This is a genomic window from Marinobacter sp. EN3, assembly GCF_000475315.1.
Taxonomy (GTDB): domain Bacteria; phylum Pseudomonadota; class Gammaproteobacteria; order Pseudomonadales; family Oleiphilaceae; genus Marinobacter; species Marinobacter nauticus.
In genome coordinates this window covers 115,344-170,872 of sequence record NZ_AXCC01000023.1, presented here as the reverse complement: position 1 = coordinate 170,872, position 55,529 = coordinate 115,344, and the positions used below count along the sequence as shown (strand labels likewise).

General features: G+C 57.6%; 58 protein-coding genes and 1 pseudogene (1 of these 59 only partly in view). 26 read left to right on the top strand and 33 right to left on the bottom strand.

Features of this window, described 5'->3' with window-relative positions; genetic code table 11:
* The first annotated feature begins 114 nt into the window (after nt 1-114).
* Genes Q675_RS28160 through Q675_RS28150 form a run of 3 tightly spaced genes read left to right on the top strand, consistent with a single transcriptional unit; the run spans nt 115 to nt 3,061 of the window.
* Nucleotides 115-1,092 carry a Bug family tripartite tricarboxylate transporter substrate binding protein gene (locus Q675_RS28160; protein ID WP_011786339.1) on the top strand — a complete coding sequence of 326 codons (978 nt, stop codon included), beginning with the start codon at nt 115-117 and terminating at the stop codon, nt 1,090-1,092.
* Nucleotides 1,089-1,535, top strand: coding sequence for a tripartite tricarboxylate transporter TctB family protein (locus tag Q675_RS28155; RefSeq protein ID WP_011786338.1), 447 nt, complete (start codon nt 1,089-1,091; stop codon nt 1,533-1,535). Before Q675_RS28160 ends, Q675_RS28155 begins: the two co-directional genes overlap by 4 nt.
* The gene (locus tag Q675_RS28150) at nt 1,535-3,061 is read left to right on the top strand and encodes a tripartite tricarboxylate transporter permease (RefSeq protein ID WP_011786337.1); all 1,527 of its coding nucleotides are present in this window, start codon (nt 1,535-1,537) and stop codon (nt 3,059-3,061) included. Before Q675_RS28155 ends, Q675_RS28150 begins: the two co-directional genes overlap by 1 nt.
* A gap of 86 nt (nt 3,062-3,147) precedes the next feature.
* Here Q675_RS28150 and Q675_RS28145 read toward each other — a convergent pair whose 3' ends face one another.
* Nucleotides 3,148-4,830, bottom strand: coding sequence for a L,D-transpeptidase family protein (locus Q675_RS28145; RefSeq protein ID WP_023011177.1), 1,683 nt, complete (start codon nt 4,828-4,830; stop codon nt 3,148-3,150).
* Between the two features lie 162 nt (nt 4,831-4,992).
* Nucleotides 4,993-5,658, bottom strand: a complete 666-nt coding sequence (locus Q675_RS28140; protein ID WP_023011176.1) for a hypothetical protein — start codon at nt 5,656-5,658, stop codon at nt 4,993-4,995.
* A 176-nt stretch (nt 5,659-5,834) separates the two neighbouring features.
* Here Q675_RS28140 and Q675_RS28135 point away from each other — a divergent pair, with 176 nt between their 5' ends.
* Nucleotides 5,835-6,494 carry a protein-L-isoaspartate(D-aspartate) O-methyltransferase gene (locus Q675_RS28135; protein ID WP_023009156.1) on the top strand — a complete coding sequence of 220 codons (660 nt, stop codon included), beginning with the start codon at nt 5,835-5,837 and terminating at the stop codon, nt 6,492-6,494.
* Between the two features lie 12 nt (nt 6,495-6,506).
* Here Q675_RS28135 and Q675_RS28130 read toward each other — a convergent pair whose 3' ends face one another.
* Both Q675_RS28130 and Q675_RS28125 read right to left on the bottom strand, forming a co-directional pair.
* Entirely contained in the window at nt 6,507-7,307 is an 801-nt protein-coding gene (locus Q675_RS28130; protein ID WP_023011175.1) for a DUF1338 domain-containing protein, read from the bottom strand.
* On the bottom strand, nt 7,297-8,397 hold the full coding sequence (locus Q675_RS28125; protein ID WP_023011174.1) for an arginine N-succinyltransferase: 1,101 nt from the start codon (nt 8,395-8,397) through the stop codon (nt 7,297-7,299). Before Q675_RS28125 ends, Q675_RS28130 begins: the two co-directional genes overlap by 11 nt.
* 115 nt (nt 8,398-8,512) lie before the next feature.
* Between Q675_RS28125 and Q675_RS28120 the strand changes: the two genes are divergently transcribed.
* On the top strand, nt 8,513-8,941 hold the full coding sequence (locus tag Q675_RS28120; RefSeq protein WP_031211329.1) for an Lrp/AsnC family transcriptional regulator: 429 nt from the start codon (nt 8,513-8,515) through the stop codon (nt 8,939-8,941).
* A 315-nt stretch (nt 8,942-9,256) separates the two neighbouring features.
* The gene (locus Q675_RS28115) at nt 9,257-10,939 is read left to right on the top strand and encodes an AMP-binding protein (RefSeq protein WP_023011172.1); all 1,683 of its coding nucleotides are present in this window, start codon (nt 9,257-9,259) and stop codon (nt 10,937-10,939) included.
* A gap of 86 nt (nt 10,940-11,025) precedes the next feature.
* On the opposite strand, the gene Q675_RS28110 is transcribed toward Q675_RS28115, so the two are convergent.
* On the bottom strand, nt 11,026-11,220 hold the full coding sequence (locus Q675_RS28110; RefSeq protein WP_014422246.1) for a hypothetical protein: 195 nt from the start codon (nt 11,218-11,220) through the stop codon (nt 11,026-11,028).
* A 127-nt stretch (nt 11,221-11,347) separates the two neighbouring features.
* Here Q675_RS28110 and Q675_RS28105 point away from each other — a divergent pair, with 127 nt between their 5' ends.
* Nucleotides 11,348-12,247 carry a LysR family transcriptional regulator gene (locus Q675_RS28105; protein WP_031211328.1) on the top strand — a complete coding sequence of 300 codons (900 nt, stop codon included), beginning with the start codon at nt 11,348-11,350 and terminating at the stop codon, nt 12,245-12,247.
* A 1-nt stretch (nt 12,248) separates the two neighbouring features.
* Here Q675_RS28105 and Q675_RS28100 read toward each other — a convergent pair whose 3' ends face one another.
* Nucleotides 12,249-12,977 (bottom strand): hypothetical protein, encoded by a 729-nt coding sequence (locus tag Q675_RS28100; protein ID WP_023011170.1) that lies wholly within the window; start codon nt 12,975-12,977, stop codon nt 12,249-12,251.
* A gap of 90 nt (nt 12,978-13,067) precedes the next feature.
* On the opposite strand from Q675_RS28100, the gene Q675_RS28095 reads away from it, so the two are divergent.
* Nucleotides 13,068-13,895 (top strand): DUF2059 domain-containing protein, encoded by an 828-nt coding sequence (locus tag Q675_RS28095; protein ID WP_023011169.1) that lies wholly within the window; start codon nt 13,068-13,070, stop codon nt 13,893-13,895.
* Between the two features lie 57 nt (nt 13,896-13,952).
* On the opposite strand, the gene Q675_RS28090 is transcribed toward Q675_RS28095, so the two are convergent.
* On the bottom strand, nt 13,953-14,231 hold the full coding sequence (locus Q675_RS28090; RefSeq protein ID WP_008939100.1) for a peptidylprolyl isomerase: 279 nt from the start codon (nt 14,229-14,231) through the stop codon (nt 13,953-13,955).
* Nucleotides 14,232-14,411: 180 nt separating this feature from the next.
* Here Q675_RS28090 and Q675_RS28080 point away from each other — a divergent pair, with 180 nt between their 5' ends.
* The 3 genes and pseudogenes from Q675_RS28080 to Q675_RS38575 form a co-directional block, all read left to right on the top strand.
* A complete protein-coding gene (locus Q675_RS28080; protein ID WP_022991486.1) occupies nt 14,412-15,998 on the top strand; it encodes an ABC-F family ATPase in 1,587 nt (528 codons plus the stop codon).
* Complete coding sequence (locus Q675_RS28075) at nt 15,995-16,546, top strand: DUF1415 domain-containing protein (protein WP_023011168.1); 552 nt, start codon at nt 15,995-15,997, stop codon at nt 16,544-16,546. Before Q675_RS28080 ends, Q675_RS28075 begins: the two co-directional genes overlap by 4 nt.
* 62 nt (nt 16,547-16,608) lie before the next feature.
* Nucleotides 16,609-16,734: pseudogene (locus tag Q675_RS38575) on the top strand (NAD-dependent deacetylase); the annotation flags it as partial.
* A gap of 7 nt (nt 16,735-16,741) precedes the next feature.
* On the opposite strand, the gene Q675_RS28070 reads toward Q675_RS38575, so the two are convergent.
* Together Q675_RS28070 and Q675_RS28065 are read right to left on the bottom strand one after the other, a co-directional pair.
* Nucleotides 16,742-18,154: a sodium-dependent transporter gene (locus tag Q675_RS28070; protein WP_023011167.1), complete on the bottom strand. Its 1,413-nt coding sequence runs from the start codon at nt 18,152-18,154 to the stop codon at nt 16,742-16,744.
* Nucleotides 18,155-18,244: 90 nt separating this feature from the next.
* Nucleotides 18,245-19,342 carry a Leu/Phe/Val dehydrogenase gene (locus Q675_RS28065; RefSeq protein ID WP_023011166.1) on the bottom strand — a complete coding sequence of 366 codons (1,098 nt, stop codon included), beginning with the start codon at nt 19,340-19,342 and terminating at the stop codon, nt 18,245-18,247.
* 303 nt (nt 19,343-19,645) lie between these two features.
* On the opposite strand from Q675_RS28065, the gene Q675_RS28060 reads away from it, so the two are divergent.
* The 3 genes from Q675_RS28060 (at nt 19,646) to Q675_RS28050 (ending at nt 22,086) form a co-directional block, all read left to right on the top strand.
* On the top strand, nt 19,646-20,392 hold the full coding sequence (locus tag Q675_RS28060; RefSeq protein WP_011786321.1) for an AzlC family ABC transporter permease: 747 nt from the start codon (nt 19,646-19,648) through the stop codon (nt 20,390-20,392).
* Nucleotides 20,382-20,693, top strand: a complete 312-nt coding sequence (locus Q675_RS28055) for an AzlD family protein (protein ID WP_011786320.1) — start codon at nt 20,382-20,384, stop codon at nt 20,691-20,693. The genes Q675_RS28060 and Q675_RS28055 overlap by 11 nt, the downstream gene beginning before the upstream one ends.
* An 85-nt stretch (nt 20,694-20,778) precedes the next feature.
* Entirely contained in the window at nt 20,779-22,086 is a 1,308-nt protein-coding gene (locus tag Q675_RS28050) for a hypothetical protein (RefSeq protein WP_011786319.1), read from the top strand.
* Nucleotides 22,087-22,215: 129 nt separating this feature from the next.
* On the opposite strand, the gene Q675_RS28045 is transcribed toward Q675_RS28050, so the two are convergent.
* Nucleotides 22,216-22,989, bottom strand: coding sequence for a DUF3750 domain-containing protein (locus Q675_RS28045; protein ID WP_011786318.1), 774 nt, complete (start codon nt 22,987-22,989; stop codon nt 22,216-22,218).
* Between the two features lie 156 nt (nt 22,990-23,145).
* Between Q675_RS28045 and Q675_RS28040 the strand changes: the two genes are divergently transcribed.
* Nucleotides 23,146-23,361, top strand: coding sequence for a dodecin (locus tag Q675_RS28040; protein WP_011786317.1), 216 nt, complete (start codon nt 23,146-23,148; stop codon nt 23,359-23,361).
* Between the two features lie 6 nt (nt 23,362-23,367).
* Here the strand turns inward: Q675_RS28040 and Q675_RS28035 are convergent, their stop codons facing one another.
* The 3 genes from Q675_RS28035 to Q675_RS28025 are packed head-to-tail and all read right to left on the bottom strand — an operon-like array spanning nt 23,368 to nt 25,662.
* Nucleotides 23,368-24,030: a hypothetical protein gene (locus Q675_RS28035; RefSeq protein ID WP_011786316.1), complete on the bottom strand. Its 663-nt coding sequence runs from the start codon at nt 24,028-24,030 to the stop codon at nt 23,368-23,370.
* 47 nt (nt 24,031-24,077) lie between these two features.
* Nucleotides 24,078-25,244: a GNAT family N-acetyltransferase gene (locus tag Q675_RS28030; RefSeq protein ID WP_011786315.1), complete on the bottom strand. Its 1,167-nt coding sequence runs from the start codon at nt 25,242-25,244 to the stop codon at nt 24,078-24,080.
* Nucleotides 25,245-25,302: 58 nt separating this feature from the next.
* Nucleotides 25,303-25,662: a hypothetical protein gene (locus Q675_RS28025; protein WP_011786314.1), complete on the bottom strand. Its 360-nt coding sequence runs from the start codon at nt 25,660-25,662 to the stop codon at nt 25,303-25,305.
* A gap of 166 nt (nt 25,663-25,828) precedes the next feature.
* On the opposite strand from Q675_RS28025, the gene Q675_RS28020 reads away from it, so the two are divergent.
* Nucleotides 25,829-26,515, top strand: a complete 687-nt coding sequence (locus tag Q675_RS28020; RefSeq protein WP_023011165.1) for a response regulator transcription factor — start codon at nt 25,829-25,831, stop codon at nt 26,513-26,515.
* Nucleotides 26,512-27,831, top strand: a complete 1,320-nt coding sequence (locus tag Q675_RS28015; RefSeq protein ID WP_011786312.1) for a sensor histidine kinase — start codon at nt 26,512-26,514, stop codon at nt 27,829-27,831. Before Q675_RS28020 ends, Q675_RS28015 begins: the two co-directional genes overlap by 4 nt.
* Here the strand turns inward: Q675_RS28015 and Q675_RS28010 are convergent.
* A complete protein-coding gene (locus Q675_RS28010) occupies nt 27,808-28,014 on the bottom strand; it encodes a hypothetical protein (protein WP_223268788.1) in 207 nt (68 codons plus the stop codon). The genes Q675_RS28015 and Q675_RS28010 overlap by 24 nt on opposite strands.
* 10 nt (nt 28,015-28,024) lie before the next feature.
* On the opposite strand from Q675_RS28010, the gene Q675_RS28005 reads away from it, so the two are divergent.
* The 4 genes from Q675_RS28005 to Q675_RS27990 all read left to right on the top strand — a co-directional run bounded on the left by Q675_RS28005 (nt 28,025) and on the right by Q675_RS27990 (nt 30,905).
* Complete coding sequence (locus Q675_RS28005) at nt 28,025-28,630, top strand: IMPACT family protein (protein ID WP_011786311.1); 606 nt, start codon at nt 28,025-28,027, stop codon at nt 28,628-28,630.
* Between the two features lie 71 nt (nt 28,631-28,701).
* Nucleotides 28,702-29,229 carry a DUF4136 domain-containing protein gene (locus Q675_RS28000; protein WP_023011163.1) on the top strand — a complete coding sequence of 176 codons (528 nt, stop codon included), beginning with the start codon at nt 28,702-28,704 and terminating at the stop codon, nt 29,227-29,229.
* Between the two features lie 19 nt (nt 29,230-29,248).
* On the top strand, nt 29,249-29,608 hold the full coding sequence (locus tag Q675_RS27995; protein WP_023011162.1) for a translation initiation factor Sui1: 360 nt from the start codon (nt 29,249-29,251) through the stop codon (nt 29,606-29,608).
* A 43-nt stretch (nt 29,609-29,651) separates the two neighbouring features.
* A complete protein-coding gene (locus tag Q675_RS27990; RefSeq protein ID WP_023011161.1) occupies nt 29,652-30,905 on the top strand; it encodes a D-amino acid dehydrogenase in 1,254 nt (417 codons plus the stop codon).
* An 83-nt stretch (nt 30,906-30,988) separates the two neighbouring features.
* On the opposite strand, the gene Q675_RS27985 is transcribed toward Q675_RS27990, so the two are convergent.
* From Q675_RS27985 to Q675_RS27915, 15 genes are all read right to left on the bottom strand, one after another.
* On the bottom strand, nt 30,989-32,635 hold the full coding sequence (locus Q675_RS27985; protein WP_023011160.1) for a fatty acid--CoA ligase: 1,647 nt from the start codon (nt 32,633-32,635) through the stop codon (nt 30,989-30,991).
* 63 nt (nt 32,636-32,698) lie between these two features.
* Entirely contained in the window at nt 32,699-32,980 is a 282-nt protein-coding gene (locus Q675_RS27980) for a pyrimidine/purine nucleoside phosphorylase (RefSeq protein WP_011786306.1), read from the bottom strand.
* 66 nt (nt 32,981-33,046) lie between these two features.
* Entirely contained in the window at nt 33,047-33,457 is a 411-nt protein-coding gene (gene mnhG, locus Q675_RS27975) for a monovalent cation/H(+) antiporter subunit G (RefSeq protein ID WP_023011159.1), read from the bottom strand.
* The gene (locus Q675_RS27970) at nt 33,450-33,722 is read right to left on the bottom strand and encodes a monovalent cation/H+ antiporter complex subunit F (protein ID WP_011786304.1); all 273 of its coding nucleotides are present in this window, start codon (nt 33,720-33,722) and stop codon (nt 33,450-33,452) included. Before Q675_RS27970 ends, mnhG begins: the two co-directional genes overlap by 8 nt.
* 10 nt (nt 33,723-33,732) lie before the next feature.
* A complete protein-coding gene (locus Q675_RS27965) occupies nt 33,733-34,206 on the bottom strand; it encodes a Na+/H+ antiporter subunit E (RefSeq protein ID WP_011786303.1) in 474 nt (157 codons plus the stop codon).
* The gene (locus Q675_RS27960) at nt 34,203-35,717 is read right to left on the bottom strand and encodes a Na+/H+ antiporter subunit D (protein WP_023009138.1); all 1,515 of its coding nucleotides are present in this window, start codon (nt 35,715-35,717) and stop codon (nt 34,203-34,205) included. The genes Q675_RS27965 and Q675_RS27960 overlap by 4 nt, the downstream gene beginning before the upstream one ends.
* Complete coding sequence (locus Q675_RS27955; protein ID WP_011786301.1) at nt 35,714-36,061, bottom strand: Na+/H+ antiporter subunit C; 348 nt, start codon at nt 36,059-36,061, stop codon at nt 35,714-35,716. The genes Q675_RS27960 and Q675_RS27955 overlap by 4 nt, the downstream gene beginning before the upstream one ends.
* Nucleotides 36,062-36,095: 34 nt before the next feature.
* On the bottom strand, nt 36,096-36,521 hold the full coding sequence (locus tag Q675_RS27950; RefSeq protein WP_011786300.1) for a Na+/H+ antiporter subunit B: 426 nt from the start codon (nt 36,519-36,521) through the stop codon (nt 36,096-36,098).
* Entirely contained in the window at nt 36,518-38,827 is a 2,310-nt protein-coding gene (locus Q675_RS27945) for a putative monovalent cation/H+ antiporter subunit A (RefSeq protein WP_011786299.1), read from the bottom strand. The genes Q675_RS27950 and Q675_RS27945 overlap by 4 nt, the downstream gene beginning before the upstream one ends.
* Nucleotides 38,828-38,948: 121 nt before the next feature.
* Complete coding sequence (locus Q675_RS27940; protein ID WP_011786298.1) at nt 38,949-39,281, bottom strand: Na+/H+ antiporter subunit G; 333 nt, start codon at nt 39,279-39,281, stop codon at nt 38,949-38,951.
* A gap of 15 nt (nt 39,282-39,296) precedes the next feature.
* Nucleotides 39,297-39,566, bottom strand: a complete 270-nt coding sequence (locus Q675_RS27935) for a K+/H+ antiporter subunit F (protein WP_011786297.1) — start codon at nt 39,564-39,566, stop codon at nt 39,297-39,299.
* Nucleotides 39,563-40,051 (bottom strand): Na+/H+ antiporter subunit E, encoded by a 489-nt coding sequence (locus Q675_RS27930; protein ID WP_011786296.1) that lies wholly within the window; start codon nt 40,049-40,051, stop codon nt 39,563-39,565. Before Q675_RS27930 ends, Q675_RS27935 begins: the two co-directional genes overlap by 4 nt.
* A complete protein-coding gene (locus Q675_RS27925) occupies nt 40,051-41,568 on the bottom strand; it encodes a monovalent cation/H+ antiporter subunit D (protein ID WP_011786295.1) in 1,518 nt (505 codons plus the stop codon). Before Q675_RS27925 ends, Q675_RS27930 begins: the two co-directional genes overlap by 1 nt.
* Nucleotides 41,565-41,936, bottom strand: coding sequence for a Na+/H+ antiporter subunit C (locus Q675_RS27920; RefSeq protein ID WP_011786294.1), 372 nt, complete (start codon nt 41,934-41,936; stop codon nt 41,565-41,567). Before Q675_RS27920 ends, Q675_RS27925 begins: the two co-directional genes overlap by 4 nt.
* Nucleotides 41,936-44,737: a monovalent cation/H+ antiporter subunit A gene (locus Q675_RS27915; protein ID WP_011786293.1), complete on the bottom strand. Its 2,802-nt coding sequence runs from the start codon at nt 44,735-44,737 to the stop codon at nt 41,936-41,938. Before Q675_RS27915 ends, Q675_RS27920 begins: the two co-directional genes overlap by 1 nt.
* Nucleotides 44,738-45,089: 352 nt before the next feature.
* Here Q675_RS27915 and Q675_RS27910 point away from each other — a divergent pair, with 352 nt between their 5' ends.
* Complete coding sequence (locus Q675_RS27910; RefSeq protein WP_023011158.1) at nt 45,090-47,144, top strand: NADPH-dependent 2,4-dienoyl-CoA reductase; 2,055 nt, start codon at nt 45,090-45,092, stop codon at nt 47,142-47,144.
* A gap of 66 nt (nt 47,145-47,210) precedes the next feature.
* Here the strand turns inward: Q675_RS27910 and Q675_RS38295 are convergent, their stop codons facing one another.
* Together Q675_RS38295 and Q675_RS27905 are read right to left on the bottom strand one after the other, a co-directional pair.
* A complete protein-coding gene (locus tag Q675_RS38295) occupies nt 47,211-47,375 on the bottom strand; it encodes a hypothetical protein (RefSeq protein ID WP_023011157.1) in 165 nt (54 codons plus the stop codon).
* A 140-nt stretch (nt 47,376-47,515) separates the two neighbouring features.
* Entirely contained in the window at nt 47,516-48,508 is a 993-nt protein-coding gene (locus Q675_RS27905) for a GlxA family transcriptional regulator (RefSeq protein WP_023011156.1), read from the bottom strand.
* A gap of 290 nt (nt 48,509-48,798) precedes the next feature.
* On the opposite strand from Q675_RS27905, the gene Q675_RS27900 reads away from it, so the two are divergent.
* A complete protein-coding gene (locus Q675_RS27900) occupies nt 48,799-50,601 on the top strand; it encodes an acyl-CoA dehydrogenase (RefSeq protein WP_023011155.1) in 1,803 nt (600 codons plus the stop codon).
* A 174-nt stretch (nt 50,602-50,775) separates the two neighbouring features.
* On the top strand, nt 50,776-51,555 hold the full coding sequence (locus tag Q675_RS27895; RefSeq protein ID WP_011786288.1) for a crotonase/enoyl-CoA hydratase family protein: 780 nt from the start codon (nt 50,776-50,778) through the stop codon (nt 51,553-51,555).
* Between the two features lie 66 nt (nt 51,556-51,621).
* On the opposite strand, the gene Q675_RS27890 is transcribed toward Q675_RS27895, so the two are convergent.
* On the bottom strand, nt 51,622-52,923 hold the full coding sequence (locus tag Q675_RS27890) for an alkane 1-monooxygenase (protein WP_011786287.1): 1,302 nt from the start codon (nt 52,921-52,923) through the stop codon (nt 51,622-51,624).
* Nucleotides 52,924-53,105: 182 nt separating this feature from the next.
* Here Q675_RS27890 and Q675_RS27885 point away from each other — a divergent pair, with 182 nt between their 5' ends.
* Nucleotides 53,106-53,357: a hypothetical protein gene (locus tag Q675_RS27885; protein WP_011786286.1), complete on the top strand. Its 252-nt coding sequence runs from the start codon at nt 53,106-53,108 to the stop codon at nt 53,355-53,357.
* A 79-nt stretch (nt 53,358-53,436) separates the two neighbouring features.
* Nucleotides 53,437-53,751, top strand: a complete 315-nt coding sequence (locus tag Q675_RS27880; protein ID WP_011786285.1) for a hypothetical protein — start codon at nt 53,437-53,439, stop codon at nt 53,749-53,751.
* Between the two features lie 77 nt (nt 53,752-53,828).
* Here Q675_RS27880 and Q675_RS27875 read toward each other — a convergent pair whose 3' ends face one another.
* Nucleotides 53,829-55,529 carry the 3' portion of a PhoX family protein gene (locus Q675_RS27875; RefSeq protein WP_011786284.1) on the bottom strand. The gene runs 486 nt beyond the window's last position, so only the last 1,701 of its 2,187 coding nucleotides appear in the window; its start codon lies off the right edge, out of view; its stop codon occupies nt 53,829-53,831.

Genomic DNA, 55,529 nt, shown 5'->3' with positions numbered 1-55,529 from the left:
GTGTCTCGGGTTTCACCTATTAGTCTGCCCTTAATCGCCTCACCGGAGAGCTCCTCCTCATTCGTTCCGGTGACCTGGCGATCATGACAAAAACAACTGAGTAAGGTGACCACAATGATGTTCAAACGATTCCTCTCTTTGGTGGCGGCGGCCGCCGTCAGTACCTCTGCAATGGCTTGGCAACCTTCTGGCAAGGTTGAGTGTCTGGCACCGGCGGATCCCGGAGGCGGCTGGGACTTTACCTGCCGGAGCGTAGGCAATGTGCTGCAGGACCTCAGCCTGGTTGATGGAACAGTGCAGACCGTCAATATGGCCGGCGCTGGCGGAGGCGTTGCCTACGCTCATACCGTGAGCAAACGCGCAGGTGATAACAAGCTGCTGGTGGCGGCCTCCACGGCAACGACAACGCGCCTGGCCCAGGGCCAGTTTCCTGGCATGAATGCCGATATGGTCACCTGGGTGGGCGCACTGGGCGCCGACTACGGAATTATCGCGGTAAGCAAGAATTCCAGGTATCAGAACCTCAAAGAACTGATGGATGCCGTGAAGGCCAATCCCAAGTCCGTCAAGTTTGCTGGTGGCAGCGCACGGGGTGGCTGGGACCACCTGAAGGTGCTGATTGCCGCAAAAGCGGCGGGTGCGGAAAAACTCCCATCGATTCCCTATCTGTCCTACAACAATGGCGGTGAAGCCATGACTCAGGTTGTGGGTGGCCAGGTGGATGCGTTTACCGGTGATCTGTCTGAGGCGACAGGGTTCATGGAGTCCGGAGATTTGCGAGTGATCGCTGTTCTGGCCGATGAACGTTTGCCAGGCAAATTCAGTGATCTGCCCACAGCGAGAGAGCAGGGCATTGATGCGGTAGGGCCAAACTGGCGGGGCTTTTACATGCCTAAAGACGCGGATGAAGCCGCCAAGCAGTATTGGGTAGATGCGGTCGACACCCTGTACGCCAGCGAAGAATGGAAACAGGTGATGGCCCGTAACGGATTGATTCCGTTTCACCCTCCTGCCAGCGCGTTTGACGAATTCGTGCGCAACCAGGTGCAGGACATTGAAGCACTCTCTCGTGAAATCGGGTTACTCAAATGACGGGCTTCGGTGATCGTATTCTCGGCCTGGGTCTTCTGGTCCTGGCAGTGGCTTATGGCTGGGCTGCGCAGCAGTGGCCGGAACCCTTTGGTGGCGCTGAGGGGGTCGGCCCAGAGACCTTTCCTACCATCTTGTCGGTGGTTCTGGTGGCCGGAAGTCTGTATCTGATGATCAAACCTGACCCGGATGCCCGGTGGCCGGTTGGTAAATCGGCACTGGAACTTCTGGTCTCGGTGTTGGTTCTGGTGGTGTATGCCTTGTTGCTGGAGCCGCTGGGATTCGTCATCGCGACAACCTTGGCGGTCGGAACGCTCAGCTGGCGCATGGGAGCAGCGCCTAAACGGGCCTTTCTTACCGGTTTAGGCAGCGCCGTCGTGGTGTTCGTCCTGTTCAATTATGGGTTGTCGTTGAGCTTGCCGGCTGGCCTGCTGGAGGTGCACTGATGGAAACCCTTGGCTTTCTGATGGAGGGGTTTGCCGTAGCGCTGACTCCGTATAACCTGATGTTCGCTCTGTTTGGCGCATTTGTCGGCACCCTGATTGGTTGTCTTCCAGGACTGGGGCCGGCCAATGGTGTGGCGATTCTTATACCACTGGCGTTTACGCTGGGACTTCCGCCCGAAACCGCCATGATTCTGTTGACCGCAGTCTATGCAGGCGCCATGTACGGGGGGCGAATCTCCTCCATCCTGCTCAACATACCGGGCGATGAACCGGCGATGATGACCTGCCTGGATGGCTACCCGATGGCCCGTAAAGGGAGGGCTGCTGATGCCTTGGCGGTTTCTGCCATCGCGTCTTTCTCGGGTGGTCTGATCGGGACCATCGGGTTGATCATGCTGGCGCCCGTGCTGGCCAGGTTTGCCCTTACCTTCGGCCCTGCCGAGTACTTTGCGCTGTTTCTGCTGGCGTTTGCCACATTGGGCGGGATCACCGGCAAGAACCCCATGAAGACGGTTATTGCGGCGGCATTGGGGATCATGATTTCCACGGTGGGTATCGATATTTCCACGGGAACCCAGCGCTATACCTTCGGTGTGCTTGAACTCTATGAAGGTATCGATTTCATTCTGGCCATTGTGGGTCTGTTTGCCATCTCCGAGTTGTTGTTTTTCGTGGAGCATCGCATGGGGGAAGGGCGAGAGAAAATGCAGGTTGGCAAGCTCAGCCTGAGCCTGAAGGAGTTGGTAACGACCATACCAACACAGCTTCGCGGCGGGATTCTCGGCTTTATTTCCGGTGTGCTGCCGGGGGCGGGTGCTTCTCTGGGGAGTTTTATCAGCTACACCCTGGAAAAACAGGTGGTCGGCAAAAAAGGCCGTTTTGGTGAAGGTGACATCCGGGGCGTTGTTGCGCCCGAGGCCGGTAACAACGGGGCATCCTCTGGTGCCCTGGTCCCCATGCTGACATTGGGTGTGCCGGGCAGCGGCACGACCGCTGTCCTGCTGGCGATGCTGATTTCGCTGAACATCACACCGGGCCCGCTGATGTTTACCCAGAATGCCGACATTGTGTGGGGCGTTATTGCCGCGCTGCTGATTGGCAACGTCCTCCTGCTGGTGTTGAACATTCCGCTGGTGGGATTCTTCGTAAGGTTGTTGTCTGTGCCGCCGATGTATCTGCTGCCAATTGTCACGATGGTCGCGTTTGTCGGGATCTACTCGATCAGCCACAGCACCTTCGATCTGTATTTCATGATTGCCTTCGGTATTGCCGGCTATTTTCTGCGCAAACTTGAGATTCCTCTGGTTCCCATCATTCTGGGCCTGTTGCTGGGGCCGGAAATGGAGAAAAACCTGGGACATGCTCTGGTCCTGTCGGACGGCGACTGGAGCATTCTTTGGGGGAGTCCTCTCGCCATCGGGTTATGGACTGTCGCCGGCCTTGGCCTGGTACTGCCTTATCTCGTGGGGCCACTACTTCGCCGCAGAATGAATGCGGCGATCAAAGAGTCCCCTGTCAGCGACTAACCATATCTTTAAGGCTTTTCTGACGAGCTGCCTTTGTCAGTCTTTGCACCGGGCTTTGCCCGGTGTTTTTTTATGACCGCAAGAAGCTAGTCCGTGCGTGCCGTGGGACGATTATCAGCTCTGGGCGTAAGTGACTGTCCGCCCTCAGAATCTGCACGCAGTGCCTGCAGCAAACGGCGGTCACGATCATACACATCGTTCCGGAACTGGAGAACGCCGGCCGGATCAATCCAGGTGGTCCAGTATTGCAGGTACACAGGCACCGGTTCCGATAGCACTACGGTTGCCGGTTCGGCGGTTGCCAGAGTCTGCTCAATTCGCTTTTTGTTCCATCCGTTGGTGTTTGCCAGCAATCGTTCGGCCAGCTCAACGGGGCGTTCCAGACGGATGCAGCCGGAGCTCAGGGTTCGCTCCAGACGAGTGAACAGCGATTGCGCCGGTGTATCGTGGAGGTAGATATCGTACCGGTTCGGGAACATGAATTTGACCTGGCCCAGCGCATTCTGGGGGCCGGGTTGCTGAATCAGCTGGTAGGGAAAATTGTTCTTCGAGAGTTCCGTCCAGTCGATGTCTGCGGGATCGACTTCGCTCTGGTTTGCGCCCCAGCCTCTGAAAACCTTGAAGCCCAGGCGCTCCAGATACTCCGGATCTGACCGTATGATCGGTAGCTGGTCTTCGATCATCAGCTTCCGGGGTACCGTCCAGGTCGGATTGAAAACCAGGTAGCGAATGCGATCGCTGAATACTGGCGTCTGCCGGTATGGCCTGCCAACAATTACCCGTTGGCGATGGACCTGCTCGCCGCTCTCTACGAGCACCAGCTCAAAACCGGCGATGTTAACGACGACATAGGTTTCTCCCAGGGATTCCGGTAACCACCGCCACCGTTCCAGGTTGGCGTCCAGGCGGTATATCCGTTCCAGGGGCAACAGGTTCAGCGCTGTCAGAGTGTCCCGGCCGACGATTCCATCTGGTTCCAGGCCGTGTCGGGCCTGGAATAAGGGGATCGCAGTGGCCAGGGCGTCGTCGTAGTGTTGGTGATTCGAGGCTTCTGGCGAGTCGCCGGAGAGGTCGCCCAGCATTGCCAGGCGGCGACGAATGTCGGGTATGCGGTTATCGGTATCGCCTGGTCGGATACTTGGTCCCGAAACGATAGCCGGCCAGTCTGCGCTGATCAGCTCACCCAGCGCTTTACGTCGTTGTACCAGTTGATGGTAGGCCGCAGAGCGGGGTTTCAGATCCTGCAGGGTGGTGTAGACGGTGCCGCTGGCCAGGGCTTCGGCCAAGACCGACTGCATCTCCCTTTGCTGGCGGTTGGCGGTCCATTCCGCATGGATGGTTGTGGGGTTGACCTTGCCGTGGTGCAGGTGGGACGCCAGTAGCAGGAAGGCATCCGAGAGTACAAGGTCAAGGTCGGTCTGTAATTCCTCGGCACTGTCATTCAGGTCTTTCAGGGCGAGTGCTGCAAGGGTGTCGTAGTGGTAGTCGCCGGGGTTGAGGCCGTCACCGGCCACTTCCCTGATGGCTTCGAGCAATTCCCTGCGATTGCTCGGGTCCTCCCAGGCCAGCGTGTACCCTCTGGCTTCGTAGAATCGCGTCAGCGCTTCCTTGGCATATAGCCGGGATTCCAGCACCGATACCGGGTAACCAGCCTGCAGGGCTTCAATGCGGTTGATCAGTCCATCATTGCCCTGGGCCCTGGCCGGAACCGCAAACACCAGAGCCAGGAGAAGCCAGTACAGGGTGAGTGGGTAACGAGCTTCCTGCATTCTGCGCCTCTATTGCGGTGTACGATCAAAGGCTGTCCCTGCGGTGTCCGTAATGCCTGGGCAGTCTATCTGACGGCAGTATAGCCTGATCGTTCAATCCCGGTAGGGGCAAAGCGCGGTTGGCTTCTGCCGCCCGAGGCTGCGGGCGGCAATGGCTGGGGCTTAGCCAGCGCGCCCAAACATACGTTCAAGGAAACCCAGTTCCCTGACATCGGGCACGGGCAGTTCATCCACCTGTTCTATGGCCTGGCGCCAGAAAGCCTCAGGGGTGTCCAGGTGCTCCACGGTCTTACGTTCTTCCGGGCTGTAATGATTGTGTTCCCCGGTCATGCCGGCGTCGGCCAGGGACTCTGTCCACAGGTAGATCGCCGAGCGGATGGTGCGCAGCAGGCGGCAGTAAACTTCACGGCTGAGATTGATCGCCAGTTCCGCCTTGAGGTTGATTTGCTTTTGCACATGGGCCATGTCGTCTTTGTCCAGCAACGCCCGATGACCATTGCCTTTCTTGCAGTTCAGGCACACCTGCTCCAGGGACTTGATGCCCTCCGGAAGGTCCAGGTGACCGTATTCCGCGGTCTGGCGCTCATCCACCGGCGCTGGAATCCAGCCGTACTGGGGTGATTTTGCAACAATGTGACCGGGCAGATCGCGTCGGTAGGGCGGGGCCTTGTCCTTGTCGGTGTAGCCATCAAATTCTTCCCGCAACCAGGCCGCCATTTTCCGGTGGCGTAGCATGGTGGCGAGCGTAATGGCCGAGGGTACGATGTCCGTTAGCAGGTCGCTGGCGTCCTGGGTACGTTCCTGAAGATGATCCACGGATGTTGACATGGTCTGCGCTCCATTCGGGCCGGTTTATGGGCCCTGATCTTTTTGTTGTTGTCTGGTTCTCCTGTGTCGGCATCAGGAGTAACCTGTGGTTAAAAAGTAGTCAGTCCCGGGTGTTCGCACTGTTGTAAAAAAGTTATGCCTTTGTAACGACAGGTAAGCATGAGGAGGGACACCTTATGAACAAAGACGGACAGGATCTGAGTGATATGCGACGGGCCATGGTCCGGTGCCAGCTGGTGCCTCGGGGTATTTCCGATGGACGGGTGCTGGAGGCCATGGAGCGTGTGCCCAGAGAGCAGTTTGTTCCCGAACATCTGCGCTTCGAGGCTTATGAGGACCACCCGGTACCCATTGGCCAGGGTCAGACCATTTCTCAGCCTTACATCGTTGCCCTGATGGCAGAAGCTCTGTGTCTCAAGGGCCGCGAGCGAGTGCTCGATATTGGCACCGGTTCGGGCTACGCCGCCGCCGTCCTGGCCAGTCTCGCTCTGGAAGTTTTTTCCATTGAGCGTATTCCGGAACTGGCGGCCCAGGCGCGCAAAAATCTGGACCGAACAGGCTTCACCCAGGTGCATGTGAAATGCGCAGACGGTACGTTAGGCTGGCCAGAGGCAGCACCATTTGATGGCATCTGCGTGGCTGCCGGAGCCCCTGCGGTGCCAGCGGCCCTCAAGCAACAACTGGCGGTCGGCGGGCGGCTGGTGATTCCGGTGGGCACAGAGGGCGGCCTTCAGCAACTGCTCTGCATCACCCGGCTGTCGGATTCCGAGTATGAGCAGGCGAGCTACGGCGATGTACGCTTTGTCCCGCTGCTGGGTGAGGAAGGCTGGCCTTAAGCCTTCCCTGGTTTAACTATGGGTGCTCTCGAAAATCCGATCGGCGGAGGCGGCAACAAAACCGCTATAGAGTTTGCCGTTGGCCATTGGGTAGCGCTTGGCAAATTCGTAAAAGCAGCTCGGAATGACTGCGTCCTGGTCGGTAAAGTGCGCGGTAACACGGTCGGCCATAGTGGACGACTGTTCCAGGCAGTCCTGCGGTGAACCTTTCACTTCTCCACCACTGGCATTCACGGAAAAACCCTGTTCTTTCAGCAGCGTGTTGATGTCTGGTACCGAGTGAATCGTGTCCAGGTGGTTTATGCTCACGGTAAAGTGGTTGGCGCGATAGCCCCAGGCTGCCAGCCAGCCGGCGTATTCACTTTCCTCAAGCAACTGTCGATAGGTTGAGTAATCCAGATGCCAGTGTCGACCTGAGTAGAGAAAGTCATCAGCCTGCACTCTTTTCGGGTCGATCTGGTCTACCAGACCCTGCACCACCGCTTGCAGCTGGTCTGAGCATTGTTCGACCAGCAGTTCGGAGATAAACACTTTTGGCACCTCTGGGTCCGGGTGCTCGTAATGCCGGGCATAGAGCTTCTTGGCTTCAAAATGGTATTCGCCACCGGGTTGGTAACCTAAAGCCAGGAAATGCGCAGCCAGGGTGTCCAGACCCACCGGCGCCAGGTTGAAGGTTCTCAGGGCGATATGATCATTGACGATGGCGGTGTTCTCGCGCTCGGCCAGCAGGGCATGAATGCGGTCTGCCGAAGGTGTTACGGCCCGGTAGTCTTCCCAGAGCGCGCGAAACAGGGTGTCGACGTCAGAGTGCATAGTGAACCTCCGCAGAATCTGTGACATGGATTGAGGCCGCCGGAATGGCTTGCTGGCCCAGGGGCAGGGCTCGTACTGATGCGCCCAAACTGAGGTCCAGCGCATCGGCTTGCTTGGTTGAAAGCTCGATCCGGCCGCTGGCCAGGGCGTGAGTGTCTGTATTCACTACCATCGCGCGAAAGTCCTCGAGCCCGGTATTAGTCACAAGGACCGGGCGGCCTGTGTCTGTAAGGTGTTGGTTTCCGGTTGTGCTGATCTCTGCCGACATCAGTGCAGCTTCCCGGACACTGCGGATGTCATCTGTCCGGCATTCAACGGTGGGGCCGGCGTCGAACAGATCCACCATTCCCCGATGGCGGAATCCCTCTGCCTTGAGCATGGCCAGCGCGGGCCTGGTGTCCGGATGCACCTGACCGATGACAGCCCGGGCCGGATTGCTCATTAAATGAGTATAGAGAGGTAATGAAGGCATCAGGTCCTCGACGAAGTCCAGTGAACCAGCACCCGCCAGTTGCGTGACATGGCTGAACTCCAGATCAATAAAGTGATCCCGCAGCCAGTCCCAGAAGGGCGACTGGCCGAGTTCATCGGCCACACCCCGCATCTGGGCAATGGCCAGGTTCGGAAAGCGGTCCAGATGTTGGGCGATAAAGGCGAAGCGGACTTTGGAGAGTAATTTGCCGGCATTGGCGCGGCGAAAAGCCGGGCGCAGATACAGTGAGCAGAACTCCGTACAGTTCCGGTAGTGCACGCAGCGGGTGAGCGCGCCCACGGAGCGCCGTAGCCCCAACTCTCTGGAGTGATGAGTGAGGGTGCTGTGGCGAAAATGGTAAAGCGGTTGCGACCGGCCGGTTCCAGAGGTAATGCCGGTTGTGCCCATGATCTGCCCGGAAGTCTCCTCTTCAAGCACAAACAGGTAGCGTTGTTCGCTGTGGTCGACGGCCTGTGAGCGGAAGCTGCGAATTGAGCCCTCAATTTTTCGGGATAGCCGGTCTTTGTCCGGCATCAGGGAAGTAAATCCCGGGCCGGACTCGCAGGCTATCTCGTACAGATCGTTCAGGTCGTCATGACGAACCGGGCGAATAATCATGGCGGCACCTCAAAATTGTTTTTTATCAGTATGAGTGCGTAAGCCGCCGGTTTGCAGTGTCAGAATGTTCGAAATGATCTATTGTTTTGTTGAAATGATAAGTTTGGGGATCAAAATGACAGAAAGTCGCGATCAGAAACTGCTTGCTCTGCTCCGGCGCAATGCCCGTACGAGTGTGACCGAACTGGCCAAAGCACTGCACGTGTCCCGATCAACGATTCAGAATCGCATTGCCAGGCTGGAGGCCAGCGGCGTCATTCGCGGCTATTCAGTGATTCTGGGAGGGGATTATCTGCAAGGGCAGGTGGAAGCCCACGTGTCTATCAAGGTCCGGCAGAAGCTGACCGCCCGAACCAACACGGAACTGGAGCGTATCAGCCAGGTGGCACAGTTATTTGCCGTGAGCGGGGAATATGACCTTATAGCGATTGTCCAGGCCCGTACTCTGGAGGAGTTAAGTAAGGTGCTGGACGACATCGGCAATCTCGAAGGCGTCGAACGAACCAATTCAGCCGTCGTGCTGGAAACCCGCTTCAAACGTTAGCGTTTGACGGTCAGGAGCCGAGCATGCCTGCCCAGGCGCTGTAGAGGAAGGCACCGGAACCGACCAGAATCAGGGCCCAGGCCGGAAAGATCAGAACAGAGCGCGTTGACGATTTCATAACGACCTCCTGAGGTGATGACAATCTTTACGCTGCAACTTTCAATCTAGACCAGACTTGACGGATGTCACGAAGTATTTTGAGTGACAGGTCTCAGATTCGAGCTAAACGGCCAATCACCGGGATTGTTATTGCTATTGAGGGAGTCGGAAAGTTGGCTAGTATGGAGAGGAAGAAAACAATAACAAGGACGCACAATGGCCGTAGACCCGAACAAGCAGACTTCACTGCATTGCCTTTATTACTGGGCAGAGCATACTCCCGACAACGTTTTTTTGACCCAGCCCTACCCAGACGGGCGTGTTGAAGATATTACCTGGCGTGAAGCCGCCGACCAGGTGTCGCGCATGGCCGCCCACCTGAACACGCTGGGGTTGCCTCAGCGAAGCAATATCGGGATTCTGGGCAAAAACAGCGCCCACTGGATTCTGTCCGATCTGGCCATCTGGGCAGCAGGGCACGTCAGCGTACCGCTCTATCCAACTCTGAATGGCGAGACCGCAGCCTATATTCTGGACCACAGTGAAACTCAGATGCTGTTTCTCGGCAAACTCGATGGCACGGCCGATGGCTGGCATGACATCAAGGGCCATATTCCCGAGCAATTACCGATTATCTCGCTGCCGCTATCGCCTCGGGGCGACACGCCCAAATGGCAGGACATTATCGCCGAACAGTCCCCGGCGATACCGAAACTGCCCGATCCTGATGATCTGGCCACCATTGTTTACACCTCTGGCAGTACCGGGCGGCCGAAAGGCGTGATGCACAGCTTCCGGACCATGATCTCGGTTGCCGACGGGCTGCAGCAGCTATTCCCCGTATCGGCCAGCGAACGTATGTTGTCCTATCTCCCCCTGGCCCATGTGGCCGAACGGGCGGCGGTGGAGACCCAGTCACTGTATTACGGTTTCCATCTGTACTTTGCCAACTCGCTGGATACCTTCCAGGAGGATCTGCAGCGGGCCCGGCCAACCCTGTTTTTCTCGGTGCCTCGCCTGTGGATGAAATTCTACCTGGGGGTGAATGCGAAGTTGCCGCCCAAGAAGCAGAAACTGCTGTTCAATATCCCCATTCTGAACACGCTGGTTAAGAAAAAGGTGCTCAAACAGCTGGGGCTGGATCATTGCCGGGCGGCACTCACCGGTGCAGCTCCGCTCTCGGCGGAGATCATCGGCTGGTACCGAAGCCTTGGTCTGGAGTTGCTGGAGGTCTACGGTATGTCGGAGAACTTCGGCTATTCCCATGCCAACCGTCCGGGCCAGGCCAAGGTGGGCACCGTTGGTATGGCCAACCCGGGTGTTGAGCATCGGATCGGGGAAGGAGGCGAGGTTCAGGTGAGGAGCCCGGGCCAGATGCTCGGTTATTACAAGAACGAGGAAAAAACCCGGGAAGACCTGACGGATGACGGTTTTCTCAAAACCGGTGACATGGGTGAAATTGACCATGATGGATGCCTGCGCATTACCGGGCGGGTTAAAGACCTGTTCAAAACCTCAAAGGGGAAATACGTGGTGCCGGTGCCTATCGAGAACCGGTTCAATCACCCCAAGGCGGAAGTGGTGTGTGTGGCCGGTGCCAACCAGCCCCAGCCGTGCCTGATGGTTCTGCTTTCCGAGGAAGCCCGCGATGAACTGGAGCGGGGAGGCAGTCGCAGCGAACTGGAACAGGAGCTGGCAGATGAACTGGATTCCGTGAATGCGGAATGCGAGTCCCACGAAAAGGTGGCGTTTGTGGTTGTGGTTCGTGAACCCTGGACCATGGAAAACGGTATGCTCACACCCACCATGAAGATCAAGCGCAATGTCATCGAGGATTTCTACAACCGCAAGATGAACGAATGGTTCGAGCAGAAACGCAAGGTGATCTGGGAATTCTGACCAGGTATCACCGAACAAAAAAAACGCCGGCATGGAAACATGCCGGCGTTTTTTATTCAGCAACCCCGAAAGGCGTGCAGTCTGTTTTAGTGGCCGCCCTGAACCTGGGGCATATCCTGCGCCACGGCTACCGCCTTGCGATTGAAAATTCGCACCTTGCGGCTGATAAACTGCATCGCCTGCCTTGCGGCAGCGCGGGTATACTGGCGCCTGACCTCAGTACTGTTGTGGAGGATACTGGACGGCAGCGGTTTAACGGTTGCGATATGGTTCTGAGTCATAGCGCCTTCCTCCTTCATCTGGTGGATTGTTAGCGATCTATCTTTAATTTACGTTCAATTCTAAGGATTCTTTTTTGCAGCTTGAATACGTTAAAATCCGTACCCTTGTTGCAAATATGCAGTGATTATGGACTGGGATTATCTTCGATATATAAGGGCCCTTGCAATAGGCGGAACGCTTGCAAAAGCCGGTGAAATTCTGGGCGTTCACCAAACGACTGTTTTACGGCGACTTGATCAGATGGAAGAGTCGCTGGGGGTGCAGTTTTTTGAGCGTAACCAGAGCGGATTGCAGCTCACACCCGTGGGAGAAATGGCCTTTCGGGAGGCTGAACGGCTGGCTACCGATATGGAAAACCTTGAACGCAAACTGGTGGGGGATGATTCCGCACCGGTTGGCAAGGTTCGTGTGGCCGCCGAAGACGTGATGATGAATGAACTGCTCAGCCCGATTCTGGCCGAGATGGTGCGCACCTATCCCGAGATTGAGCTGGAAGTTCTCACCGATAACGATGTGGCTAATCTCAGCCACCGGGAAGCCGACCTTACCCTTCGGCCGGAGAACAAGCCCCAGGCAACGCTGGAGGGTGAACGGATTGCCGCAATCGAATCCGCGGTCTATGGCGCAGCAAAATACTGCCGCCGGCACCGGAACATGGATATTGAGAATCAGCCGGAAGGCTGTACCTGGATACTGCCAGACGAATCCTTCAGCCACCTGGCAACGGGGCGTTGGTACCGCAAACAGCTGAAAAATGTCACGTCGGTGATTCGCTGCAATAGCCTGCAGTCCATGCATGCCCTTGCCCGGGCCGGGGCAGGCCTGGCGGTGCTGCCCTGTTACCTGGGCGACGCCACGAGGGAATTGCGGCGGCTGTCCGATCCTCTGGAGGGCGAAAGCATCGACCTCTGGCTCCATGTAAACCAGGATACCCAGCAGATGGCCCGGGTCAGAATGGTCATGGAGTTTCTGGTAGATCGCTTGCAGGGTCTGGAGTCGGTGATCGAGATTTCGGGAGCCCTGTAGCTCAGTCTTCAGCCGAGCAGAACGGCCAGAACTGGTACCAGCGCCAGCACTGGAACTCCGCTTCGCACCGCTGCAACTGGTTGTGGTAGCGGTAAGCCCTGGCTCGGACCCGGCTGGCCAGGGCCTGAAGCTGCGGCTTGCGGTCGAAGGAGCGCCGGGCATAGCCGGTTCTGCCTTCATGGTAGGCCAGGTACAGTTCCCTCGGGGCGGTATAGGGGATACCCAGTTGCTGGTGGCTCAGGCGGTTATACCAGCCGACGAAATCCAGGGCGTACTTCATATCGCTGCGCACCGTCAGCCAGTCACCATCGTTTGCTGCCAGGTATTCCTGCCAGGCTGGATCAAGGGCCTGAGCGTAACCGAAGGCTGTGGTTGGTCTTGCCCACGGAATCAGACCCCATAGCCGGGTACGCGGTGGTCTGGCATGGCTTCGAAACGATGATTCGTAATAGACAAAGGCCATCTGGGTGGCAATGGGGGTTCCCCAACGTTGTTGTGACGCGCTGGCATAGTCGTACCAGACCGGATGCTCCCGGAAAATGTCGCAAAGATTTTCCGGTCTCGCCGGGGGATCCGGAGCCAGCAGGCTGAAGCGGAGCGTGGCCCAGATCCCGATCAGTAAGCCGGCCACCGGTGGCCCATACCATTTGGCCAGGCGAAGCCAGCGTGCTTTTTCAGCCTTATGGCGGCCCTTTTTCTTTCGGCCTGACCTGTTGCGTATTCCTACCAAACTGTCATCTCCTGAACCCCTGGATTGCTTGCTGCCAGCCTTGGGCCCATGGCATAAGAGAGTCATTGCATTAGCCAGGATGATAGGTAAATGAAGCGATTGGCCCTAGTTAAACCTGTTTTAGTCGTTGCCATGCTTGGCGTGGGCTCAGCTCAGGCGGCCCCGGATGCCGCCAGTGTGCTCGAAGCCTCCCCGATTGACGACATTGTTGAGCAATACCCGGCGATGCTAAGCCAGGGTATTCGGGAAGGGCTGAAACAACGCGGTCAGGTGCCGCCCATGGTGGCGGATACCGTTGGCTATGTCGTGAGCAGCAGTTTCAGCGCCGACAAAATTGAGCAGCAGATCATTACCGATCTGCAAGCACAGCTCACGGACGAACAGCTTCAGGCGGTAAGTGAGTGGTACCAGACACCCGTCGCCCGGAAAATTTCGAGCGCAGAGATTGCCGCCTCGGCGCCGGAAGCCTGGCCGCAGATTCAGGCCAGCGCGCCGGAATTGAATCGAAAGTACAAAGGCGCTCCCAAAGCCGAGATGTTCGATCGATTCGACCGGGCCGCCCGGGCAACCGAAAGCGCGGTGGATACCACCATTGCTGTTCAGTTGGGGTTGGCCACTGCCATGTCGGCGCTCAGCAGCGAATCAATGCATTATGAGCAGTTGGAGCGCCGTATCGAAAACCAGCGAGGAATGCTTCGGGGTGTGGTCGGCCAGCAGGTCTACGACAGCTATCTTTATACCTACGACAAGATCAGCGCCCAGGAGCTGGCATTGTATCTGGACTTCCTCGAAAGCCCCGCCGGTAAGCAGTTTTCTCAGGTTGTGACCAGCAGTATTCAGCAGGCGATCATGGAGCCGGTGGAAAGCATCGGACGGCAGATATCGAGGTTCATGGCACCGCCGGCAGGATCGGAGTAGGACGCACCCCGGCCGGCGTCGGAGATATTCCGAACACCGGCCGGGCCAATCATCGGATCAGCTGCGGCTGGTGACTTCCAGCAGGTGGTAGCCAAACTGGGTCTTGATGGGGCCGATCACAGTATTGAGCTCGCTGTTGAAAACGGCTTTGTCGAACTCCGGAACCATCTGGCCCGGCCCGAAAGAACCCAGGTCGCCGCCGTTACGGCCGGAAGGGCAGGACGAGTGCTGCTTGGCGACTTCTGCGAAATCCTGGCCACCTTCGATGGCTTTCTTCAGTTCCTCACACTTGGCTTCACTGTCTACCAGAATGTGGCGTGCGGTTGCTTGTGCCATGATCAATTTCCTGTCGTTGGGTGAATGGAACACAGACCGGAATGCTGCCCGCAGCGGCGCCCTGAGGCAAGTGGTTTTTGTCCGTGTTTCTGCGGCCTCACAGTCTCTGGTGCAAACCTGTACAATGCCGGCTTTCTTTTCGCCGGCGCTCGTCGGCCTCTACTTCGACAGGTTTGTTTCTTGATCTCCACCGCCAATCTCACCATGCAGTTCGGGGCGCGGCCCCTGTTTGAAAATGTGTCGACCAAATTCGGCAACGGCAACCGTTACGGCCTGATCGGGGCGAATGGTTGCGGTAAATCCACCCTGATGAAAATTCTGGGTGGTGATCTGGAGCCATCGGCGGGCCAGGTTATGCTGGAACCGAATACCCGGCTGGGTAAGCTCCGTCAGGATCAGTTTGCCTATGAACAGTGCTCAGTGATGGACACTGTGATTATGGGCCACGAAGAACTCTGGAATGTGAAAAAGGAGCGGGACCGCATTTATTCGCTGCCGGAGATGAGTGAGGAAGACGGTATGGCCGTGGCAGACCTGGAAGTACAGTTTGCCGAAATGGATGGCTACACCGCGGAATCCCGAGCCGGTGAGTTGCTGCTGGGCCTGGATATTCCTCTGGAGCAGCACAACGGCCCCATGAGTGCTCTGGCGCCGGGCTGGAAACTGCGTGTGCTGCTGGCACAGGCTCTGTTTTCTGACCCCGACGTACTGTTGCTGGATGAGCCCACCAACCACCTGGACATCAACACCATCCGCTGGCTGGAAAACATTCTGGTGGCCCGCAACAGCACCATGATCATCATCTCTCACGACCGTCACTTTCTGAACAGTGTATGTACCCACATGGCGGACCTGGATTATGGTGAGCTGCGCCTGTTCCCCGGCAACTACGACGAATACATGACCGCCGCCACCCAGGCCCGAGAGCGCATGCTGTCAGATAACGCCAAGAAGAAGGCCCAGATTGCCGAACTGCAGCAGTTTGTCAGCCGCTTCTCGGCCAATGCCTCCAAGGCCAAACAGGCCACCTCTCGCGCCCGTCAGATCGACAAGATCCAGCTGGAAGAGGTGAAGCCCTCAAGCCGCGTGAGTCCCTTTATCCGCTTCGAGCAGGGCAAGAAGCTGCATCGTCAGGCCGTGACTCTGAAAGGTCTGACCAAGGGCTTCGACGAAGGCCCCTTGTTCAAAAACCTGGATCTGCAGATTGAGGCGGGGGAACGCGTGGCTGTTATTGGACCGAACGGGATTGGTAAAACCACACTCCTGCAATGCCTGGCTGGCGCTTATGAGCCGGATGCCGGCGAGGTGAAGTGGACCGACAGTGCCGAGGTTGGATATTTCGCCCAGGACCACACCGCGGATTTTGCCCGCGACGAGACCCTCACCGACTGGATGGCGCAATGGACCACCGGCGGCGAACAATTAGTGCGCGGTACGCTGGGGCGGATGCTGTTTTCCGGTGATGATATTGGCAAGTCTGTAAAGGTAATCTCGGGGGGTGAGCAGGGCCGCATGCTGTTCGGCAAACTGATCCTGCAGAAACCGAATGTGATGCTGATGGACGAGCCCACCAACCACCTGGATATGGAGTCTATCGAGGCTTTGAACCTGGCGCTGGAGAACTATCCGGGAACGCTGATTTTCGTAAGCCATGATCGCGAGTTTGTCTCCTCGCTGGCGACGCGGATTATTGAGCTCACAGCTGATGGAGTGACTGACTTCAGTGGCTCCTATGACGATTATCTTCGGAGCCAGGGCTACCTATGAATGAACCACAGGTTGTAAGCGCCACCCGGCAATGGGTTGAAGATGTGGTGGTTGGTTACAATCTCTGCCCCTTCGCCAAGCGCGAGTTGGTCAAGAACCGCGTGCGTTTTGTCGTCAGCGAGGCGGAGAACGAGGATGAGCTGCTACAGGCGTTGCAGTCAGAGTTGCAGCGCCTGGAAGACGAGCCGGACGTCGAAACCACGTTGTTGATCCATCCTGGTGTGTTGCAGGATTTTCTCGCTTACAACGAATTTCTCGATGCCGCGGATGCCTTGCTGAGCTATCTGGAGCTGGAAGGTGTCTTTCAGGTTGCCAGTTTCCATCCGGACTATCAGTTCGCCGGCACCGATGCAGAGGCCGCGGAAAACTACACCAATCGATCACCGTACCCCATGCTGCACCTGTTGCGGGAAGCAAGCCTGGAAGCGGCTATTGATCACTATCCGGACGTAGATGGTATTCCCGACCGGAATATTGCGTTGATGAATGAGCTCGGTGTGCAGAAGATGCGTACTATTCTGAAACGGTGCACCGACGCCGAAACCTGACATTCCGAGCCACTGAGTTGTAACGGAAATGACTGAGCATCGAACCCGCCCATTCAGTTCCAGCCAACGACTGGAATAAGCCGATCGCCACCCTGAATCTTGGGCGGACCCGGGCCGAGGATCTGGTGGAACTGAAACTGAACGCGAGGATCGGGGAGACCCTGAAGGCCTCCCTTGATCAGTTGTGAGCGTTATTTACATCAGGTTGTAGATGAACACCACGCCCACCGCAATCGGGGTGATGAAGCGCACGGTGACAAACCACAGGTTGAATGTACCCGGTGACAGGGCCAGCTCCTTCTCCATGGCAGGTTTCGACATCACCCAGCCCGCCATCAACGCGACCAGTAGCCCGCCCAGCGGCAGCAGGATGTTGGCGGTGAAGAAGTCCAGCAGGTCGAAGATGGTTTTGCCTTCCAGCATCGGGATGAAGCCCAGTGGTGCGAAATCCGCCCACAGGTTCAGCGACAGAATAGAGGCAATACCCAGAGCCCAGCACACCACACCGGCAGCCAGCGTACTGACGGTGCGGTTCATGCCCTTTTGTTCTTCCAGCCATTCAACGATCGGTTCCAGCAGGGAAATGCCAGAGGTCCAGGCGGCGAAAATCAGAAGTACAAAGAACAGGGTGCCGAACAGTGAGCCCATGGGCATCTGACCGAAGGCCAGGGGCAGGGTCTGGAAAATCAGGCCAGGGCCAGCACCGGGCTCGAGGCCGTTGGCAAAGACAATCGGGAAAATGGCGAGGCCGGCCAGCAGGGCGACACCGGTATCAATCACCGAGACGGTAATGGAGGTTTTGGCGATGGAAATCTTCTTGGGCAGGTAGGAGCCATAAGCCATCATCACCGCCATACCCAGGCTCAGAGTAAAGAATGCGTGTCCCAGTGCCACCAGTACGCCAGAGGTGGTGAGCTTGGAGAAGTCCGGCTGGAACAGGAAGGCTGCCGCTTGGCCAAAGTGGCCGGTGGTCATGGCGTAGCCGACCACAATCAGTAGCAGTACAAACAGTGCCGGCATCAGAATGCTGACGGCCCGCTCCAGGCCGGAGCGCACACCTTTCGCCACCACCAGCATCACCAGGGCCATGAACACGGTGTGCCACAGCAACAGGGTGCCGGGATTGCTCAGTAGACCCGAGAAAATAGCACCCACGGCGTCTGCGGTCTGGCCGGAGAGCTGGCCGCTGGCGGTGGTGCCAACGTAGGAAATGGCCCAGCCACCAATTACCGAGTAAAACGACAGAATCAGGAAGCCTGCAAGAATGCCCACGGCGCCAACCAGTTTCCAAGCCGGGTTCAGTCCGTCCCGCTGGGCAATGGCCTTGATGCTGTTAACCGGGCTGTGGCCGCCACGACGGCCGATCATCACTTCGGCCATCATGATGGGAATACCGATGATGGCGATACACAGCAGGTACACCAACACAAAGGCGCCACCGCCGTTTTCGCCGGTTACGTAGGGGAATTTCCAGATGTTTCCGAGGCCCACAGCGGAACCGGTGGCCGCGAGAATGAACGCGAGCCGTGATGACCAGAGCCCGCGCTGGGCATTGGAGCCCTCAAGGCTGCCGGAATAGGCAGCGGAACCGGATGATGAGACAGACATGGTTTTCTCCCGAAGGTCTTGTTGTTGTTTCTGGGGTTAAAAATGGAGCCGCAGAGACTGCGGCTCCCAAGGGGAAGCACCGGTGTCAGGTTATCCGGTGCGAGACAGCCGCTGGGGCGCCAGCCCAGCACCCGCGGCATGCTTGGTGAACCGCTCTTCCGCCAGTTCATTGGCGATTGCACCGGTGGGAAGCCCGGTGCGGTCAGAACGGTTAAAAATCTCGGTCAGGGTGTCGCCGATGGTTTCCACGTGGGCGCGCACTTTGTCCGGGGAGGCCCCGGTGCGTTCGTAGAACACATCAATGATGCCGCCGGCGTTAATCGCGAAGTCCGGGGCGTAAAGAATGCCCCGCTGTTTCAGGGCTGCGTCGTGTTCCGGGCGATCCAGCAGGTTGTTGGCAGCGCCTGCAACAATGCCGGCACGGATAGCAGGAATACTGCGATCGTTCAGCACCGCGCCCATCGCGCAGGGTGCGATGACATCGACGGGCAGGGTCAGTATGTCTTCCGCTGAGGCGGCGTGTGCGCCGAGCTGGTCGACAGCCCGCTGCATGTTGTCGGCGTGAATATCGTTCACCCAGAGTTCAGCACCGGCGTCTTTCAGGTGTTGGGCCAGGCGGAACCCGACATTACCGATGCCCTGGATGGCCACTTTCAGGCCGGTGAGGTCATCGCTGCCGAGCCGGTGTTTTACTGCCGCTTTGAGGCCAACAAAGGTGCCGTAGGCGGTAACAGGAGAAGGGTCTCCGTTACTGGGGTTGCCATCGAATCCGGTGCGGTAGGCAACGCCGGCCACATGGCGGGTATGGCGCCCCATCACTTTCAGATCCGGCACGCTGGTGCCGGAGTCTTCGGCCGCAATGTAATGGCCTCCCAGGCTTTCCAGGTGCTTGCCCATAGCCTCCAGCAGGGCTTGTGTTTTGTGCTTGCGCGGATCGCCAATAATCACGGATTTGCCACCACCCAGGTCCAGATTGGCCAGGGCCGATTTGTAGGTCATTCCCCTGGACAGGCGAAGCACATCTCGCAGCGCTTCTTCATCACTGGCGTAAGGGAACATTCGGCAACCGCCTAAAGCGGGGCCGCGGGAGGTGTTGTGAATAGCGACAATGGCTTTGAGGCCGGTTTCGGCATCGCAGAAAAACGACAGGTGTTCGTGGTGATCGAACTCCGGATGGCTGAACAGCATGTTGAAATCCTCTCCCGCACAGCCGGATCCCGGCGGCAGGTTCTGTCTTGTTTTTGTCGGTCTGGCTTGTGGCCAGGGTGTCGATTTCAGGTGTCCTCCCGAAGGATTGGTCGGGTTGCCCTTTTGGGGCCGGACGAAATTCAAGCTAATGCAAGTTTACGTGAACGTCAACCTTGGCGGCCGGCGGAATTGTGAACTTGTTTGATTTAATCATCTAACTGCCTGAGCACTGGTAAGAAAAAAAACGCTTAATGGTGGTTTCTACCTATACGCGTTTTGCACTATACGGCTTAGCTTCTTCAGATGTCTGTCGCCTCCTATCCTTATCAGTTTGATTCGCGGAAAGTCCGATCCGAGTTCTTCCGCCTGCTTCCCATCTCATTCTTTGTGGTGGCGTTTGGTGCTGCCTTTGGCCTGGCCGCCATTCAGGAAGGGCTGACGCCGCTGCAGTCGATTCTGATGAGCACAACCGTGTTTGCCGGCGCTTCGCAGTTTGCGGCGGTGGATATCTGGGGGGCCGATGTTTCGGTTCTGCCTTTGATCGCCGTGGTTTTTGCCATCAATTCCAGGCACTTGCTGATGGGCGCCTCGCTTTACCCGATGCTGAGAGAAGTCTCGCCCGGACACCGCTACGCGCTTTTGTTGTTGCTCACAGATGCCAACTGGGCGGTCTCGGCCCAGGATTATCAGAATGGCAGGCGCAACCTCGAAGTGATTATCGGGGGTGGTCTGGTGCTGTGGCTGGCCTGGATTGTTGGTACAGCCCTGGGCGTCTACTTCGGCGGTTTGTTACAGAACCCCAAAGCCTTCGGGCTGGATATGGTGTTGGGTTGCTTCCTGCTGGCCATGGCACTGGGAGGCAATAAGTCCCCGCGGGTGCTGGTCGCCTGGTGCGTTGCCGGCGCAGCCTCCCTTGCCGCCTGGAAGTGGCTGCCGCCCAATATGCACGTGGTGGTTGGCGCAATCGCCGGTGGTTTGGTCGGTTTGGTCTGGTTGGAACCAAAATCCGCGGTGGCGGACAACCAGCGGGAGGTGACCGGTGACCATTGAAACCACAACCCTTGGCGTGATGGCGCTGATCACCATCATGACCTTGGTCACTCTGATTACCCGTTTCGGCGGTGTGTTTGTGATGTCGTTTGTACGCATCAATCCGCGCGTGGAGAGTTTCATCAATACCATGGCCAGCTCGGTGCTGATCGCCATCATCGTTCCCATGGCGGTGGCCGGCGATCCGGGCGCGCTGGCGGCACTGGTGGCCACGGCGGTTGCCATGCTGGTGCTACACAAGCCGCTTCCCGCTATCGCTATTGGCCTGCTGGCCGCCGCGACGGTTCGTTATTGGCTCTGAGTTTATTGGCGGTCGCGGTTAAAAACTGCTCAAGTTTCTGGCGGTAGTGCCGTTAAGTGACCCAGTGTCACTGAGGTACCGCACCATGATTTCATCCAGCCAGATTTCCCTGTTCCAGGACAGCAGCCGCCAGGTATCGGCGTTCGACAGCTCCCAGCTGAGAATCCGCCAGTCTGCCGCCCCGGTACCGGAAGGGCAGACCAATCGGGGCACCGAGTTGTCATTGTTCCGGCAGGCGGCGTATCGCTACAGCAGCCAGGAGCAGATGGCGTTTTCCAGCACCAGTGAGGTGACTGGAGACAACCGAGCGGCCACCTTCACCAGTTCGGAACTGGTCGAAAAGTCTTCAGAGCTGTTCCTGATGGGGCAGCAGGCGCTGACGGTTAGCCGCGCCGCCCTGGGGGGCGAAGCGGCTGCGGAATCGCCGAAGAACCTGTCGGTTTCTGCCGGTCGCTATATGTTCTACTCCGAAAGCGAAACCCGCAGCTTCGCGTCGACTGGCAGCATCACCCTCGATAATGGTGAAACCATCGACTTTACCCTGTCGCTCAGACAGTCACAGTCCCGCAGCTATGAATACTCCGAGCTGATCCAGATTCAGGAGCGTCCCCTGACTGATCCGCTGGTGATCAACTTTGGTGCTTCTACCGCGAGACTGACCGACACCCTGTTTGAATTCGACATGACGGGCAACGGCGAGACGGCGCAGTTCGCCTCTCTGGGCGCGGGCAGCGGATATCTGGTTTTTGACCGCAATGGTAACGGTAAAGTGGACGATGGCAGCGAATTGTTCGGTCCGGAAAGTGGCTCTGGCTTCAGCGAGTTAGCTGCATTTGATGACGATGGTAACCGCTGGATAGATGCTAACGATGAAATATTTCAGTCCCTGTCGGTGTGGGTACAGACGGCTGATGGCGGCCAGGATCTGCGCTCGCTGGCGGAGGTTGGGGTCCAGGCACTCTATGTCGACAGCGTGGACGACCGCTTCACCCTGACCAATCCTCAGGGCGTGCCCCTGGGGCAGATCAAGGCCTCTGGTATTTATCTGACCACTGACGGTGACGTTCGTACTCTGGAAGAGCTGGACCTGGCGGAGCAGAACACCGAGTCGGCCCCGGCGGTGGAAACCGCGCTTGGTGTTCGCAATGCTGAACCAGAGATGAGTGGCGCTGTCTCGGCGCGAATTGCGGCAATTCAAAACGCGCTGGAGAAACTGAACGAAATTCGTGAGAAGCAGCAGGCGTTTATTGAGGCTTCAAAAGAGCAGGGCGAAGAAAAGTCCCCGCTGGATGGTTACCTGAAGATCATTGATAAACTGCGGCTGGAGTTGCTCAACAGCCAGGATGAGAAGAAGCAGGCAGCCAGTCGGTATCTGGAATTCGCCAAGCTTTGACTTTGGGACAGTGCAGCTCAGGGGTGGGGGTGGTCTCCCAAAAATGTCGGAGGCCATGGATGGCCGGAGAGAAGCGCACATGGATGTGCTTGTAGCGGTTTTTGGGAGACCACCCCCACCCCTGAGCGTCTAGCGAGCTGGTTGCTCGTGCATGGGGTTTGTGTCAAGCAAGGCCAGCTCGCCGAGTCCCGGTAATTTGATCCCCAGCGCCATGGGATTGATACCCAGCGACAACCCCAGAATATTCACTTCCAGACCCTCTCGAACCCCGGCCAACACACCGAAATACCCACCCAGGGATAGTTGATAGCCCGCGCCACCCGGGCTTGGGGCGATCAGCCGGTCACCCAGGTAGTCCTTGCCGATGGCGTGGCTGGGCAGGGCTACGTCGAGCCCTGGCGTTTCCCGTATCACCCAGGCTACGAAGGTATTGCTGTTTGGCCCCGGCCAGGCTTCGTATTGGGTGGGGTAGGGATAGTTTTCCACTGCCTGATAGATCTGCGGAATCAAGGCCGCGGCTTTCTCTCCCCGAATATCTGCATACAGTTCCGGCCTGGCGCCGTACCAGTGTCTGTCCGGGTCGCCGGGGCGGGAATTGACCACGTAGGTGCGCCAGCCGGTGACCTCGTGCACCTGATAATAATCAGCGCCATGTTCTTTGGTCGCAATCCAGGTATGTACCGCAAAGTAGCCTCGCCAGCTCCAGGCGCGTGCGCCATAGACCTGAATAATGGCTTCCTCAACCTGTTCGGGTCGAGGCGCTATACCGGCGCTTTCCCGGCTGGCGGTACGCCAGCTCTCCGCAACCTCAAGGCTGCTGCTGGCGGCCAACAGAAGGGGGCCGCCCAGAAGCAACAGCAGGGCGCCGAGCAGGCCCGCGGCGTATTTGAGAAGTCGTTTCATTTACAGGTCCGGTTCGAGTATTTCCAGCATGCTACAGGCAAGATGATACGCCTTTTAACGGTCAATGGATGAAGCAGGTTAAAGAATGGTAGTTTGCCCAAGCTCACGCTGGCTTCTAGGCTCAAGGTGTAAATATTCTTGAGTCAGGAGGTTGTCATGTCTGATCACCATGTCTACAAAAAAGTGGAAATCGTAGGCTCATCCAAGACGAGCATTGAAGATGCCATTCAGAACGCGCTGGATGAGTGTGGGAGAAGTGTTCGCAATATGGAGTGGTTCGAGGTAACGGAAACCCGTGGCCACATCGTCGACGGAAAGGTCGGTCATTATCAGGTGGGCCTGAAAATTGGTTTCCGGATTGCGGATAGTTAAGCAAGTTTAACCGCTTCTTATGGCGCGGTGCCGGATGGTGGTCACCAGGTGATTCAAAAGTTCCCGCGCCTCGCCCTCATGCAGGCTGTGAAACTTGTCGTGCAGGACTCTCCGGTCGTGATCGGAAGCGCCGTGCCGGACTTCCTTCACCAGGTCCAGGTACTGGCAGGCAGCGAGGTGGGCCTTGATTTCCACGTCAATGAGCCGGGTGAGCAGTTCATCCACCGTTTCGTGACAGAAGGGGCGGTGCTGGTTCAGGTGATTTCTGGCCTCCAGTGCAGCGTTTCTGGCCTCCAGCCGTAGGTCGTTGGCGGATTCACCGTTTTCGACAGTTCGCAGAAACTGCCCCAGGCGTTCGTGCAGAAGCCAGATGGCCGGCCAGGTCTTCTGGTAGGCTTCCATTTCCGTTTGGTAACGGGCTTGGTCCAGTGAGGAATGGCTGGTCGACGGGCTGTGATCTGAGCGGTTGAACTGGTTGACCCGGATGTCATCCATTTCACGCCAGAGGGTGTCCGATCTTTCCCTCAATGCGCTGAGCTGGCTCTGGTTTTTGTTCCGTAACCGGGATGCCAGTATCAGGCTGAGAAGCGCCAGCACAAAGGCACCCAATGCCACCATCAGGGGTGGATCAAATGCGGTGAGTATGCTTCCTGGCAGACCGGTATCCATGGCCGTTCACCTGATTGAAGTCCTGTCCTGATCACTCAGTATACAGACTATTGCGGTGTTTGTTGTTTAAACGGCAGTAAGGTTTCCGCCTCGGCAAAATACCCTTGCACCTGGTCTGCTTCTTCGCGGGTGAAGTCGGCAATGGCGTCTCGGAATCCGGGGTGCTGTATACCGTGCCAGGAATGGGTGATCACCGGTTCAAACCCCCGAACCAGTTTATGTTCGCCTTGGGCGCCGGCATCAAAATGTGTCAGCCCAAGCGCCAGCGCCAGCTCGATTCCCTGATAGTAACAGGTCTCGAAATGCAGGTGATTGTACTCGTCCAGACAGCCCCAGTATCGGCCGTAAAGCGTGATTTGCCCCGACAGAAACAGGGCCCCGGCGATCATTTCGCCCTGTTTGATCGCCATGATTACGTGCATATGCTCGGGTAGCTGCTCTCTCAGTAACGTGAAAAACTGTTTGTTCAGGTATGGTCTCTGGCCCCGCTTCAGATAGGTGGCCTGGTAGAACACATAGAAGGCGGCAAGAACCTGGTCTGAAATATCCTTGCCATGGAAGCGGGCAAAGGTGATGCCCTGTTCCGCCACTTGCCGGCGTTCCTTGCGAATGGATTTGCGTTTGCGGGAATTCAATGCCGCCAGATAATCGTCGAAGCTGTGGTAGTTGTGGTTGTGCCAGTGGAATTGGCAGCCGATGCGATGCAGTTCATCGTCATGCGCCAGCAGTTGCTGGTCTTCGGCGTTGGGAAACAGCAGGTGCCAGGAGTGTGCCCCCAGGTGGTGTGTCAGGGTATCCAGCAAGTCGTGCAGGCGTTCGGGGGTCAGCTGTCGCCGGACCTCGGCGTCCAGCAGCAGCCGTGGTCCGGCAGACGGCGTGAACGGAATGGCGATCAACAGCTTTGGATAATAGGGCAGGCCGTATCGCTGGTAGGCCTCGGCCCAGGACCAGTCGAACACATATTCACCCATGGAGTGGGTTTTCAGGTAGGCGGGTGCCAGGCCTGTAATCCGGCCTTCGTGTTTGAATACCAGGTGGCTGGGTGCCCAGCCCGTTTCGGGGCAGGTACAGCCGCTTTCTTCCAGTGCCTGAAAGAATTCGTATCGAAGAAACGGGTTGGAGACCCCGGCCAGTCGTTGCCAGTCCGATTTAGGGATGTCGGCAATACTGGCTCGGGTCTCCAGAGTGAGTTCGCGTGGCGCGTTTTCTGACATGCTTGGTTTCAGGTCGTTGACGAATACCTTCTACCATACGCCAGAACCCGCCATTTGATCACTCCTTGTCTTGCTTCCCACTGTTGCTACAGCGTTGCTGCATTTTTTCCTGCCACTGATTCATGTGTTTTTCCTGTTTGATCTGTCTTTCCTGGTGGATCTCCGCCCAGATCTGGCGCTGCTCCTCATTCAGTTTCAGGCGATCGGCCATTTCTGCCCGGTACTTTTCCCTTTCGGCCTGGCGCTCTTCATGGTTAAAGGGGCCTTTGCCTTCACGGAAGTTCTCGCACAGTTCCTGTTTGTCCCACTTGCCGTTCTGGTGGTGTGTGCCGTGTCGTTCCGCGAGAACAGCCGGGCTGGCGGCCATCAGGCTTGCCATCAGTACACCGGCGGTTAACAGGGTGGTTTTTGCCTTCATGGGTCTTTCCTCGTCGTTGTTCACAATGGATGATGACCATGCTACGTCGGTGCAACGTCAGATGGTGTCAGGGCTACGTAAAGGTTCGGTAAAGGCCGGGAGCCCGCCCGCAGCGGTACAGAAGGGCCATGCTAGACTGTGGCCGTCACATCCCAGAGAGAAGACTATGCAGAACCGGGTACTGTTGATTGAAGATGACGACGAGTTACGGGAGCTGCTGGCCCGCTACCTTGCCAGCCAGGGCTTCAGTGTGTGTGAGGCCGCCAATGGTCGTGATGGACTGGCTCTCGCTCTGGGTCAGGATTGTGACATTGTGGTGCTCGATATCATGCTGCCTGATATCAATGGTCTGGATGTTCTGAGGCAACTTCGGGGCAAGACGCACCTACCCGTGATCCTGTTGACGGCCCGTGGCGATGAAACCGACCGAATCGTCGGCTTTGAAGTGGGCGCCGATGATTACATTCCCAAGCCCTGCAATCCCAGAGAGCTGGTGGCGCGGCTTCAGGCCCTGCTTCGTCGTATCGCCTGGGATCAGAAAACCGAGGTAGACGCCAGCCGGACTTATGGCGACTTGCGGGTGGAGCCCGGCCAGCGCCGCATCTACCAGAATGACGCGCCCGTGGAACTGACGGGCACCGAGTATGAAGTGCTTCAGGTGTTGCTGGCCCATGCCGGCAGTGTGGTCCGCAAGACCGATCTCATGCAGTGGGCGCTGGGGCGCCGCCTTGAGGCCTACGACCGCACTCTGGATATGCACATCAGCAATCTTCGCAAGAAACTGGGCAATGATGACCCACCCCGCATCGAGACGGTGCGAGGACTGGGATACAGCTACCGGATACCCACATGATGAAGCGTTTCATGTTTCCTCTGTTCTGGCGGATTTTTCTATCCATCTGGCTGGCCATGGCGGTAACCGTGGTGGCCAGCCACCTTGCCTCGCGTTATCTGTTGGACCGGGAACGGCAGGCGATTGAACGCCAGGTGGGTTTACAGGAACTGGCTCGCGAAGCTCTAGTCATTCGTGAACAGCGGGGTCGGGGGGATGCCTGGCGCTTTTTGCGTTCGGAAGGTGAACGCCTGGATTTGCACCTGATGCTGATCGAAAAGGAGCAGGGCCAGCATCGACTGCCCCGGGCGATTCGGGAACGCATACAGTCCGGTTGGTACCCCCACAAACCAGCCGTTCTGGATCTGCAGGAGGGCTATCAGCTAGTTGCCTGGCCCCGGATGGGCGGCGATGGTTGGCTGGACCCGAGAATGTTCTGGTTTGTGGAGATGGGGCTGGCGTTCCTGTTGATCTCCCTGGCCTGTTGGTGGATTGCGCGAATGGTCTCGCGGCCGTTGAGACACATGGAGGGAACCGCCCGGGCGATTGCCGGGGGGGATACTGGTCTGCGGGTTGCTGGTCGCATTGCCCGGCGCCGTGATGAAGTGGGCCAGTTGGCGACGGCATTCAACGGTATGACAGACCGGCTGTGCCAGCTGCTGGACCGTCAGAACCAGCTGTTGCGGGATATCTCCCATGATCTTCGTACCCCGCTGGCACGCCAGCGGGTGGCGATTGAACTGGCTTCGGACAGCGGCGCCGATGAGGCATTGATGACCAGTATTCTGCGCCAGAACGAGCGGCTGGAAACCATGACCGGCCAGATTCTGACCCTGTACCGGGTGTCCGAGAACGGCGGTGATATGGCGCGTGAGCCGGTCAAGCCGATGGTCCTGGTCAATCACGTGCTTCAGGATGCCGCCGATTATGCTGAGCACCAGCGCGTGGACTGCAAACTGGTGGCCTCGGAGGAGAGCAAAGCGGTGTCTGTGCTTGGCGACGGTGGTTTATTGCAGCGTGCGTTTGATAACGTGCTGCAAAACGCCCTGGATCACACGCCGCCGGGCAAATCGGTGAAGCTCTCTCTGTCCACGGGCAATGAGAGAATCCGTTTGATCGTCGCTGATGAGGGACCGGGTGCTCCTGAAGACCTGCTACAACACTTGTTTGAGCCTTTTTTCCGGGCTGACAAATCCCGTGGTGGCAAAGGTTGGGGGCTGGGGCTCGCTATTGCCCGTGATATCATTCAGGCCCACGACGGGCACATCAGTGCCCGCAACCGGGACGAGGGTGGCCTGGAAGTGATCCTTGAGCTACCGGTCTTTGTCGGAGGCTGAGGAATCGGCGTTCGGGCTTTGATCCGGTGCGTTGTCACTGCCCGGTTTCAGCTTGCTGGCGGCAGAAAAATCAATGCCTTCCTGCAGCTCGTCCTCATCAAACCGGATGCCGCAGGCGGCCTTACGTATCCGCGCAGGGGCCGCGGTCCCGGGTTGGGTCTGTTCGTTGTCTTCGGTCGTCATAGGATCGCCCATGAGTAAGGATTACCCGATTCCTGCAGGATACCTTGAGCGGGAAACGGAAGTGAAGAAAAGCCGTTTTATTGCCCGAGTGTATCCCGTCAGTGACCGGGACGACGTACGAACATACGTTGACCAGGCCCACCTTGACTACCCCGATGCCCGTCATGTCTGCTGGGGGTATCAGATCGGCCGGCCCGGCTCTGCGGCCGAGGCTGCCATGAATGATGATGGTGAGCCTTCCGGAACCGCCGGCAAACCCATTCTGGGCGTGATCCAGCACAAGGATATGGGAGACGTGCTGGTGATCGTTATCCGCTATTTTGGTGGTATCAAGCTTGGAGCCGGTGGCCTGGTTCGGGCCTATGCCGGCGCCGCTGAAAGTGTCTTGTCCGCCGTTGACCGCGTGGTGCAGCAGGCACGTGTGCAGGCAACGGTGCAGTTCGGGTTTGCCGATGAGCAACCGCTGCGGCACTGGTGCGACGGGCATGAAGGGCGTATCGACGCGATTTCCTATACTACGCGGGTGACAGCCAGCGTTTCCTTGCCTGTGGCTCAGCAACAGGACTTCAGCGCGTTTTGCGAGTCCCAGAAGATGGATTACCGTTTTGAAACCTGACTCACTGAGGCAGGCCGGTAGCCCTGGGCACGCGTATACTGGAGACATATGAGAGCAACGGAGTTAAGCCTATGCGTATTATGATGATCGCTGCTTTGGCGTTTGCCATCACCGGCTGTGCCAGCAATGTGGTGACCGACTACAATCCAGCCACCGTTTTTGGCAATTACAGCAGCTGGGCCTTTGCCAGCAACGCCCAGGACTCTGGTTTCACCTCGCTGGATGACGCCCGGGTTCGGGACGCGGTAGAGCGCGAGCTGAACCGGAAGGCGATGAAAAAAGTGACGGAACCTGAAGCTGATCTTCTGATCAGCTGGCAGATTGTGGCCGAGGAACGGCTCGAGCAGGTAGGCGTTGGCCTGGGGTTCGGGTTCGGCCATGGCAACTTCGGCTGGGGCCTCTCATCGCCGCCACCGGTGCGAGAGGTAACCGAGGGCAAACTGGTGGTGAGAATGGTTGATCGGACCACCGAGGAAGTGGTCTGGCAAGCCGCGAGTCGACGCTATCTCAATGAAAACCAGTCGCCGGAAACCCGCCGCGAGCTGATTGACGAGGTTGTCTCGGAAATGTTTTCCAAATACCCTCCGGGCCTGAACTGATTGCAGATAAGGCGTAATCATGGGTATGAACAAGCGCAAGGGTGGTCTGGTGTTCTCCACGGATCAGGGGCGGATGTGCCCTGAGTGCCGGAACCCGGTGGATGACTGCACCTGCCAGGCGGCGCAGAGGCCGGCTGGAGACGGTATTGTGCGCGTCAGCCGGGAGACAAAGGGGCGCAAAGGCAAGGGCGTGACCCTGGTGACCGGTATTCCGCTCGACGACAAAGAACTGAAAGCCTACGCCAAACAGCTAAAAGCCAAATGCGGTACAGGTGGTACAGTAAAAGACGGTGTGGTGGAGATACAGGGCGACCAGCGAGATATTCTGGTGCCGTTACTGGAGCAGAAAGGCTGGACCGTCAAGCGCGCGGGTGGCTAACGTTCCGAAGCCACCACAGTTGACCAATTCAGGGGAGGCAGGCATGCACATAGCGGTACTTGGGGCAGGGGTCGTTGGTATTACCACGGCGTGGTACCTGCAGAAACAGGGGCACCAGGTAACCGTGGTCGACCGCCAGAACCAGTCAGGGCTGGAAACCAGCTACGCCAATGGCGGGCAGGTGTCGGTGTCCCATGCCGAGCCGTGGGCCAATCCCTCGGCGCCCCTGAAAGTCGCTAAATGGCTGTTCCAACCGGATGCCCCGCTGTTGTTCCGGCCGCGGCTCGACCTCTATCAGTGGCGCTGGGCGCTGTCGTTCCTGGCCCAGTGTACCTCCGCCAAAGCCGCCCATAATATCCGCCAGATGGTCAATCTCGGCACCTACAGCCGTTCTTGCCTGCAGTCGCTGCGGGAAGAACTGACTCTGGATTATGACCAGTTGGCGAAGGGCATTCTGCATTTCTACACCAATCCTGCCGAGTTTGATGCGGCCCTGGAACCTTCCCGCATTATGCGTGACCTGGGCTGTGACCGTCAGGTTATCGATGCCGGCCGTGCGGTTGAGCTGGAGCCGGCGCTTGAGCCGATCCGTCATCGAATTGCCGGCGCCACTTACACCGCCGATGACGAAAGCGGGGATGCCCGTAAATTTACCCAGGCACTGGCTGAGAAATGTAAAGAAGCAGGGGTGGCCTTTGAATATGGCACCGAAGTCCTGGGTTTTGATCGGGCGGGTGACCGGATTCTGGGCGTGCTGGCACTGAAAGACGGCAAACACCACACCCTGAGGGCGGACAGCTATGTGTTGAGCCTGGGCAGTTTCAGTGCGGTACTTGCCCGCCAGCTCGGGATGTTCCTGAATATCTATCCGGCCAAGGGCTATTCCATTACCGTGCCGGTGAAAAACGAAGAAGCGGCCTTTAACGTCAGCCTGACCGACGACGAATACAAGCTGGTTTACTCGCGCCTGGGAGACCGAATGCGCGTGGCCGGCACGGCAGAGTTGAATGGTTACAGTCGCGACTTGAACTTTACCCGTTGCCGAGCCATTGTCCGCCGGGCTGCGGAAGTGATGCCCGAGGCCGGTTATTGGGACCAGGCCGAGTTCTGGACCGGCCTGCGGCCTGCCACACCCTCCAATGTGCCCTACATCGGTAAGAGCCATTTCAGCAATCTGTACCTGAATACCGGCCACGGTACCCTGGGCTGGACCCACTCCTGCGGCTCGGCGGCCGCTCTGGCGGATATTGTGGCTGGCAGGAGTCCCGAGGTGGACTTCACCTTCTCCGGTCTCTGAGCAGCCGAAGATTCAGGTAACCGCACAACCAGAAACGCCGGCGTCTGTTGCCAGGACGCCGGCGTTTCTGGTTTCTCGGGACCCTAGTCCTTCAACTGATCCCGAATCAGTTTCTTGTTGATCTTGCCGACGCTGGTCTTCGGGATGTCCTCCACAAACCGCATCTGCTCGGGAATCGCCCATTTGTTGATGTCGCCACTGTCGACAAACTGTTGCAGGTGCTGCTTGATATCCTGCTCAGAGATGGATTCTCCGGGCTTCAGGGTGATCAGGGCGTAGGGCCGTTCCCCCCATTTCTCATCGGGCACACCCACGACCGCAGCCCCGGCAACGGCCGGGTGCTGGCTGATCATGTTCTCAAGGTCGAGCGACGACAGCCATTCGCCCCCGGTCTTGATCACATCCTTGATGCGGTCTTTGATCGTGAGCGTGTTATCCGGCTCCATGGAGGCCACATCGCCGGTGTGCAACCAGCCGCCCTGCCACAGTTCCTCGCCTTTGTCCGGCTGTTTGAAGTAGCTCTGGGTCAGCCAGGGGGCCCGGGCGACCACTTCACCCTTGGCTTCGCCATCATGGGGTACCGGTTTGCCATCAGGATCGACAATTTCCAGTTCCACCATGGGCACGGCTTTACCGGTCTTCACCCGGATTGCGGTTTGCTGCTCCAGGGGCAGTTCAAGATCCGCCGGGGAGAGGTGCGTGGTGCTCAGCAGCGGGCAGGTTTCCGACATGCCGTAGCCGGTGAACATCTTGATGCCCAGTTTCGCCCCCGCATCGCACAGGCCTTTAGTCAGGGCGCTGCCACCGATGAGCACATGCCAGTTGCTCAGGTCCGCGGTCTTGATGGACTCGGTCGCCATCATCATCTGCATGATGGTGGGCACGCAGTGGGAGAAGCTGACTTTGTGCTCCTTGAGCAGATCCACCAGCAACTCGGGTTCATAGCGACCGGGATAGACCTGCTTTATTCCCATCATCGTGGCCGCGTAAGGCACGCCCCAGGCGTGAACGTGGAACATGGGCGTGACCGGCATATACACCGACGATGAACGCAACAGCGGCATTTCGTCGAAATGGGAGATGCTGCCGGCCATGGAAAGCGTATGCAGTACCAGCTGGCGGTGGCTGAAATACACGCCTTTCGGGTTACCGGTGGTGCCGGTGGTGTAGAAAGTGGTGGCGACGCTGTTCTCGTCGAAATCGGGGAAGTCGAAGTGGTCGCTGGCCCCCGCGAGCAGGGCTTCGTACTCGCCGTGGGTGTCGAAAGAGGCGTTGCCCGGCTTGTCGCTGTCGGTTACCTGAATCCAGGTTTTGACGGTTTTGATCTCGTCTTTCACGCCCTCGATGATGGGCAGGAAGTCATCGTGCACCAGTACCGCGTCGTCTTCGGCGTGGTTCATGGTGTAAACGATCTGCTCCGGCGACAGGCGCACGTTGACCGTGTGCAGTATGGCGCCAATCATCGGAATCGCAAAGAAACACTCCAGGTACCGCGGGGTATCCCAATCCATCACAGCCACGGTATCGCCGGGTTTGATACCGGCGTCTGTCAGGGCATTGGCAAGTCGATGGATGCGTTTGACAAGGTCCTTGTAGGTGTACTTGCTGCGATCGGCGTAAACGATTTCCTGGTCCGGGTTGTAGCGGGGGCCGGACATCAGCAACCGCTTGATCAGGAGCTGGTACTGGTGGGCATTGTCAGCCGGTTCGAGAATTCGGGTTTGTGCCATGTTGTTGTCCTCTTTCTCTGCTTATGTTTGTTGTCACGGTAAGAAAGACGGGCTGAGTGGGGCTTATCCGTAGGTACAGAGATAAGCAGTATCGGCATCCGTTTTTGCTTTGAAGCTTGCTTGCCCCGCTACCTCAAAGCTCTCGCCGGCGCCGAAGGTTTGCCAGTCTTGCTGGCCTGGCAGCAGCACGGTCAGTTCACCGCTGACGACCGTCATGGTTTCTTTTTCTGAGGTGCCGAATTCGTATTCTCCGGCACTGATAACACCGATTGTGGCAGGCAGTGTGCTGGACTGGAAAGCCACTGATTTTACCTTGCCATCGAAGTATTCATTGACTGTCAGCATGTCTGGTATTCCTTGAAATGGTTTGCAGCCTACTATACTGGAAATTCCTGTGCTGCCAATCACAAACTATTGGTTTGAGGTACCTTTTCCAGTTCGGGTTGGCTGCCCGTGCTTTAGCTCCTCGAGCCCGCTATTGAGTTTGTGGGTAACCGGGTCATATCGTTCCTGCAGCTCATCCTTGATGGTGCCGGCCCAGAGTTTGGTGCCGGTGAAATAACCGGCCCGGCCTATGACATGGGCGGCAATGGGAGCGGTCAAAAGAATGAAGATAACAATGGCAACGGCGCGAGCGGCCACGGTGCTATCCCCGAAATAGAACGCCACGCCACCCATGGTCATCATGGCCCCGAGGGCACCGGCTTTGGTCGTGGCGTGCATACGGGTGGGGAGATCGGGCAACCTGAGAACGCCGATGGCGGCCAGTACCATGAAAGCAGCGCCTGCCAGAAGCAGAACGGATACCAGTATTTCAATCATTCTTAACGCCTCCGCGCTCCACGAATCTGGCGAAGCCGATGGCTGCCAGAAAGGCTGTCAGGGCGATAACAATGGCAACATCCAGGAAACTGGCTACGCCGGTATCAATCGCGTGCACACCCACGTAGCCAACCACGATGGAGGCGATCAGCTCCAGTGCGACCACCCGGTCCGGCAGGGATGGCCCCCGGGTGAGCCGAATGAAGGCGAAGAGCAACGCCAGTGACAGCATGAGATAGACAATATTGATCACCACATTCAGCATGACTGGCCTCCTAGCGTGTCACCTTCAGGATTCGGCGTTCGAGTTCTCTAAGGTCGTTTCTGAGTTGCTCTTCCTCGTGAAGAAACATGGCATGGATAAACAGCACCTTTCGATCATCAGAAACGTCCAGGCTCAGGGTCCCGGGTGTGAGAGAGATAACACTGCTGACAAAGAGAATTTCCATATCGGTCTCAGCCCGGAGCGGAAACGCGATCACCCCCGGCTTCATGTGCCAGACAGGCGTTGCGATGTCATAGGCGACCCTCAGATTCGACTTCACCAGTTCTTTCAGGAAATACACCAGGAAAGCGGCGAGACGGGGAATCCGGCGGGAATACCCTTTCAACACCGGCACCTGTTTCTGCAGCACCATGAGGGCGACGTAGCCAAAGATAAAACCTGCCAGCAGGTTCATGGCCGTGATACTGCCCGTGAGGGTTACCCAGGCCAGAGCCAGCAGTAAATTCCAGAACAGGCCGATCATTCAGGTTGCCCTCCCAGAACCGCTTCTATGTAAAGCTGCGGGTTCATCAGCTGCTCGGCGGCGGATTCTGCAAGCACGTAAATGGGCTGACCATAGAGGCCAATAATCAGTGTGCACACCGCAAGCCCGACCACCGGGGTGTAGTAGGCCCAACTGCGTTTGTCTTTGATGTCACCATTGAGCCGTCTGGTGTCGGTAACGTGCTCGGGGACTTTCTTCCAGAACACCTCCGCCCAGATCTTGATCATGGAGTAGAGGGTCAGCAAGCCCACGAGCAAGGCGACCGCTGCGACAAGATATTCGCTGGATTCCAGTGTGGCACGGACAACAACGAACTTGGCGAAAAAGCCGGACAAGGGCGGAATACCTGCCAGCGACAGGGCCGGAATCAGGAATAGTAACGCCAGGTAAGGGCGCTGACGATACACGCCACCCAGGTCTTTCAGCTCATAGCTGCCCAGCAGGCGATAGGTGATGCCGCTCACCAGGAACAGATTCGTTTTAACGATGATGTGATGCATGATGTAAAACACACCGCCAATCAGCGCCAGGGGCGTAAACAAGGCTAGTCCCAGAAGCATGTAGCCGATCTGGCTGACGATGTGGAAGGACAGAATCCTGCGGAACTCGAACTGTGCGGCGGCGCCGAGTACACCGGTCAGCATGGTCAGTGCCGCCGCCCAGAGCAGGATGGTGTGGGTGTATTCAACATCCTGGGTGAATATCAGTGTGAATACCCGATAGAGCGCATACACCCCGACCTTCGTCAGCAATCCCGCAAACAGTGCGGATACTGCGACCTGAGGGGTGTGGTACGAGGCCGGGAGCCAGAAAAACAGTGGGAATGCCGCCGCCTTGATACCGAACGACACCATGAACATGAGCGACACCACCGTGATCATGCCTGGATCATCAACCCGGCTTACCTTCTGGGCGATATCCGCCATGTTGAGGGTGCCCACCATGCCGTACAGCAGGCCGACGGCTGACAGGAATAGGGCCGATGAAAACAGGTTCAGGGTAACGTATTTGATGGCGCCTTCCATCTGGGCACGCTCGCCACCGAGGGTGAGCAGGGCAAAGGAGGCCAGCAGCATGACCTCAAACCAGACGAAGAGGTTGAAAATATCGCCGGTCAGGAAGGCACCAGCGACCCCGGCAAGCAACAGGTGCATCAGCGGGTAGTAGCCGAACCTTTCGTGGCCCGGAGGCGTTGAAGCCAGGGAGTAGATGGCGATGGCGAGCCCGATAATGCCAGTCAGCACAATCATGATGGCGCTGAGGATGTCCGCCACCAGCACAATGCTGAACGGCGCCGGCCAGCTGCCCATTTCAACCACCAGAAAGCCTTTGTCGATGGTTGAGCGCATCAGCCAGATGCTGGCGGCCAGCAAAAGAGCGGTGGCTACCACGCCAACCAGGCGTTGCAGCTGAACCGAGCGCCACAGCGCCAGGGACAGGGCGCCGGCGGTCAGGGGGATCAGAATCGGGAGAACAACTTCCAGGTTCAAGTGTCGGTATCCTTCATCTTGTCCAGATCATCGGTGCCCACAACTTCGTATGCCCGGCGGATCAGAACCACCGCAAAGGCCAGAACGCTGAACGCGATCACGATAGCCGTAAGGATGAGGGCCTGGGGTAACGGATCTGCCACCGTTCCAGCCATCTGCTTCGCGCCGTCGGCTATCAGCGGAGGTGCGCCCCGGGTTAGACCCGACACCACAAAAATCAGCAGGTTTGCCGCATTGCTCAGAATGATCAGGCCAATAACGATTTTCACGATGGAGCGTCTGAGCATCATGTAGATACTGGCCGCGAACAAGACACCAACCACAAGGGCCATCAGGCTTTCCATAGCGATGCTCCCCGTTCAAAAAACTGTGTTCGCCTCATCCCTCAACCTCCATCAGACCGATCACGAATGTCATCAGTGTGCCAAGGACCGCCAGATACACGCCAATGTCGAAGACGAGTACGGTCGATAACTTCAGGTAGCTGTCACCCGGCAGCGGAAGCTCCCACCAGTGGGCGGTGAGCATGGCCTGACCAGACAACAGGGCCGGAATTGTGGATGCCAGCCCGAACAGCAGGCCGGCTGCCAGGAGATCCTTCGGGTGCACCCGAAGGAGTTTGCGGGTGGCTTCCGCGCCGAAGGCGAAGGCGTAGAGAACAAACGCGCTTGCAGCGACCAGGCCCCCGATGAAACCGCCGCCGGGTTCGTCGTGCCCGCGCAAAAGCAGGAACACCGAAAACATCAGCTGCAGCGGCATGATCGCCAATGCCGCGGTGTGGAGAATCACGGTGTTGGATTTCATGGCTTGTACTGGTCCTCCGCCCTGAGCTTGATCATGGAGTAAACGCCAATTGCGGCAAGACCCAGTACAAATATTTCCCCCAGAGTATCCAGTTGCCGGAAGTCCACCAGAATTACGTTGACGATATTTTTGCCAAACGCCAGACCATAGCTGTTTTCAACGTAGTAGCTGGAAATGCTGTCAAAGTACTGGATATCCAGAACAGCAAGAATGATGAGCGTCATCACCACGCCCGCAAACACTGCGACAGACAGGTCCCGGTAACGTTCCCAGGACGAGGACAGCTTGGCAAACGGTGGCAGCCGGAACAGCACCAGCACAAGCAGAATGACGGTGAGGGTCTCCACCAGTAGTTGGGTAATGCCCAGATCCGGTGCACTGAAGTGAATGAAGGTCAGGGCCACACCAAAGCCCAGTACCCCCAGCGAAGCAACCGAGCCAAGCCGGGACCGGGTGACACAGGCAAAGACGGTCGCAGCGACAATCAGCAGCGCGATTCCCCACTCGTAGAAATAACTGTCACTGAAGTCAAAATCCAGCTGGAGACCATGCCGGGTCAGCAGGGTATAGCCTGCCAGAGAGAAGGTGACAAGAACCAGTGCCAGAAGATAGATTCCGAGAACGCCGTTCTGCAGGAGCCGGGTCTGCCAGCCCGCAACCTGACTGATACCTTCCATGAAGCGGAAATAACCCGCCTCGGGGCCGATTCGGCTGGCGGCGGTATTAAGCGCATACAGGGTTGGCTGCAGTCGGCGCCAGCCTACCACCAGGAACGAGCCTGCCAGGAGACTGAGACCGGAAAGCATCAGGGGAAGGTTGATGCCATGCCAGAGGGCGAGGGCGGTTTCTACCGGGTAGCCGGAGACTGCTGAAATAGCGGCGTCCAGAACCAGATTTGCGGGCAGAGATGGCATGATTCCGAAAACCAGGGCGAGCAGTGTCAGCACGCCGGGGCCGATCAGCATTGCAAACGGAGCCTCGTGGGGCAGTTTGGGCGTTTTAACAACCGGCCCGAAAAAGGGCTTGATAAACACCAGACCGGCGACGGCCACCACCAGCATGGCCGAGAGAACGGCGGCCACCAGAAGCCCGGTTTGCCATATTGGCGCATTCAACAGCGACTCCAGTAACAGTTCCTTGGCCACGAACCCGAACAGTGGTGGAAGCCCTGCCAGTGATAGGGCGGCAAGCCCGGTAATGACGGCCGTTTTGGGCATGCTGTGCCTCAGGCCACCCATCCGGGTAATATCTTTGGTGCCGGTTTCGTGGTCCAGGGCGCCGGCGAGCATAAACAAGGCGCCCTTGTACAGGGAGTGGGCCACCAGGAAGCAGATAAAAGCTGTGATGGCCAGTTCAGTACCCACACCCACCAGCATGGTCAGGGTGCCCAGCGCCATCACCGTGGAATAAGCCAGAACCCTCTTGATGCCGGTGCTGCTGTAGGCAAGATAGGCGCCGGTGAGCATGGTTAATGCACCAAACACCAACAGGGAGCCGCTCCACAACATGTCTCCGCTCATTGACGGATTCAGGCGGGCCAGCAGATACACGCCCGCCTTCACCATGGTCGCAGAATGCAGGTAGGCCGAAACCGGGGTGGGTGCCGCCATGGCGTTTGGCAGCCAGAAATGGAAAGGCGTCTGCGCGGATTTGGTAAAGGCGCCAATCAGTATGCAGACCGCGGCCGCGGTGTAATGCGGATGCTCATGAATGGACAGTTCTGACGCCAGAAGGCCCGAGAAGGAGGAATCCCCGGTGATAAAAATCAGCAGGATCAGGCCCGCCATCAACACGAGCCCGCCACCGGCGGTTACGAACAGGCCCTGGAGCGCACACTTTCGTGCCTCGGCATCTTCATGGTTGAAGCCGATCAGCATGTAGGAAGTGATGCTGGTCAGTTCCCAGAACACAAAAAAGGTAATGAGATTGTCCGAAAGCACCAGTCCAAGCATGGATGCCATGAAAGACAGCATGATGACGTAGAACCGGGCGAGGTCTTTGTGGCCTTTCAGGTAAGAACCGGCGTAGATCAGAATGAAGGTGCCGATGCCGCTGATCAAAAGGGCAAACACCAGGGACAGGCCATCGACCATGAAGTCCAGGGTTATCCCGAGCCCCGGCATCCAGGGCGTTTCAATCAGGAGCCTTTCACCACCACGGATCGAGGGAATCAGGCTGGCGAAGTAAGCTGTGAGGGAAGCGGGGAGCAGAGCCAATACCCAGCCAATGTAACTGCCTGCCAAACGATAAAGCGCCGGTACCGCGACCGCCAGCAAAAAACCGGATAGCACAGCCAGTAACATCATGGGAGATGGCTCCTTTAAGGCCTGACTTTAAGTGTTTTTACAGATTCTGGTTGCCGGTAGCCCTTTGATAAATACGATCCTTTTTTACAAAAGGCTCACCGAGCCCATGGTTGCAAGGGACTCACTGATCCCAGCTTTGACCGCGAGTGTTCTTGGAGGTTCTGACTTCCAGGTGCATCGCGGCTTTTGCCAGGAAGTTGGCGCTGATGGGCGCCGTCATGAACAGGAACGCCGTGATCAGGATTTCCTCTATCCCGATGCCTCGTCCAAGCGTGCTGAAGTAAATCACGGAGCTGATCACGATGGCGCCAACGCCAACCGTGGTGGCTTTGGTTGGGCCGTGTAGTCGGGTGTAGAAATCCGGCAGTCGAGCCAGACCAATGGCACCGATCAGGGTAAAAACGCCACCGATAATCAGCATGGCGGAAATGGCGTATTCTGCGAAGGTGCTCATAGGGTGTCCTCCGGGTTATTCAATGACGCTGCCGCGCTTGAGGTATTTGGCCATGGCGACGGTTCCAACAAATCCCATAACCGCAATCAGCAGCGCAGACTCAAGGTACATGCGTGTTTTCAGCGTGATGCCCAACAGAATGATCAATGCGATGGCGTTAATGTAGAGGGTGTCCAGCGCCAGTATCCGGTCCGGCGCATCCGGGCCCTTGATCAGGCGGTACACGTTCAGCAAGGCGGCCAGCGTGACCATGGCAATGGTGATGTAGAGCGCGGTTAGCATCATTGGAACATCTCCAGCAAAGGCTTTTCGTACCGGTTCCGGATAGTGTCGATGACTTCCTGCTCGTCCTCGGCGTCCAGGGCATGAATCAGCAGCAGTGTGTTGTCATCGCTCACATCCGCGCTAACGGTGCCCGGCGTCAGGGAAATGGTGCTGGCTAGAATGCTGATAGCCAGCGGATCCGTTAGTTCCAGGGTGTAGCAGATGAACATCGGCCGTGGTGCGCGAGGGCTCAGTATCAGCCTTGCCACATCAACGCTGGCGACCACAATGTCCCACAGAACCCGCAACAGGTAGGCAGGTGTCTTCCAGGCCTTGAGCAAGGTGGGTGGATCTGGCCAGAAACCTTGGGTCATCAGGGGGATTATCCAGGCCAGGATCAGTCCAAGAACAATACTGCCGCCACTGATGCCGTCACTCAGAAATTGCCACATGACGAACAGGGTCAGGCTCAGCCAGGGGTGGGGAAACCTCAGTCGATCAAGCATCAGTCATCCTCCCCGACCATAGGCATCTGCAGGATTTCGATATAGGCATTGTTATTGTGTAGCTGTTCGGCCGTTGCATCGGTATAGCGTGTTATTGGACCGGCAAACACGACCAGGACGATCGCCAGTGCGGTGAGCGCGCCTGCTGCTACAGAAATCCGACCATTCAATGGGTCTGGCTTTTCCAGGTGACCGTCGACGGTTCGCCAGAAAACAATACTGCCGGCCCGACTGTAGGCAATGATTGTGAGGAAGCTGCCAACCAGCAGCACTGACCAGAGCCAGGCCATTTCGAAACCGGGCTCAACGGACTGTAGAATCAGCAGCTTGCCAATGAAGCCGCTGAGCGGAGGCAACCCGGCGGCGGCAACGGCACCGATCAGAAACAGCACGCTCAGGAAGGTGCGGTTATGCATCCTGGGCGCGGTGATGATGCGATCGTTCGCGCTGCCGCGCTGGTTGGCTATCAGTTCCGATACAAGGAACAGGCCGCCGACGGTCCAGGTCGTGCTGAGCATATAGAACAGGGCGGCAGACAGGCCGGCTTCGGAGCCCAGAGAGATGGGAGCCAGCAGGGTGCCCACGGATATGATCACCTGCCAGGCCACAAGCGTCTTCAGGCTACCAGAGCCCAGAGCGCCTATGACGCCCATGGCAAGGGTGGCCAGAGCGATCGGGAACAGCCAATCCATGCCGAGATTGGCAAGCTCACCGGCTTCGTCGCCAAACACCAGCGGGTATACCCGCAGGATGGCGTAGATGCCCACCTTGGTCATGACCGCAAACAGAGCCGCAACGGGCGCCGTGGCTTTGGAGTAGGCACGGGGCAGCCAGAAACACAGCGGCAGAATGGCGGCCTTCAGGCCAAAGACTACCAGCAGCATCATGCCGCCGGCCTTGACGATATTCAGGCTTTCACCGGTTACCTGGGGAACCTTGACCGCAAGGTCTGCCATATTCAGGGTGCCGGTGACGCTGTAGATCATGCCCACACTGATCAGGAATATCGCCGAGCCGATCAGGTTGAGAACCACGTAGTGGAGGCCAGGTACAGTCCTTATGGTGCCTCCACCATGCATCAGCAAGCCGTAGGAGGCGATCAGAAGCACCTCGAAGGCAACGAAAAGGTTGAACAGGTCACCGGTCAGGAAGGCGATGTTGAGGCCCATCAACTGGAACAGGAACAGGGCGTGGAACTGTCGGTTACCCTCATCGGCGCCGCCGATGGCATACAGGTGACAGAACAGGGCCAGAACAGAGGTCATGACCAGCATCAGCGCGGCCAGCCGGTCCAGAACCAGGACAATCCCGAACGGCGGCTGCCAGTTGCCAAAAGCATAAATGCGGTAACTGCCGTCGTTTGCCAGCACCAGAAGGACTATGGCCGAGACCAGGATCAGCACGGTGGTTGCCAGTGCCAGGGTTCGGCGCAGCGTGATGGGGGCATAGCCCATCAGTGCCTGCAGAATGCCGCCAAGCAGAGGAATCAGAATCGGAGCGGTAAGCCAATGGTTCATTTACCGGTTACCTCCTCGTCTTCCTGCTCCGGTGCTGGCGATTTATAGGGTTGTTTGCCATCAACATGGTCATCTTCGTTATCCGCAAGGTTTCGTAGCGACATCACCACCACAAAGGCTGTCATGGCGAAGCCAATCACGATGGCCGTTAAAACCAGCGCCTGCGGCAGTGGGTCGGCATAGCTTTCCGCAGTGCCGATAATCGGTTGCTTGCCGGTAGCCAGCCGGCCAGTGGAGAACAGGAAAAGGTTTACCCCGTAAGACAGGAGTGTCAGGCCAACCACCACGGGGAACGTGCGCGCCCGCAGCAGCAGATAAACGCCGGAGGCGGTCAGGGCACCAATCACCAATGCATAGACAAGTTCCATTACGCGCCCTCCCTCTTACTCTTGATGGCCGAATGCGGCGATATGCGGCCAATGGTCACCAGCGCCAACAGGGTGGCCCCGATTACCGTGAGATAAACACCCAGGTCGAAGACCAGTGCTGACGCTACCTCGAACTTGCCGACTACCGGCCAGGTGATATAGCCGAATGTTGAGGTCAGGAACGGATAGCCGAAGGCCAGGCTGGCCGCGCCGGCAATGGTTGCGAACAACAGGCCCAGGCCAATGACGTTGTGATATTTGAACGGAATCCGGTCCTGGGTCCAGTTCAGGCCACTGGCAATGTACTGGAGGATCAGGGCTATCGAGGTGATCAGACCCGCGATAAATCCGCCGCCGGGCAGGTTGTGGCCACGCAGGAAGATGAATGCCGACACCATCAGGGACAGCGGCAACAGTGGCCGGGCGATCAAACGCAGCATTAACGGGTAGGCATCCCGGGACCAGGCATGGCCTTCGCCATCACTGGGTGGTGGCGTCAGCGGCGTATTTTTCAGCAGCGCGTAAATGCCCAGGGCAGCAATCGCCAGAACCGTGATTTCGCCCAGGGTATCAAAGCCCCGGAAGTCCACCAGGATGACGTTGACCACGTTGGTGCCGCCACCGCCCGGTTTGCTGTTCTCAAGGAAGAAATCGGAAATCGAACTGAACGGTTGCGTCAACATGGCCAGGGTAACCAGAGTCATACCAATACCGGCAATACCCGCGATGGCGATATCCCGGAAGCGACGTTTCAGTGGGGTTTCCACGGGTGTCCAGCCAGGCATGTAGTAGAGCGCCAGCATGAGCAGAACAATGGTCACCACTTCCACCGACAACTGGGTCATGGCCAGGTCGGGCGCCGAGAAGCGGGCAAACGCCAGTGCAACGATCAGGCCCACCACGCTCAGCACAACCAGCGCGTAAAATCGCTGCCGGTGCACGGCAGCCGTCAACAGGGCACAAATGATCAGTACGCCTGCGGCAATGGCCGTGGGCCAGTCCACAGGGCTCAAGCCGGTCTCACCAATGAAGATACCCAGATCCAGCAGTGGCATGGCAGCGACTGCCAGCACGCTGACCACAAGCAGCATGCCGTATCTTTGCAGAGAGCCGTTCTCGATTCTTGCCGTAAAGCCGTTCGCCAGGTCGACGATCCGCAGTACGATCGCTTCGAATACGGCCTTCTCGTCAATTTCCTTGAAGCGCGCGTGGAAATCAAAGAATTTCTGGCGCTGGCTATACATGATCAAACCGCCAAAGAAAGCCGCAAAACTCATGATCAGTGGTAGATTAAACCCGTGGATAACCGCCAGTTGATAATCCGGTACCTCGCCGCCAAGCGTGGCGTGGGCGGCAGCGTAGAGCAGAGGCCCGACCGATACCGCCGGGAACATTCCTACCATGATGCAGGCGAAGACCAGGATCTCCACCGGGATTTTCATGTACCGGGGCGGTTCGTGGGGCGGGTAGATGGGCAGATTGACGGGCTTGCCGTTAAAGAACACGTCGTGAATAAAACGTGCGGAATAGGCGACCGCAAAAATACCGGCCAGCGTGGCGACGATCGGCGGCAGCCAGGCCCAGATGCCGGGCAGATTCAGTTGCAGGGACTCGGCAAAGAACATTTCCTTGCTCAGGAAGCCGTTCAGCAGCGGAACCCCGGCCATGGATGACGCGGCCACCATGGCCAGAGTGGCCGTATGGGGCATGTATCGCCACAGGCCGTTAATCCGGCGCATGTCCCGGGTACCGGTTTCGTGGTCGATAATACCGGCGGCCATGAACAGTGAGGCCTTGAAGGTGGCATGGTTGATGACGTGGAATACCGCTGCCACCGCCGCCAGCTCGGTACCCATACCGAACAACAGCGTGATCAGGCCCAGGTGGCTGACGGTGGAGTGCGCCAGCAGCCCTTTCAGGTCGTGCTTGAACATGGCCACGTAGGCGCCAATCAGCAAAGTTGCCATGCCGGTAAAACTGACCATGTAGAACCATTGTTCCGTACCAGCCAATGCCGGGTACAAACGCGCCATCAGGAAAATGCCGGCCTTGACCATGGTGGCAGAGTGCAGGTAGGCCGAAACCGGCGTGGGCGCCTGCATGGCATGGGGCAGCCAGAAATGGAACGGGAACTGGGCAGACTTTGTAAACGCGCCCAGCAGTACCAGCGTCAGGGCGACGGGGTACATGGCGTGGGCTTTGATAACATCGCCGGCGGCCAGCACATCGTCCAGTTCAAAACTGCCGACAATGTTGCCGATGATCAGAATGCCCGCGAGCAACGCCAGCCCACCGCCACCGGTCACCGCCAGCGCCATGCGGGCGCCGCGACGGGCGTCCTGTTTGTGGTTCCAGAAACTGATGAGCAGGAACGAGGTGAGACTGGTCAGTTCCCAGAAAATCATCATCAGCAAGAGATTGCTGGAGAGTACGATGCCCAGCATGGAGCCTTTGAAACAGAGCAGCAGCGCGTAAAACTTCCCGATATTCTCGGCCGGCTTCAGGTAATAGCGGGCATAGAGAATGATCAACACGCCAATAATCAGAATCAGCAGTGCGAACAGCAGAGACAGTCCATCGAGGCGGAAGCTGAAGGAAATGCCGATCGCCGGTAACCACTCCCAGGATTGCAGGACGGTGCCACCGTTGGCCAGTGTTTCCCAGTGCGGGAACAGGGCAGCCAGGGCAATAAGCGCCGGAACAGAAGAGGCAATCGCAATCGCTGTCCGCCCCCCAAGGGCAAACAGCGGGGCAGCTATAGCCCCCAGAAATGGCAGAAATACAACCAGCGGTAGCGACATCGCAACCTCGTTATCGGTGTTCTTTTACATGAGTACCAAAGGCGTGTTTGCCTGAGTCTAGTCTCCGACCAGCCACCGTGCACGATGAGCATCGGGATCGGGTCGGCATGGGTCAGGGTGGATTCAGCAGGAAACAGGCGGGTCCGGGAAATACGGAAGGCGTCCCCGATGCCGCGCGATGTCAGCGGTAACGGGTGGGCGGGTGATTCTAATGCAGCCGAAGGACCTTGCGGTCATGGTTGCTCCGTCAGTCAAACTTGAAATGCGATGATACGTGGCCCGTCGGTCAGGTCAAGTCAACTTGCCATTGATCAAGTGTATACTCCCGATAAATATTCGATGAGAGTGCGCCATGACCAACGCCTATCCCAACCTGCTGAAACCGCTTGATCTGGGGTTCACTGAGCTCAAGAACCGGGTGCTGATGGGGTCGATGCATACCGGCCTCGAAGACCGTTTCTGGAATATCCACAAGTTCGCCCGGTATTTTGCCGAACGGGCGGAAGGTGGCGTCGGGCTCATGGTAACCGGTGGCTTTTCTCCCAACCTGGTGGGGCAGCTGGCCCCGCTGGCGTCTACGATGAATAACCGTGCGACTGCTTTGCTGCATCGTCATGTGACCGGGGCCGTGCATGAAGCGGGCGGAAAAATCTGCCTGCAATTGCTGCACGCCGGTCGTTATGGTTATCAGCCGCTGATTGTGTCGGCCTCGGCCACCAAGGCACCGATCAGTCCGTTCAAGGCCAGAGCCCTCTCGACAAAAGGTGTGGAACGGCAGGTCAATGACTTCGTGAATGCCGCCAAGCTGGCTAAATTCGCCGGCTACGACGGCGTTGAGGTGATGGGCTCCGAAGGTTATTTTATCAACCAGTTTCTGTGTGAGCGCACCAACAAGCGAACCGACAAGTGGGGTGGGCCCTACGAAAACCGAATGCGCTTGCCGGTGGAGATCGTTCGCCGCATGCGTGAGGCGGTCGGGCCGGAATTCATCATTATTTACCGCCTGTCCATGCTGGATCTGGTGGAAGGTGGCCAGACCTGGGAGCAGATCGTCACTCTGGGCAAGGCTATCGAAAAAGCCGGTGCGACCATTATCAACACGGGTATTGGCTGGCATGAGGCCCGCGTCCCCACCATCGTGACCTCGGTACCCCGCGGCGGCTTTGCGGATGTGACAGCCAAGTTCTATGGCGAGGTGGACATTCCGGTGTGTACCACCAACCGCATCAATACCCCTGAAAAAGGCGAGGAAATCCTTGCTGCCGGTAAGGCAGACATGGTGTCCATGGCACGCCCGCTGCTGGCCGACAGCGAGTTTGTCCGCAAGGCGGAACAGGGGCGCGGCGACGAGATCAATACCTGTATCGCCTGCAATCAGGCGTGTCTGGACCATGTGTTCCAGGCCAAGCGCGCCTCCTGTCTGGTAAACCCCCGGGCCTGCCACGAGACCGAACTGGTGCTCACGGTAGCGCCTGTTGTCAGGCACGTAGCCGTGGTCGGCGCCGGTCCCGCTGGCCTGGCAGCAGCCACCACGGCGGCAAAACGGGGGCACAAGGTGACCCTGTTTGAAGCTGACGACAAAATTGGCGGCCAGTTCAATTACGCCAAACGCATCCCGGGCAAGGAAGAGTTCTACGAAACCCTGCGCTATTTTCAGCGTCAGATTGATGTGCTGGAAATCGACTTGCGGCTCGGAACCCGTGTGGGGGCCGACGAGCTGATCAAACAGGGCTTTGACGACGTGATTATCGCCACCGGCGTCAAACCACGAACACCGAAGATTGAAGGCATCGACCACCCGAAAGTGCTTGGGTACCTGGATGTACTACGCCACAACAAACCGGTGGGCAAGTCGGTGGCTGTGATCGGGGCGGGTGGTATCGGTTTTGATGTCAGTGAATTCCTGACTCACGACTTTGGCAAACACCCGGAAGGCGAACAGGTGAGTGTGGCTGAATGGCAGGCGGAATGGGGGGTGAATCCCACGTTTGAGGGCCCCGGTGGCCTGGCTGAACGGGCGCAGACCCCATCGCCCCGCAAGATCTATCTGATGCAGCGTAAAACCGGCAAAGTCGGCGGCGGCCTGGGCAAAACCTCAGGCTGGGTGCACCGAAGCAGCCTCAAGCATCGGGACGTCGAAATGCTCCGGGGTTGCCGTTACGATCGAATCGACGATCAAGGCCTGCATATTACCCTGACCGACAAGGACGGAAAGACCGGCGAGACCAGAGTTCTGGCCGTGGACAACGTGATCATCTGCGCGGGACAGGAAAGCTATCGGGAACTGTTCGACCAGCTTGCGGATAAAGGCGTGAAAGCGCACCTCATTGGCGGTGCTGATGTGGCGGAAGAGCTGGATGCCAAAAGGGCCATCCGTCAGGGAACCGAAATCGCGGCAGCCATTTAAAAAGTGACCTGCTACGTCATCAGTTGACCGGAAGTGGCGTTCGATAGCTGTTGTCTGGATAAATGGCTATCGAACGGTTTTCAGGGCATTGGAAATCGCCTCTGCTTCGGCTTCCAATACCTGGCAACGCAGGCTGTTACCCTGCTGACTGGCCTGCGCGAGCTGCTTGCGCTTCATATTGTATAGCCGGTTAAGTACATCGGCCCGGCTCTGCTTCAACGGTGCGTTCATGGAAACGACCTCCCCCGAAGGCTTAATACTGTCAAGATTATTTACGTACAGCGGCAAAAAATCGCCTACAAGACAGTTTGATGCATAACCCGCGCCACAGAAACACTACCAAAGACTGAATTGTGACCTGTAACACCATACTATCGGCCGAATTTCGCCCGATAGGCGCCCGGTGAAAGCTTCGTATGCCGACGAAACAGCCGGCTGAACGAACTCACATCCTCGTATCCGACCGCCCGGGTGACCGACTCAAGCCCCCCCGTTGAGGATTCGAGTAGCCGGCGAGCCTCCTCCACACGGAGTAGTTGCAGATAGCTGGACGGTGAATCCCCTGTCGCCTGCCGGAACCGACGTAACAGCGACCTTTCGGACAACCCGGCGAAGCTGGAAAGCTCTGGCAATGAAACCGGCTCTTTGAAATGCGCCTCCAGCCAATCCTGAACCTGGTGAATCACCTTGTCTGAATGGTATCGCTTGGCCTGCAGCACGCTATAGGGAGCCTGGCTCGTGCGCCCGGCGTCAATCACAAACGCCTTCGCCAACTCACGGGCCACTTGCGCACCTGCCAGCCGCTCAACCAGATACACCCCCAGATCCCACCAGGCCATACCACCCCCGGCGCAGGCCACAGGGCCATCAACCGTGACCAGCTTGTCGGCATGGAGATTTACAGCCGGAAACTGCCGTCTGAACTGTTCACCAAACCCCCAGTGTGTGGTGGCCTCCCGACCGTCCAGTAACCCCGCCGCCGCCAATAAAAACGCGCCGGTACAGTTACTGGCCACCCGAACATCGCCGGGCGTCGCAGTCTGAAACTTTGAAAGCCACTGAATCAGGAGGGGCTTGGTTTGCAGAACTTCATCAATGGGTGCACCAATGGTCGGAATAATCAGCAAGTCATCGGCACCCAGTTCGTCAATATCCTGCCAGGAACCATCCGCCAACAGGGTCACGCCATTGATGCATCGGCAGGGCTCGCCATCCTCGGTCAGCAGCCGGGTTCTGAACCATGCCGTCGGCTGCTCGCCATGAATTCGGGCCCAGGTCACTCCGGCCAGGCGAAACAGGTCAATCATACCGGTGATGGCGCTGGCCAGAGCTCCGTTAAAGCCGATGATGGTGACGGTTTTCACTGGGAAAATTCCTGTTTTCTGGCTTGTGGCGTTGCATGAACTGGCATGACGGCATTCTCTAAATCAGGCCGCTGGCATGGGGATTCTCTTCCGGGAGTGTGCGCAGCAAGGAAGCTGCGCTCAAGCCCCCAGGGATGGGTTCACGGCGTCTCCCGGAAGAGAATCCCCATGGCAGTGGCCGTCTTGCTAACGCAAAGGTTGGCGGATTCAGCCAAGAATAAGTCAGAAATGACAATTCCAACAACCATAGCCGTTATGAGACGCTATGGCCAATCAACAGGAGACCAAGAATGACCGACACCCTGATCGACCGCCGCGACCTTGCCTTCCAGCTTTATGAGGTGATGGACACCGAATCCCTCATCCAGCGCGAGCGCTTCAGCGAACACAGCAAAGAAACCTTTGACGCCGTCATCGAAACGGCCGACAAAATGGCGAAAGAAAAATTCGCCAACCACAATAGCGCCGCCGACAAAGACGAACCCAAATTCGTCAACGGCCAGGTGGAAATGCTCCCGGACGTCAGACAGGCCTTCGATGCCTACGCCGAAGCCGGCTTCCTCGCTGGCCGATACGACTACGACCTCGGCGGCATGCAACTGCCGGAATCCGTCATGGCGGCCTGCAACGGCTTCTTCACCGCCGCCAATCCCGGCACCGCCGGCTACCCGTTTCTGACCACCGCCGCCGCCAACCTGATTCGTGTATTCGGCAACGACGAACAGAAAACCAAGTTCCTGCCCAACATGCTCAGTGGTCGCTACAGCGGCACCATGGCCCTGACCGAGCCCCACGCCGGCTCAAGCCTGGCGGACATCCGCACCTCCGCTACGCCCACTGACGACGGTCACTACCAGATCAAAGGTGCCAAGATCTACATCTCCGGCGGTGAACAGAGCATCACCGAAAACATCGTTCACATGGTGCTTGCGAAAATCAAAGGCGCACCGGCGGGCGTAAAAGGCATCTCCCTGTTCATCGTCCCGAAATTCCATGTGGACGAGAACGGCAACCCAGGCGACCACAACGGCGTCAGCCTCGCCGGCCTGATCCACAAACTCGGCTATCGCGGCACTACCAGTACCGCCCTGAGCTTCGGCGATGATGCCCACTGCCACGGCTACCTGGTAGGTGAACCCCATCAGGGCCTGAAGTACATGTTCCAGATGATGAACGAAGCCCGCATCGGCGTTGGCTTTGGCGCCGCGGTGATTGGCTATCGGGGCTACATGCACAGCCTGGAATACGCCAAGGACCGCCTGCAGGGTCGTAAAGCCAGCGAAAAGAATCCGGAAAGCCCGCAAGTACCCATCATCGACCACGCGGACGTACGCCGCATGCTGCTGGCCCAGAAAGCCTACAGCGAAGGCGGCCTGGCGCTCTGCCTCTACGGCGCTCGCCTGATGGATGATCAGCACACCCACCCGGATGACCAGAAACGAATGGAAGCCGGCAAGCTGCTGGATTTGCTTACCCCGGTGATTAAAGCCTGGCCCTCGGAATACGGTCCGAAAGCCAACGACCTGGCGATCCAGGTCTACGGCGGCGCCGGTTACACCCGTGAATACCCGGTAGAACAATGCTGGCGCGACAACCGCCTGAACCCGATTCACGAAGGCACCAACGGCATCCAGGCCCTGGACCTGCTGGGCCGCAAAATCTGGCAGGACCAAAGCCACGGCCTGCAATTACTGATGCAGGAAATGCAGGCTGACCTGCAAGCGGCCACCACCGAGCGCTGCCAGCAGTGGGCGTTGTCCCTCAGCGAAACCCTGCAGCAGGCAGTAAAAGTCACTCAGAGTCTGGGCAAATCCCTGATGGGCGGCGAAGTCGACAAAACCCTGGCCAATGCCAGCTGCTACCTTCACCTGTTCGGCCACATCATCGTCGCCTGGATGTGGTTGCGGCAGGCTAATGCGTCAGCTAACGCTCTGGCCTCTGCCAACAGCGACAGCGAACGCAACTTCTACCAGGGCAAACTGCAGGCCGCCCAGTACTTCTTCCACTGGGAATTGCCCACCGTGGCTCAGGATCTGGTGCTGCTGCGGAATCAGGATGATACGTGTCTGAATATGAAGGCTGATTGGTTCTGAGTTTGGAGTAGGCCCAATCTGCCGGGATCGCTTTCAGGGACACGCTACAAGCACATCCATGTGCGCTCGACTTTGGCCATCCATGGCCAAAGACGGTCTCTGAAAGGACTCCCAGCCGTTCGCGCCCGCACATGGGCATAGCCTGTTGACAAGAAAACATGAAAGGAAAGCGCAATGGCTCTGGTAAATGTTGATAAGAAAAATCATGTTTTGCTGATCGGACTGAATCGCCCGGAAAAAATGAACGCCATGAACCGGGCCATGTACCACGAAATCGCTGCCGCCTATTACCAGCTCCAGAACGATCCGGAGCTGCGCGTGGCAGTGATGTACGCTGAAGGTGACCACTTCACCAGCGGCCTGCAACTGGATGACTGGGCCGGCGTGTTCGCCAACGGTAAAGGCATTGAACCCGGCGAAGGCGAACTCGACCCCTTCGATATTACCGGCGATAGCCTCACCAAGCCGGTGGTCTTCGCCGCCCAGGGCATCTGCTTCACCTGTGGCGTCGAGATGATGCTCAACACCGACATCCGCGTGGCCGCGAAAGGCACCCGCTTCGCTCAGTTGGAAGTGAAACGCGGCATCTTCGCCTGCGGTGGCGCCACCATTCGCCTGCAGCGCGAAATCGGTTGGGGCAACGCCCAGCGCTACCTGCTCACTGGTGATGAATGGACCGCGGAACAGGCTTACCAGTGGGGCCTGATTCAGGAACTGGTGGAACCCGGCGAACAGCTCAACAAAGCCATGGAAATCGCCGAAAAGATTGCCAAAGCCGCACCTCTGGGCGTTCAGGGCAGCCTGAAATCGTCCAAGATTGCCGTGTCCGAAGGCCAGGAAGCGGCCAAGGAACGTATGTTCCCGGAACTACGCCCGGTCATGGCCAGCGAAGATGTCAAAGAAGGAATTCAGTCATTCCTGGAGAGAAGAGAGGCGGTGTTCAAAGGCAAGTAGCAGGATTGCCCCAACCCGCAGCCGGCGCCCAACCAACAGGCTGGGGCCGGCAATCAAACCACGAAATCAGGCAGCCTCAGACTCAGAAGAAGAGCCAGCCCGCCGAGCCGCAGCCTCCGCTGCCACTTTCGCAGCATAGTCCGCATACTTGGCCATCAACTCCTCCTTGCGATCAGGGTCCCAGTTGATCTTCGACAGATCCCCTTCATAGTGGTCAATCACCCGCTTATCCATCGTCTCGTACCACCACTGGGGCAGGTAGGCCGGCAACAGCATCGATGCGTACCCTCCCGGCAACTGGGGCGCCTTTTCAAAATGGCGCAAGGCCTGGAAACTCCGGGTCGGATGGGCGTGGTGGTCAGAATGCCGTTGCAACTGATACAGGAACAGGTTGGTCACAATGTGATTACTGTTCCAGCTGTGTTCCGGCTTCGTGCGCTCATACTTGCCATTCTTGTCCTTCTGCCGCAACAGACCATAGTGCTCGATGTAATTCACACTCTCCAACAGACTGGCGCCATAAACCGCCTGTGCCGCCAGGAACGGCACCGCCCTCGGGCCGCAGACCAGCGTCGTGGCGCCAAAGAACCCGGCCGTCATGGCCCAACCCTGTAGCAGTTCGTTATCAAGACTCCAGAAGCTCTTACCCTTGCGTTCCAGGCGTGCCTTTTCGATCTTGATCGACGACTTGATGCCGCCGAACACGGTTCGGGGCAGGAACTTCCAGAAACTCTCGCCCATTCGGCTGCTGGCGGGGTCCTCCGGTGTGGCTACCCGCTTGTGATGACCAAAATTATGTTCCACCACAAAGTGGGTGTAGGCGGTGGGGGCCAAGGCGGCCATGGCCATCAGTTTGTTCAGTTTATTGGACTTGTGGCCCAGCTCATGGGCGGTGTTGATGCCTACCCCGTTGATGGCGCCTACGGTCAGGGTCAGGCCGATCTTGTCCTCAAGTGGTGTGTTTTTCCGGCTGGCCAGCCAGGCGCCCATGAAGGTCATGGCGTACTGGGTGGGGATAAACGCCTTCACAATACGGTCGTAATACTTGTCCTGCTCCAAGGTCTTTACCGCCGATTCAGGAGGATTGCTTTTGTCTTCACCAATCGCCCGGTCCAGTGCCGGAATAATGCCGTGCACCAGTGCCGGCCCGGTCCAGGCCAGAGCCTTCAGTCGTTTCGGGGCCAGGGCGTAGCCAGTCAGAGCGGCAAGGCCAATGCCTGGAAGCGCAGGCCCCAACAGCCACATATAGCGCTTGGGATCTTTCCAGGTCTCGGCCTTGGTGGCGGTGTCTTTTGAATCCGATGTCCCGGTTTTCCGGGGCGCGGCGACCTGGTGCGTGTCGAGCGAGGATTTCACTTTGGCGTTCATATGGGCTCTCCGTGGAACTCGTTGTGTTTGTTTGTTCAATGTATGTCGGACAATCTGGCAATACAACAAGTAAGAGAGTCTGGTTAAGCGAACTGGCCTCTAATGACAATCAGGCTCCAGCTGGCGAATCCAGAGCTTGTGGTCCAGACTTTCGGAAACAAAAAAAAACAGGGAAGCGTCGAATGAGTGCCTCAAATCCATCTCCGGCCACCATGTCCTGGACGTTGCAGCAGCGGCTCCAGGAATATGCACGGGCCATGAAGCTGGCGGAAATCATCTATCAGGATCCAAACGGACAGGTCTGCGTGGTTCACGGCGTTATCCGTGATGTGCTCAGCCGGGCCGGGCGGGATTTCGTGGTGCTGGGAAAAGGGCAGGTGGTCTCGGCGGACCACATCATCATGATCGACGGCGAGCGGTTAACGAAAGAGTAATCGCCCGGTAATTGCTATTGACCGCGGGCTGCCTCTACTCTGTTGGCGTTGTACACATATACCGACAGAGGGACATGTTATGAACAAGTTTACCTTGAGCGCACTCGCACTGGTTGCCACGCTTGGGCTTTCTGCCTGCAGCTCTGAGAGCGATGAAGGCGCGGATTTTGAAGAAGCGGGTGAAAATGCCGAGGAAATGATGGACGACGCCGCTAACGCCACCGAAGAGACCTGGGAAGAAGCCACGGGTCAGGATGAAGGCGTGATTGGTGAAATGCAGGAAGGTGCCGAAAACGCTGGCGACGAGATTGAAGAAGCCGCGGATGAAGCGGGTGACTCCATGGAAGAAGCAGCTGACTCCATGGAAGAAGGCTATGACGAAATGACTCAGTAATTACTCGCTTCAATAGTGAAAAGCCTGGCCAGCACAGAGTCTGGCCAGGCTTTTATTAAGGTCTCCTTATCCCACCATTAAAGTGCGAGCTCCCCTCCATCTTCGCGGTAGATAACGATAGTAGCTGAACGTGGCCTATTGCCAGCCTCACCGAATGCGGTCGCATCGCGGGAAGTGGCAGGCCAATTACTTACGTCGGTGTTGAAGGCCTCTTTAGAGCCGCCTTCTCCGGGATGCTGGATGTTGATGAACATGGAGCGAGCGTCCGGCGTCATCGAGATGCCGGTTATTTCGCATCCATTTGGTCCAACAAGGAATCGTTTCAACTTGACCGCATCTGCGTCGCCGCCAATGAAAGTGTTTACTGATTCCTGGCCGTTGTTGTCAGATGTCGTGACCGTAACGCTTTCGCCGTCACCTACTCTGCCAGGAATGGCGACCAACATCTGGTTGTTCGTTTTGCTGCGAATCCCGGAGGAGCCGTCATCAGTCTGGATCCACATTACACCGCGTGGGTCGATAAAAAGTCCGTCCGGGCTTGAGAACTCGTTGTCTGGGGTGAGGCCAGAAACATTGTAGTCTGCGGAAGCATCGGCACTCGAGCCAAAAAGGAAAATGTCCCACTCAAAAGCGGTGGCGGCATGGTTTCCGTCTTGCTCGCGCCAGCGAATGATGTGGCCGTTGGAATTTACCGCACGGGGGTTTACTGCATCCAGGTCAGTGGACGGACGGTTGCTGGGATTACCGTTGGTCAATGTCAGATAAACATCGCCATTGGTGGGGTGCACCACTGCCCATTCGGGTCGATCCATTGGCGTTGCGCCCAAGACGTCGGCTGCCAGGCGGGCGCTCGCTAGAACTTCTGCCTCAGAGGCAAAGCTGTACTGGTAAGTTGTGCCGTCATCATTGTAGGTGTGGTCGCCGTTGAGCTCCGGATTGGAAATGGTCAGAGCCTTCCAGGCACCGGTGCCATCATCATTGAATACCGCAACGTAGAGTGTGCCCTCATCAAGGTATTTGTCGCCTGCCGCCAAACCACCATTGCGGTCGGACTCGGTCCACGCTGTTTTCGATACGAACTTGTACATGTACTCGCGGCGAGAGTCATCGCCCGAATAGATAACGATAGGGGCACCTTCTTTCGCTGGTGCAACCCAGGCGCCTTCATGGGAAAAACGACCCAGTCCTGTTCGTACCCTGGGCTTTTGTGTAGGGCGGAACGGGTCAACTTCGGTCACGTAGCCATGAAGGTTGGGTTCATAGCGGAAGTCCTCGGTTGCCGTTGAGCCGCTGGTGTTTACGCCAAAGCGCTGATATTGATCCCCTGGCACTTCATCCCATTGGCGGTATGCCCAGCCATTTCCACTGATGCCGTAACGTGCGAGCCAGCCCTTCTGCTTTTCGGACAGGGCATCGACATTGCCAACGCGAAAATAAGCGTACCAGTTTTCTTCTGCTGCGAGATACGTGCCCCATGGGGTGTAGCCGTTGGCACAGTTGTTCATCGTGCCGTAGCGAGTTGTTCCGGTTGGCGTCAGTTTGGTTTTGACGAAATCTTCTCCTGCAACAGGCCCTTGCATCTGCATTTCGGTGAAAACAGTCAGGCGACGATTGTAGGGTGAATCCGTGATGACGGACCACTTACCGTTCTCCTTACGAATTTCGACACAGGAGACGCCGTGCCCGTTCATCTCACGGTCAACGATTTTTTTGAGCTCTTGAATGTCGTTGGCGAAAATGGCATCTGCTTTGGCCGTCGCAGTCTCATGCAGCGTGTT

Bases quoted from the DNA above. Each gene is read 5' to 3' on its own strand.
- Q675_RS27930 (WP_011786296.1), bottom strand. From the start codon at position 40,051: ATGCTTGATCGACTGAGGTTTCCCCACCCCTGGCTGAGCCTGACCCTG.
- Q675_RS27910 (WP_023011158.1), top strand. From the start codon at position 45,090: ATGACCAACGCCTATCCCAACCTGCTGAAACCGCTTGATCTGGGGTTC.
- Q675_RS28145 (WP_023011177.1), bottom strand. From the start codon at position 4,830: ATGCAGGAAGCTCGTTACCCACTCACCCTGTACTGGCTTCTCCTGGCT.
- Q675_RS28140 (WP_023011176.1), bottom strand. From the start codon at position 5,658: ATGTCAACATCCGTGGATCATCTTCAGGAACGTACCCAGGACGCCAGC.
- Q675_RS28050 (WP_011786319.1), top strand. From the start codon at position 20,779: ATGATTTCATCCAGCCAGATTTCCCTGTTCCAGGACAGCAGCCGCCAG.
- Q675_RS27995 (WP_023011162.1), top strand. From the start codon at position 29,249: ATGGGTATGAACAAGCGCAAGGGTGGTCTGGTGTTCTCCACGGATCAG.
- Q675_RS28065 (WP_023011166.1), bottom strand. From the start codon at position 19,342: ATGCTGTTCAGCCATCCGGAGTTCGATCACCACGAACACCTGTCGTTT.
- Q675_RS27945 (WP_011786299.1), bottom strand. From the start codon at position 38,827: ATGATGTTACTGGCTGTGCTATCCGGTTTTTTGCTGGCGGTCGCGGTA.
- Q675_RS28040 (WP_011786317.1), top strand. From the start codon at position 23,146: ATGTCTGATCACCATGTCTACAAAAAAGTGGAAATCGTAGGCTCATCC.
- Q675_RS27925 (WP_011786295.1), bottom strand. From the start codon at position 41,568: ATGAACCATTGGCTTACCGCTCCGATTCTGATTCCTCTGCTTGGCGGC.
- Q675_RS27980 (WP_011786306.1), bottom strand. From the start codon at position 32,980: ATGCTGACAGTCAATGAATACTTCGATGGCAAGGTAAAATCAGTGGCT.
- Q675_RS28020 (WP_023011165.1), top strand. From the start codon at position 25,829: ATGCAGAACCGGGTACTGTTGATTGAAGATGACGACGAGTTACGGGAG.
- Q675_RS28025 (WP_011786314.1), bottom strand. From the start codon at position 25,662: ATGAAGGCAAAAACCACCCTGTTAACCGCCGGTGTACTGATGGCAAGC.
- Q675_RS28135 (WP_023009156.1), top strand. From the start codon at position 5,835: ATGAACAAAGACGGACAGGATCTGAGTGATATGCGACGGGCCATGGTC.
- Q675_RS28150 (WP_011786337.1), top strand. From the start codon at position 1,535: ATGGAAACCCTTGGCTTTCTGATGGAGGGGTTTGCCGTAGCGCTGACT.
- Q675_RS28015 (WP_011786312.1), top strand. From the start codon at position 26,512: ATGATGAAGCGTTTCATGTTTCCTCTGTTCTGGCGGATTTTTCTATCC.
- Q675_RS27920 (WP_011786294.1), bottom strand. From the start codon at position 41,936: ATGGAACTTGTCTATGCATTGGTGATTGGTGCCCTGACCGCCTCCGGC.
- Q675_RS27935 (WP_011786297.1), bottom strand. From the start codon at position 39,566: ATGATGCTAACCGCGCTCTACATCACCATTGCCATGGTCACGCTGGCC.
- Q675_RS27985 (WP_023011160.1), bottom strand. From the start codon at position 32,635: ATGGCACAAACCCGAATTCTCGAACCGGCTGACAATGCCCACCAGTAC.
- Q675_RS27885 (WP_011786286.1), top strand. From the start codon at position 53,106: ATGAGTGCCTCAAATCCATCTCCGGCCACCATGTCCTGGACGTTGCAG.
- Q675_RS28010 (WP_223268788.1), bottom strand. From the start codon at position 28,014: ATGACGACCGAAGACAACGAACAGACCCAACCCGGGACCGCGGCCCCT.
- Q675_RS28075 (WP_023011168.1), top strand. From the start codon at position 15,995: ATGAATGAACCACAGGTTGTAAGCGCCACCCGGCAATGGGTTGAAGAT.
- Q675_RS28000 (WP_023011163.1), top strand. From the start codon at position 28,702: ATGCGTATTATGATGATCGCTGCTTTGGCGTTTGCCATCACCGGCTGT.
- Q675_RS28130 (WP_023011175.1), bottom strand. From the start codon at position 7,307: ATGCACTCTGACGTCGACACCCTGTTTCGCGCGCTCTGGGAAGACTAC.
- Q675_RS28030 (WP_011786315.1), bottom strand. From the start codon at position 25,244: ATGTCAGAAAACGCGCCACGCGAACTCACTCTGGAGACCCGAGCCAGT.
- mnhG (WP_023011159.1), bottom strand. From the start codon at position 33,457: ATGATTGAAATACTGGTATCCGTTCTGCTTCTGGCAGGCGCTGCTTTC.
- Q675_RS28160 (WP_011786339.1), top strand. From the start codon at position 115: ATGATGTTCAAACGATTCCTCTCTTTGGTGGCGGCGGCCGCCGTCAGT.
- Q675_RS27890 (WP_011786287.1), bottom strand. From the start codon at position 52,923: ATGAACGCCAAAGTGAAATCCTCGCTCGACACGCACCAGGTCGCCGCG.
- Q675_RS28035 (WP_011786316.1), bottom strand. From the start codon at position 24,030: ATGGATACCGGTCTGCCAGGAAGCATACTCACCGCATTTGATCCACCC.
- Q675_RS27965 (WP_011786303.1), bottom strand. From the start codon at position 34,206: ATGATCGGCCTGTTCTGGAATTTACTGCTGGCTCTGGCCTGGGTAACC.
- Q675_RS27950 (WP_011786300.1), bottom strand. From the start codon at position 36,521: ATGAAATCCAACACCGTGATTCTCCACACCGCGGCATTGGCGATCATG.
- Q675_RS28115 (WP_023011172.1), top strand. From the start codon at position 9,257: ATGGCCGTAGACCCGAACAAGCAGACTTCACTGCATTGCCTTTATTAC.
- Q675_RS28005 (WP_011786311.1), top strand. From the start codon at position 28,025: ATGAGTAAGGATTACCCGATTCCTGCAGGATACCTTGAGCGGGAAACG.
- Q675_RS27895 (WP_011786288.1), top strand. From the start codon at position 50,776: ATGGCTCTGGTAAATGTTGATAAGAAAAATCATGTTTTGCTGATCGGA.
- Q675_RS27900 (WP_023011155.1), top strand. From the start codon at position 48,799: ATGACCGACACCCTGATCGACCGCCGCGACCTTGCCTTCCAGCTTTAT.
- Q675_RS27970 (WP_011786304.1), bottom strand. From the start codon at position 33,722: ATGCTGAATGTGGTGATCAATATTGTCTATCTCATGCTGTCACTGGCG.
- Q675_RS28090 (WP_008939100.1), bottom strand. From the start codon at position 14,231: ATGGCACAAGCAACCGCACGCCACATTCTGGTAGACAGTGAAGCCAAG.
- Q675_RS28095 (WP_023011169.1), top strand. From the start codon at position 13,068: ATGAAGCGATTGGCCCTAGTTAAACCTGTTTTAGTCGTTGCCATGCTT.
- Q675_RS38295 (WP_023011157.1), bottom strand. From the start codon at position 47,375: ATGAACGCACCGTTGAAGCAGAGCCGGGCCGATGTACTTAACCGGCTA.
- Q675_RS28120 (WP_031211329.1), top strand. From the start codon at position 8,513: ATGACAGAAAGTCGCGATCAGAAACTGCTTGCTCTGCTCCGGCGCAAT.
- Q675_RS28060 (WP_011786321.1), top strand. From the start codon at position 19,646: ATGTCTGTCGCCTCCTATCCTTATCAGTTTGATTCGCGGAAAGTCCGA.
- Q675_RS27915 (WP_011786293.1), bottom strand. From the start codon at position 44,737: ATGTCGCTACCGCTGGTTGTATTTCTGCCATTTCTGGGGGCTATAGCT.
- Q675_RS28155 (WP_011786338.1), top strand. From the start codon at position 1,089: ATGACGGGCTTCGGTGATCGTATTCTCGGCCTGGGTCTTCTGGTCCTG.
- Q675_RS28045 (WP_011786318.1), bottom strand. From the start codon at position 22,989: ATGAAACGACTTCTCAAATACGCCGCGGGCCTGCTCGGCGCCCTGCTG.
- Q675_RS27940 (WP_011786298.1), bottom strand. From the start codon at position 39,281: ATGAGCACCTTCGCAGAATACGCCATTTCCGCCATGCTGATTATCGGT.
- Q675_RS28125 (WP_023011174.1), bottom strand. From the start codon at position 8,397: ATGATTATTCGCCCGGTTCGTCATGACGACCTGAACGATCTGTACGAG.
- Q675_RS28070 (WP_023011167.1), bottom strand. From the start codon at position 18,154: ATGTCTGTCTCATCATCCGGTTCCGCTGCCTATTCCGGCAGCCTTGAG.
- Q675_RS28110 (WP_014422246.1), bottom strand. From the start codon at position 11,220: ATGACTCAGAACCATATCGCAACCGTTAAACCGCTGCCGTCCAGTATC.
- Q675_RS27955 (WP_011786301.1), bottom strand. From the start codon at position 36,061: ATGGAAAGCCTGATGGCCCTTGTGGTTGGTGTCTTGTTCGCGGCCAGT.
- Q675_RS27880 (WP_011786285.1), top strand. From the start codon at position 53,437: ATGAACAAGTTTACCTTGAGCGCACTCGCACTGGTTGCCACGCTTGGG.
- Q675_RS28105 (WP_031211328.1), top strand. From the start codon at position 11,348: ATGGACTGGGATTATCTTCGATATATAAGGGCCCTTGCAATAGGCGGA.
- Q675_RS27990 (WP_023011161.1), top strand. From the start codon at position 29,652: ATGCACATAGCGGTACTTGGGGCAGGGGTCGTTGGTATTACCACGGCG.